This window comes from Bacillus suaedaesalsae (genome assembly GCF_016890225.1).
GTDB lineage: Bacteria > Bacillota > Bacilli > Bacillales > SA4 > Bacillus_BS > Bacillus_BS suaedaesalsae.
In genome coordinates this window covers 1-57,671 of the sequence record NZ_JAFELM010000023.1, presented here as the reverse complement: position 1 = coordinate 57,671, position 57,671 = coordinate 1, and the positions used below count along the sequence as shown (strand labels likewise).

General features: G+C 35.8%; 62 protein-coding genes, 1 pseudogene and 2 riboswitches (1 of these 65 running past the window's edge). Of the genes and pseudogenes, 53 read left to right on the top strand and 10 right to left on the bottom strand.

All coding sequences use genetic code 11. The features are described from left to right. On the bottom strand, positions 1-689 hold the 5' portion of the coding sequence (locus tag JR050_RS07885) for a hypothetical protein (protein ID WP_204202972.1). It extends 142 nt beyond the left edge of the window; 689 of the gene's 831 nt are visible here — the first part of the coding sequence; the start codon lies at positions 687-689; its stop codon lies off the left edge, out of view. 128 nt (positions 690-817) lie between these two features. On the opposite strand from JR050_RS07885, the gene JR050_RS07880 reads away from it, so the two are divergent. The 12 genes from JR050_RS07880 to queF all read left to right on the top strand — a co-directional run bounded on the left by JR050_RS07880 (position 818) and on the right by queF (position 10,696). Beyond that, the gene (locus tag JR050_RS07880; protein ID WP_204202971.1) at positions 818-955 is read left to right on the top strand and encodes a hypothetical protein; all 138 of its coding nucleotides are present in this window, start codon (positions 818-820) and stop codon (positions 953-955) included. Positions 956-1,066: 111 nt separating this feature from the next. After that, positions 1,067-1,369 carry a hypothetical protein gene (locus JR050_RS07875; RefSeq protein ID WP_204202970.1) on the top strand — a complete coding sequence of 101 codons (303 nt, stop codon included), beginning with the start codon at positions 1,067-1,069 and terminating at the stop codon, positions 1,367-1,369. Positions 1,370-1,404: 35 nt separating this feature from the next. Continuing rightward, positions 1,405-2,145, top strand: a complete 741-nt coding sequence (locus JR050_RS07870; protein ID WP_204202969.1) for a GGDEF domain-containing protein — start codon at positions 1,405-1,407, stop codon at positions 2,143-2,145. 39 nt (positions 2,146-2,184) lie between these two features. Then, entirely contained in the window at positions 2,185-3,288 is a 1,104-nt protein-coding gene (locus JR050_RS07865) for an HD-GYP domain-containing protein (RefSeq protein ID WP_204202968.1), read from the top strand. Positions 3,289-3,663: 375 nt separating this feature from the next. Next, the gene (locus JR050_RS07860) at positions 3,664-4,158 is read left to right on the top strand and encodes a LiaI-LiaF-like domain-containing protein (RefSeq protein ID WP_204202967.1); all 495 of its coding nucleotides are present in this window, start codon (positions 3,664-3,666) and stop codon (positions 4,156-4,158) included. Between the two features lie 81 nt (positions 4,159-4,239). After that, positions 4,240-4,371, top strand: coding sequence for a DUF6254 family protein (locus JR050_RS20285; protein ID WP_239454200.1), 132 nt, complete (start codon positions 4,240-4,242; stop codon positions 4,369-4,371). A 408-nt stretch (positions 4,372-4,779) separates the two neighbouring features. After that, on the top strand, positions 4,780-6,402 hold the full coding sequence (locus JR050_RS07855) for an ABC-F family ATP-binding cassette domain-containing protein (protein ID WP_204202966.1): 1,623 nt from the start codon (positions 4,780-4,782) through the stop codon (positions 6,400-6,402). Between the two features lie 388 nt (positions 6,403-6,790). After that, complete coding sequence (locus JR050_RS07850; RefSeq protein WP_204202965.1) at positions 6,791-8,011, top strand: MFS transporter; 1,221 nt, start codon at positions 6,791-6,793, stop codon at positions 8,009-8,011. Between the two features lie 195 nt (positions 8,012-8,206). Next, a riboswitch (PreQ1 riboswitch) is annotated at positions 8,207-8,250 on the top strand. 96 nt (positions 8,251-8,346) lie between these two features. Next, on the top strand, positions 8,347-9,003 hold the full coding sequence (queC, locus tag JR050_RS07845; RefSeq protein WP_204202964.1) for a 7-cyano-7-deazaguanine synthase QueC: 657 nt from the start codon (positions 8,347-8,349) through the stop codon (positions 9,001-9,003). A gap of 1 nt (position 9,004) precedes the next feature. Further along, on the top strand, positions 9,005-9,451 hold the full coding sequence (gene queD, locus JR050_RS07840) for a 6-carboxytetrahydropterin synthase QueD (protein ID WP_204202963.1): 447 nt from the start codon (positions 9,005-9,007) through the stop codon (positions 9,449-9,451). Continuing rightward, positions 9,444-10,172: a 7-carboxy-7-deazaguanine synthase QueE gene (queE, locus tag JR050_RS07835; protein ID WP_239454199.1), complete on the top strand. Its 729-nt coding sequence runs from the start codon at positions 9,444-9,446 to the stop codon at positions 10,170-10,172. The genes queD and queE overlap by 8 nt, the downstream gene beginning before the upstream one ends. A 26-nt stretch (positions 10,173-10,198) precedes the next feature. Further along, positions 10,199-10,696, top strand: coding sequence for a preQ(1) synthase (gene queF, locus JR050_RS07830; protein WP_204202962.1), 498 nt, complete (start codon positions 10,199-10,201; stop codon positions 10,694-10,696). A gap of 151 nt (positions 10,697-10,847) precedes the next feature. Here the strand turns inward: queF and JR050_RS07825 are convergent, their stop codons facing one another. Continuing rightward, positions 10,848-11,039 carry a YkvS family protein gene (locus JR050_RS07825; RefSeq protein ID WP_204202961.1) on the bottom strand — a complete coding sequence of 64 codons (192 nt, stop codon included), beginning with the start codon at positions 11,037-11,039 and terminating at the stop codon, positions 10,848-10,850. 245 nt (positions 11,040-11,284) lie between these two features. Here JR050_RS07825 and JR050_RS07820 point away from each other — a divergent pair, with 245 nt between their 5' ends. Further along, entirely contained in the window at positions 11,285-12,133 is an 849-nt protein-coding gene (locus tag JR050_RS07820) for a patatin-like phospholipase family protein (protein ID WP_204202960.1), read from the top strand. A gap of 349 nt (positions 12,134-12,482) precedes the next feature. Here JR050_RS07820 and JR050_RS07815 read toward each other — a convergent pair whose 3' ends face one another. Further along, positions 12,483-12,683: an alpha/beta-type small acid-soluble spore protein gene (locus JR050_RS07815; RefSeq protein ID WP_204202959.1), complete on the bottom strand. Its 201-nt coding sequence runs from the start codon at positions 12,681-12,683 to the stop codon at positions 12,483-12,485. 135 nt (positions 12,684-12,818) lie between these two features. Between JR050_RS07815 and JR050_RS07810 the strand changes: the two genes are divergently transcribed. The 11 genes from JR050_RS07810 to JR050_RS07760 all read left to right on the top strand — a co-directional run bounded on the left by JR050_RS07810 (position 12,819) and on the right by JR050_RS07760 (position 22,851). Beyond that, positions 12,819-13,013: an abortive phage infection protein gene (locus tag JR050_RS07810; protein ID WP_204202958.1), complete on the top strand. Its 195-nt coding sequence runs from the start codon at positions 12,819-12,821 to the stop codon at positions 13,011-13,013. 283 nt (positions 13,014-13,296) lie between these two features. After that, positions 13,297-14,550, top strand: coding sequence for a S8 family peptidase (locus JR050_RS07805; protein ID WP_204202957.1), 1,254 nt, complete (start codon positions 13,297-13,299; stop codon positions 14,548-14,550). A 65-nt stretch (positions 14,551-14,615) separates the two neighbouring features. Further along, the gene (locus JR050_RS07800; protein WP_204202956.1) at positions 14,616-15,866 is read left to right on the top strand and encodes a S8 family peptidase; all 1,251 of its coding nucleotides are present in this window, start codon (positions 14,616-14,618) and stop codon (positions 15,864-15,866) included. Between the two features lie 204 nt (positions 15,867-16,070). Further along, entirely contained in the window at positions 16,071-16,454 is a 384-nt protein-coding gene (locus JR050_RS07795; protein WP_204202955.1) for a GntR family transcriptional regulator, read from the top strand. Beyond that, positions 16,454-17,332 carry an ABC transporter ATP-binding protein gene (locus JR050_RS07790; protein ID WP_204202954.1) on the top strand — a complete coding sequence of 293 codons (879 nt, stop codon included), beginning with the start codon at positions 16,454-16,456 and terminating at the stop codon, positions 17,330-17,332. Before JR050_RS07795 ends, JR050_RS07790 begins: the two co-directional genes overlap by 1 nt. After that, positions 17,326-18,321: an ABC-2 transporter permease gene (locus JR050_RS07785; RefSeq protein ID WP_204202953.1), complete on the top strand. Its 996-nt coding sequence runs from the start codon at positions 17,326-17,328 to the stop codon at positions 18,319-18,321. The genes JR050_RS07790 and JR050_RS07785 overlap by 7 nt, the downstream gene beginning before the upstream one ends. Positions 18,322-18,330: 9 nt before the next feature. Next, positions 18,331-19,029 carry an ABC transporter ATP-binding protein gene (locus JR050_RS07780; protein WP_204202952.1) on the top strand — a complete coding sequence of 233 codons (699 nt, stop codon included), beginning with the start codon at positions 18,331-18,333 and terminating at the stop codon, positions 19,027-19,029. Then, positions 19,019-20,308, top strand: a complete 1,290-nt coding sequence (locus JR050_RS07775) for an ABC transporter permease (protein ID WP_204202951.1) — start codon at positions 19,019-19,021, stop codon at positions 20,306-20,308. Before JR050_RS07780 ends, JR050_RS07775 begins: the two co-directional genes overlap by 11 nt. Before the next feature lie 772 nt (positions 20,309-21,080). Then, positions 21,081-21,560, top strand: coding sequence for a GNAT family N-acetyltransferase (locus JR050_RS07770; RefSeq protein WP_204202950.1), 480 nt, complete (start codon positions 21,081-21,083; stop codon positions 21,558-21,560). Continuing rightward, a complete protein-coding gene (locus JR050_RS07765; RefSeq protein WP_204202949.1) occupies positions 21,547-22,086 on the top strand; it encodes a P-loop NTPase family protein in 540 nt (179 codons plus the stop codon). The genes JR050_RS07770 and JR050_RS07765 overlap by 14 nt, the downstream gene beginning before the upstream one ends. Before the next feature lie 165 nt (positions 22,087-22,251). Beyond that, entirely contained in the window at positions 22,252-22,851 is a 600-nt protein-coding gene (locus JR050_RS07760; protein ID WP_204202948.1) for a cell wall hydrolase, read from the top strand. A 95-nt stretch (positions 22,852-22,946) separates the two neighbouring features. Here the strand turns inward: JR050_RS07760 and mgtE are convergent, their stop codons facing one another. Then, entirely contained in the window at positions 22,947-24,308 is a 1,362-nt protein-coding gene (gene mgtE, locus JR050_RS07755) for a magnesium transporter (RefSeq protein ID WP_204202947.1), read from the bottom strand. Between the two features lie 52 nt (positions 24,309-24,360). Further along, a complete protein-coding gene (locus tag JR050_RS07750; protein ID WP_204202946.1) occupies positions 24,361-24,948 on the bottom strand; it encodes a TetR/AcrR family transcriptional regulator in 588 nt (195 codons plus the stop codon). 148 nt (positions 24,949-25,096) lie between these two features. Here JR050_RS07750 and JR050_RS07745 point away from each other — a divergent pair, with 148 nt between their 5' ends. The 6 genes and pseudogenes from JR050_RS07745 to JR050_RS07720 all read left to right on the top strand — a co-directional run bounded on the left by JR050_RS07745 (position 25,097) and on the right by JR050_RS07720 (position 31,746). Beyond that, positions 25,097-25,984 carry an ABC transporter ATP-binding protein gene (locus tag JR050_RS07745; protein WP_204202945.1) on the top strand — a complete coding sequence of 296 codons (888 nt, stop codon included), beginning with the start codon at positions 25,097-25,099 and terminating at the stop codon, positions 25,982-25,984. Continuing rightward, positions 25,981-26,787, top strand: coding sequence for an ABC-2 transporter permease (locus tag JR050_RS07740; protein ID WP_204202944.1), 807 nt, complete (start codon positions 25,981-25,983; stop codon positions 26,785-26,787). Before JR050_RS07745 ends, JR050_RS07740 begins: the two co-directional genes overlap by 4 nt. Positions 26,788-27,109: 322 nt before the next feature. Next, positions 27,110-28,545, top strand: a pseudogene (locus tag JR050_RS07735) (glycoside hydrolase family 32 protein). Between the two features lie 4 nt (positions 28,546-28,549). Next, positions 28,550-29,308, top strand: a complete 759-nt coding sequence (locus JR050_RS07730; RefSeq protein ID WP_204202943.1) for a glucose 1-dehydrogenase — start codon at positions 28,550-28,552, stop codon at positions 29,306-29,308. Between the two features lie 512 nt (positions 29,309-29,820). Continuing rightward, complete coding sequence (locus tag JR050_RS07725; protein ID WP_239454194.1) at positions 29,821-30,597, top strand: C40 family peptidase; 777 nt, start codon at positions 29,821-29,823, stop codon at positions 30,595-30,597. A gap of 108 nt (positions 30,598-30,705) precedes the next feature. Beyond that, positions 30,706-31,746 carry an EAL domain-containing protein gene (locus tag JR050_RS07720; RefSeq protein ID WP_204202942.1) on the top strand — a complete coding sequence of 347 codons (1,041 nt, stop codon included), beginning with the start codon at positions 30,706-30,708 and terminating at the stop codon, positions 31,744-31,746. A gap of 599 nt (positions 31,747-32,345) precedes the next feature. Here JR050_RS07720 and JR050_RS07715 read toward each other — a convergent pair. Both JR050_RS07715 and JR050_RS07710 read right to left on the bottom strand, forming a co-directional pair. After that, complete coding sequence (locus tag JR050_RS07715) at positions 32,346-33,023, bottom strand: GNAT family N-acetyltransferase (protein WP_204202941.1); 678 nt, start codon at positions 33,021-33,023, stop codon at positions 32,346-32,348. A gap of 64 nt (positions 33,024-33,087) precedes the next feature. Further along, complete coding sequence (locus JR050_RS07710) at positions 33,088-33,267, bottom strand: DUF5370 family protein (protein WP_204202940.1); 180 nt, start codon at positions 33,265-33,267, stop codon at positions 33,088-33,090. 322 nt (positions 33,268-33,589) lie between these two features. Between JR050_RS07710 and JR050_RS07705 the strand changes: the two genes are divergently transcribed. The 22 genes from JR050_RS07705 (at position 33,590) to JR050_RS07600 (ending at position 53,083) form a co-directional block, all read left to right on the top strand. Further along, positions 33,590-33,817, top strand: a complete 228-nt coding sequence (locus JR050_RS07705) for a hypothetical protein (RefSeq protein WP_204202939.1) — start codon at positions 33,590-33,592, stop codon at positions 33,815-33,817. Positions 33,818-33,862: 45 nt separating this feature from the next. Further along, positions 33,863-34,837 carry a YbgA family protein gene (locus tag JR050_RS07700; RefSeq protein ID WP_204202938.1) on the top strand — a complete coding sequence of 325 codons (975 nt, stop codon included), beginning with the start codon at positions 33,863-33,865 and terminating at the stop codon, positions 34,835-34,837. 108 nt (positions 34,838-34,945) lie between these two features. Further along, on the top strand, positions 34,946-35,530 hold the full coding sequence (locus JR050_RS07695; protein ID WP_204202937.1) for an HD domain-containing protein: 585 nt from the start codon (positions 34,946-34,948) through the stop codon (positions 35,528-35,530). Positions 35,531-35,613: 83 nt separating this feature from the next. Beyond that, entirely contained in the window at positions 35,614-36,417 is an 804-nt protein-coding gene (locus JR050_RS07690; protein ID WP_204202936.1) for an alpha/beta fold hydrolase, read from the top strand. A gap of 134 nt (positions 36,418-36,551) precedes the next feature. Then, positions 36,552-36,986 (top strand): outer membrane protein assembly factor BamD, encoded by a 435-nt coding sequence (locus JR050_RS07685; RefSeq protein ID WP_204202935.1) that lies wholly within the window; start codon positions 36,552-36,554, stop codon positions 36,984-36,986. Between the two features lie 449 nt (positions 36,987-37,435). Then, complete coding sequence (locus tag JR050_RS07680; protein ID WP_204202934.1) at positions 37,436-38,299, top strand: NAD(P)-dependent oxidoreductase; 864 nt, start codon at positions 37,436-37,438, stop codon at positions 38,297-38,299. Positions 38,300-38,302: 3 nt separating this feature from the next. Further along, positions 38,303-38,866: an HAD-IA family hydrolase gene (locus JR050_RS07675; protein WP_204202933.1), complete on the top strand. Its 564-nt coding sequence runs from the start codon at positions 38,303-38,305 to the stop codon at positions 38,864-38,866. A gap of 79 nt (positions 38,867-38,945) precedes the next feature. Continuing rightward, a complete protein-coding gene (locus tag JR050_RS07670) occupies positions 38,946-39,122 on the top strand; it encodes a hypothetical protein (protein WP_204202932.1) in 177 nt (58 codons plus the stop codon). Between the two features lie 161 nt (positions 39,123-39,283). Next, positions 39,284-39,373: riboswitch (cyclic di-GMP riboswitch) on the top strand. 56 nt (positions 39,374-39,429) lie between these two features. Then, positions 39,430-40,791, top strand: a complete 1,362-nt coding sequence (locus JR050_RS07665) for a diguanylate cyclase domain-containing protein (protein WP_204202931.1) — start codon at positions 39,430-39,432, stop codon at positions 40,789-40,791. Between the two features lie 74 nt (positions 40,792-40,865). Next, complete coding sequence (locus JR050_RS07660) at positions 40,866-41,252, top strand: nucleoside 2-deoxyribosyltransferase (protein ID WP_204202930.1); 387 nt, start codon at positions 40,866-40,868, stop codon at positions 41,250-41,252. Further along, positions 41,252-41,650 carry a VOC family protein gene (locus JR050_RS07655; protein WP_204202929.1) on the top strand — a complete coding sequence of 133 codons (399 nt, stop codon included), beginning with the start codon at positions 41,252-41,254 and terminating at the stop codon, positions 41,648-41,650. The genes JR050_RS07660 and JR050_RS07655 overlap by 1 nt, the downstream gene beginning before the upstream one ends. Beyond that, positions 41,647-42,417: an aminoglycoside adenylyltransferase domain-containing protein gene (locus tag JR050_RS07650; RefSeq protein WP_204202928.1), complete on the top strand. Its 771-nt coding sequence runs from the start codon at positions 41,647-41,649 to the stop codon at positions 42,415-42,417. Before JR050_RS07655 ends, JR050_RS07650 begins: the two co-directional genes overlap by 4 nt. 8 nt (positions 42,418-42,425) lie before the next feature. Then, positions 42,426-42,941 (top strand): GNAT family N-acetyltransferase, encoded by a 516-nt coding sequence (locus JR050_RS07645; RefSeq protein WP_239454193.1) that lies wholly within the window; start codon positions 42,426-42,428, stop codon positions 42,939-42,941. A gap of 502 nt (positions 42,942-43,443) precedes the next feature. Continuing rightward, positions 43,444-44,655 carry an acyl-CoA dehydrogenase family protein gene (locus tag JR050_RS07640; RefSeq protein ID WP_204202927.1) on the top strand — a complete coding sequence of 404 codons (1,212 nt, stop codon included), beginning with the start codon at positions 43,444-43,446 and terminating at the stop codon, positions 44,653-44,655. Between the two features lie 30 nt (positions 44,656-44,685). After that, positions 44,686-45,459 carry an SDR family oxidoreductase gene (locus JR050_RS07635; RefSeq protein WP_204202926.1) on the top strand — a complete coding sequence of 258 codons (774 nt, stop codon included), beginning with the start codon at positions 44,686-44,688 and terminating at the stop codon, positions 45,457-45,459. A 96-nt stretch (positions 45,460-45,555) separates the two neighbouring features. After that, positions 45,556-47,172, top strand: coding sequence for a long-chain-fatty-acid--CoA ligase (locus tag JR050_RS07630; RefSeq protein ID WP_204202925.1), 1,617 nt, complete (start codon positions 45,556-45,558; stop codon positions 47,170-47,172). 34 nt (positions 47,173-47,206) lie between these two features. After that, positions 47,207-47,770, top strand: coding sequence for a TetR-type transcription factor C-terminal domain-containing protein (locus tag JR050_RS07625; protein WP_204202924.1), 564 nt, complete (start codon positions 47,207-47,209; stop codon positions 47,768-47,770). Positions 47,771-48,402: 632 nt separating this feature from the next. Next, positions 48,403-49,476, top strand: a complete 1,074-nt coding sequence (locus tag JR050_RS07620; RefSeq protein ID WP_204202923.1) for a phosphotransferase family protein — start codon at positions 48,403-48,405, stop codon at positions 49,474-49,476. Between the two features lie 33 nt (positions 49,477-49,509). Next, positions 49,510-49,698 (top strand): 2-phosphosulfolactate phosphatase, encoded by a 189-nt coding sequence (locus JR050_RS07615; RefSeq protein WP_204202974.1) that lies wholly within the window; start codon positions 49,510-49,512, stop codon positions 49,696-49,698. Positions 49,699-49,734: 36 nt separating this feature from the next. Further along, a complete protein-coding gene (locus JR050_RS07610; RefSeq protein ID WP_204202922.1) occupies positions 49,735-50,718 on the top strand; it encodes a quinone oxidoreductase family protein in 984 nt (327 codons plus the stop codon). A 553-nt stretch (positions 50,719-51,271) separates the two neighbouring features. Then, a complete protein-coding gene (locus JR050_RS07605) occupies positions 51,272-52,753 on the top strand; it encodes a PAS domain S-box protein (protein WP_204202921.1) in 1,482 nt (493 codons plus the stop codon). Then, positions 52,754-53,083 (top strand): ATP-binding protein, encoded by a 330-nt coding sequence (locus JR050_RS07600; protein ID WP_204202973.1) that lies wholly within the window; start codon positions 52,754-52,756, stop codon positions 53,081-53,083. Between the two features lie 39 nt (positions 53,084-53,122). Here the strand turns inward: JR050_RS07600 and JR050_RS07595 are convergent, their stop codons facing one another. Beyond that, complete coding sequence (locus JR050_RS07595; protein ID WP_204202920.1) at positions 53,123-54,283, bottom strand: aminotransferase A; 1,161 nt, start codon at positions 54,281-54,283, stop codon at positions 53,123-53,125. Positions 54,284-54,342: 59 nt separating this feature from the next. Then, a complete protein-coding gene (locus JR050_RS07590) occupies positions 54,343-55,047 on the bottom strand; it encodes a nucleotidyltransferase domain-containing protein (protein WP_346726724.1) in 705 nt (234 codons plus the stop codon). A 142-nt stretch (positions 55,048-55,189) separates the two neighbouring features. On the opposite strand from JR050_RS07590, the gene JR050_RS07585 reads away from it, so the two are divergent. After that, positions 55,190-55,711, top strand: a complete 522-nt coding sequence (locus JR050_RS07585) for a ribonuclease FAU-1 family protein (protein ID WP_239454201.1) — start codon at positions 55,190-55,192, stop codon at positions 55,709-55,711. A gap of 724 nt (positions 55,712-56,435) precedes the next feature. Here the strand turns inward: JR050_RS07585 and JR050_RS07580 are convergent. Further along, positions 56,436-57,554: an IS110 family RNA-guided transposase gene (locus tag JR050_RS07580; protein ID WP_204201818.1), complete on the bottom strand. Its 1,119-nt coding sequence runs from the start codon at positions 57,552-57,554 to the stop codon at positions 56,436-56,438. Between the last annotated feature and the right edge of the window lie 117 nt (positions 57,555-57,671).

Genomic DNA, 57,671 nt, shown 5'->3' with positions numbered 1-57,671 from the left:
ACAAGTAATTCATTTGTATGATGAGGTAGTGTGATCGTTTTTATTTTTATTGTTTCTATATCTTTACGAAATATATTTAACTTTTGGTTTTTCTCCCACTTAGTCGTAGAAGTTGTTAAAGAAAGGATGGAAAGATCGTGCTGATTCAAACCTTCAACGAAAACACGAACAAGTTCAGTTGCCTTTAAATTAGCTACATACTCGTCTAGAAGTCCCGCGGCTTTCAAAACCATTAGCTTGTGAGAATAATCCATTTCATCCGTTTTATGCAATTTACTACCTTGGAAGTGAATACAAAAATGACCTGGGAAATTATTTTGTAGTGCTCCAGCTCCGTGTGGCATTCCGTGCATAGAGGCCGGGATTAAAAAATCTCCTGTTTGTACAAGTATTGCTCGTCTCTTCCAACTCCATTTACCTCCATATATTGATTTCATTATTTTTGTATCTTCGCTCGTTAAAGGCTGTACATCTGTATGATGACTTCCTGCTCTTCTTTGCACTCGAAAATTTTTCCCCGTTTCCATATCAATAACAGTGAATGTACTGTACTTCGGTAATAAAGAATTTGCAACATCCCATTCGACTAATTCAATATCAAAACTAATATGAGGTGTTGAATGAGCAGAAACATAATTAGAAAACATGAAAGAACAGATCAAAAACGTGATTGTATAAATTACTTTCAAGCATCTCACCCTTTAATTCATTAGAAATTCTGCATAAAGATAAGTGTCTCCAAAATGAGAAATATCTATGTAGGCTATAGTTCTATATGATTTTGGTTATGTTACATAAGAAGAAAGGAGATGATGTTTTGCAAAAGGATGATAAAAAAGTAAAGCTGAGTTACGAATCGGACGGAAAAATGGGCAAAGAAAATAACCATGACTCGAAGCATGCTAACCAAAAGAATGAAAATGAGTTCTTTAATATTACACAAGGTAGTGAATAAAGGGCATAATTGCCCTTTTTATATGGGGCTCATTATTCTATATTAATTGCTAATAGTATTCATGTATAATAGATTCATAGAATCAATATTGAAAAGAAAAGTGGTATCCATATGCATAAGAAACCCTTTAATTTTAATGATTACAATACTGAATTAATATTTTCCTTATTAAGATGGATATTCTTAATTGGTGCAATCTTTTTATTTTATTTTCCGCCACTTGCTAGTGAATTAAATTATAGTTTACACACCTTTAACGCATTGCTAGTGGTTGGTTTTATTTATATGGCTGTCACACAACTAGCGCTTCACTTTTTGTCTGATAATAAACGTGTATTTAGCTTTTTAACAAAAGCGGGTGTAGTGTTTGATTTTATTGCGTTTATTTGGTTGTTATTACTTCAGGAGGAGTAGAGAGCCTGCTATTCCCAATTGCTTATTTGATCGTTATGCATGCAACAATTTATTGGCGTATTGTCGGCGCTATCATTTCTATCTCGTCTGTCGTAGTTAGCTATACAGTTATACTTTTATTTGATTATGCTTCGATCACAGCGATGATGTTAATACATTTTATCTTGAATATGAGCTTTTTACTTATATTAGGGATGTTCGGTGCCCTTATCGTCTATCGTGAGAGAAAACATCAATCTGAGAAAAATACATACAAAACGTTGGTGAAAAAGGACTTTTTGACGAACCTATATAATCATAGACATTTTCAAGAGCATTTAGTTGAATGCAACAAAAAAGGCACACCTTTAACTCTTGCGATGTTGGATATTGACTATTTTAAAAAAATTAACGATACATTTGGTCATGTGGTAGGGGATATGGTGTTAAAAAAAGTAGGAGAAATCCTGGTAAACATCATTCCAATTGGGAAAGGAGTTCCATTTCGATATGGTGGAGAAGAGTTTGCTTTATTGTTTTATACATCAGAGGTTGAGGAAGTCAAATCTTATATATCAACATTAAATAAAATGATGAATGAGACTACATTTGAATTCGAAAATGCAGCTTTCCCCATCACAATTAGCATCGGTGTTTGCTGTGTGAAAGATCCAATGAAATCAAATAATCAATTCGTTAAGGTTGCGGATTCTTTATTGTATAAAGCGAAAAAACTAGGTAGAAATCAAACCGTATTTGATGACGGAACAATTTTGAAAAACGATGAAATGATGTGAATTTCTTAATTAAGCAGAATGTTTGTGAGGTTATTTTTAATGAAAAAATTAGTTTTTGCAACGTGGTTCGGTACTTCATTAAGTACATTGTTTATAACTTCATATTCTACTTTTGTATTGCAGGAAGCGTTAACGAAGGAGTCAATTTATACTCTTATTGCAATTATTGTAGCTTATTTACCATATTTTCTTGTTCATCAATATGTTAGTAAAAGTTGGAAAAAACTTTTGTTTCTGTTGACGACTACTTGTGTAATTGCGAGTATATTTTACTTAGCACCGTACATTGGGCACGTTATTTTTTATATCATTCCGATTTATGCTGTACTATTTAAAGAGAAGATCTATTTTATTTTTGCATTTTTTATTTCCCTTATTGGTTATACTACCGTACTAGTCTTACAACCATTTATCTCTTTTTACCCATTATATGAGTTTATTCAATTACTTGCATTTATCACTTATACTGTCATTTTATACTATGTTTCAACTGTGTCAGCTAAACAAGAAAAATTAAATTCAATGTATACGAAAACGATGGAAGCACTTGTTTTAGCCATTGAAGCAAAAGATGATTATACGAGAGGACACTCAACGAGAGTTTCAGAGTATAGTATGATACTAGGAACTTACTTGGAAAACAATGGTTTTCAAGTTGATTTAGAAGTACTACGCATTAGCTCTTTATTACATGATATAGGTAAAGTTAATATTCCAATTGACATTTTACAGAAGAAAGGGAAGTTGACAGAGAAAGAATATGAAGAGATCAAAAAACATCCTACATTTGGTGCTGAGATCGCAATTAGCTTAGAATTCCCAGAGGAAATAACCGAGCCTATTTTGTATCATCATGAGCGAATGGATGGAAAAGGGTATCCACATGGACTAAAAGGTGAAAGTATTCCGTTACTTGCTAGAATAATTTCAATTGCGGACACGTTCGACGCCCTTACAACTAATCGATCGTATCGAAATGCGTTTGCAATTGATGAGGCGAAGGAGATTATTATTGATAACAGCGGTACTCAATTTGATGATGAATTGATCCCTTACTTTATTGAGTGTTTTCCATCATTAAGATCAAGAGCAGAGCAGTTGATTGAATTAGAACGGCAATTAACGATTGCTATGGTTGAGTAATGAAAATAGGTATGAGAAAAAGGCGCATGCTCGTGTGCCTTTTTTTCTATTAGTAGACCTTTTTGGGGTAGTACTACTATTTCTCTTCTTTAGTGACAATATCGAACTCTTTAATACCTAGGATTAGTATGGAATTTGTCTACAACGTGTTCTTGAATCGTTATTGATGACAGTGTCTGTTCACCTTTCATCTTCCGAAAGTTGTAGAAACGTATTTGGGCGTCAGGATGAACCTTCTTAATTTTATCAATCTTCGTACTTTTTTACTTTTAAGATAATAAGTTTTGGGATTAAAGGAAAATATTTCTATAAATTAGATGCGAAAAACGTTATGATAGTGGTATAGGTATATATCCCTATAGGGAGAGTGGAAGAATGGGAAAAAGTAATATTGTTTTAGGTTTGACCTTAATATTGATGGGAATTTTATTTTCACTACAATCACTAGGTGTAATTGATAATTTTTGGAGTGCATTTTGGCCAATGTTCTTACTTATTCCCGGAGTAATCTTTCACGTCGCATTTTTTATTAGTGGGGCTAAAAAGCATCTCGCTGGACTATTAGTACCAGGTGGGATTTTATTAGTTATCGGATTGCTATTTGTTTTTGAAAGTATGACGTCATGGCAATTCTCTCATTTCACATGGCCGGTCTATATGTATGCTGTGTCATTTGGTTTATTCGAATTGTATATTTTTGGTGGGAGAAAGAGAGGGCTATTAATACCTGTTGGAATTTTAGCGACTGTTGCAACAATATTCTTAGTGAATGCATTACTAAGCTTTCAGTTATTTAATTTATGGCCATTGATCTTAATTGCTGTTGGTATATACGTAATGACTGGTCAAAATCGTTCAAAGCAAGGATAATTTTTTCACTATACCTTTCATACATAACTTTCTTTATTTCCGAAAAGATAGTAAAGAAGTATAGTGGAAAGGAGTGAAAGTATGACACAGTCAAAACGACAAAAGGAACGTCAATTCAGAGCAAGAAAAGAAGCTCAAAATCCTCATGGTAAAGTTGATTCCTTTAAAGAGTTAGGAGAAGGCGTTGAAGGTAAGAATAACGAGAATAGATAACCACAATACCACAGGTAAACTGTGGTATTTTTTTTTATGGTATGTCAGGCTAGTTGTAGAGAAGTTTGTTAGAAACCCTGTAGACTATCGTATAGGTACTCAGAAACAAGAAGATAGTACCTGGGAAATCGTATTTTTTATTACAGGGGACTAGATATGAGGAAAGTGCGATTCAGTTTTATGAATTGCACTTTTTTTTGAGAGCTGTGTTAAAGTTCTATTGTATTTTTTGCAGTAGTTGATTATATAAAAGGCGAGTGACTTCAACATAGTCTTTGAAGAATTAATGATGCCCACATTTGTAATTCTTGTAGCTAGTCAAGGGTTTAAAAATGGTTGGATATATCAATATACTGCCAATCTATGCTATAATATCCCGAGTAGAATTAGAATGGAGGATACAAATACATGATCGCAGTTCAAAATGTAGGGTTACGTTACGGTGACCGTAAGCTATTTGAAGATGTTAACATAAAATTTACACCAGGAAATTGCTATGGTTTAATTGGAGCAAATGGAGCGGGTAAATCAACGTTTTTAAAAATTTTATCAGGAGAAATTGAGCCTCAAGTTGGTGAAGTAGTTATTAAGCCAGGTGAGCGTCTTGCTGTTCTAAAGCAAAATCACTTTGAGTATGAAGAGTTCGAAGTAATCGAAACAGTTATTAAAGGTCATGCGCGTTTATATGAAGTAATGAAGGAAAAAGACGCGATATACATGAAGGAAGACTTTACAGATGAAGATGGAATGAAAGCTGCTGAGCTTGAAGGTGAATTTGCTGAACTAAATGGTTGGGAAGCAGAATCTGAAGCAGCGATTCTTTTAAAGGGATTAGGCATTGGAGAAGATCTTCATCATAAAAAAATGGCAGACTTATCTGGTTCTGATAAAGTAAAGGTTCTATTAGCGCAAGCGTTATTTGGTAAGCCTGATATTCTATTACTGGACGAGCCTACGAACCATTTAGACATTGGGGCAATTCGTTGGTTAGAGGACTTTTTAATTAACTTTGAAAATACAGTTATTGTCGTATCCCATGACCGTCACTTTTTAAATATCGTATGTACTCATATTGCCGACCTAGACTTTGGTAAAATTCAAGTTTATGTAGGTAACTATGATTTCTGGTATGAGTCTAGTCAATTAGCTTCAAGAATGGCTTCAGACGCTAACAAGAAGAAAGAAGAGAAGATAAAAGAATTACAAGCGTTTATTGCACGTTTTAGTGCGAATGCTTCTAAATCGAAGCAAGCAACTTCTCGTAAAAAATTATTAGATAAAATAGAATTAGATGATATTAGACCTTCTTCAAGAAAGTACCCATTTGTTGGATTTTCTCAGGATAGAGAAGTCGGAAATGACTTGCTTCGTGTTGAAGGAATTACAAAGACAATTGATGGAGTTAAAGTATTAGATAATGTAAGCTTCATTGTAAATAAAGCTGATAAAATTGCCTTTGTTGGAAGAGATGAAATTGCAAAAACTACATTATTTAAAATCTTAATGGGTGAGCTTGAGGCTGATAGTGGAACCTATAAATGGGGAGTTACAACTAGCCAGGCGTATTTCCCAAAAGATAACTCCGAGTACTTCGAGAATTGTGATTTAAATCTTGTAGACTGGTTGCGTCAATATTCACCGAACGATCAAACGGAAAGCTTTTTACGTGGATTCCTTGGTAGAATGTTATTCTCTGGTGAGGAAGTAATGAAAAAAGCTAGCGTTCTTTCTGGGGGAGAAAAAGTTCGTTGTATGCTATCAAAGATGATGCTAACAGGTGCGAACGTTCTATTATTAGACGAGCCTACGAACCACTTAGATTTGGAGTCCATTACAGCGTTAAACAACGGACTTACTAGCTTTAAAGGTACGATGTTATTTACATCCCATGACCATCAGTTTGTTCAAACAGTTGCGAACCGTATTATTGAGATTACACCAAACGGAATTGTTGACAAGCAATGTACGTATGATGAGTATTTAGAGAACACGGAGCTTCAGAAGCAAGTTGAAGCGTTATATACAGTTTAATATATTGAGGCGTAAATCCTGCTTTAGGATTTGCGCTTTTTTATGTGGTGGTAAGATTTTTCCAGGAGATAGAAGGTCGTCCGAAAAAAAACAAATTTCGTCCGAATATTTGCAAAGTCGTCCAAATTCTCTGTAACATTCACACCAAACAGAAAAATATTGTTAAAAATATACAGTTTCAATTATAATAAAGCTAATTAATAGATTAGGAGGAATACAAATGTCAATCACAACATTCTTATCATCAAGAGCAGGAGTAGCTATAGAGGGGTTACGTAACGCCTAATAGATTAAATTTAAGTGTTGTATGAAGTAGATCCCTGTTTAACTCTCCTGCTTTTTTAATCGGTTATTTTATTTCGACTAAAAGTAGGGGGAACTATTGTTTATGAACAAAAACACGCTAGGTGCGTACAACTCAAGAATTTTATTTTGGATTCACTTTTTTGGAACAATGAGCTTTATACAACCAGTTGTAACACTTTTTTACTTTGAACGAGGAATTACTGAAACAGACCTCGTAATAATAATGATGTGTTGGAGTGGAGCCGTTTTACTTGGAGAAGTTCCAACTGGAATATTTGCCGATAAATTTGGAGCAAAGCGTTCTTTTTTAGTAGGCTCGTTCGTTCAAATGATTAGTGTAGGCTTACTTATTTTTGCGGTAGAGCCTTGGATGTTTTTTTTAGCTAGCTTTTTAAACGGCTTTTCAGCTACGTTTTTCTCGGGAGCTGATGAAGCGTTATTATATGAATCATTAAAGCTATCAAAAGACGAAGATAAGATGGATCAAGTAATGGGTAACATTCAATCTGCTACATTCTTAACGATGATTGGTACGGTTTTACTTGGCTCGTTTTTAGCAAAGGACCTAGAGGATTCACAATTTGTATTGTTATTAGTTCTAGGTGTAATTTGTCAATTCGTTCAATTATTACTCGTGTTATTAGTTAAGGAACCAGCTAAGATGGATTCCTTTCGTGAAAATCCGTTCCAGCATATTGGGGAAGGTATTCGCGTGATTAGGAAGGCACCACAGTTATTATGGATGTTTTTAAATGTAACAATTGTCTTTATTCCTGCTGGGGCGATTTTTGATAACTTTGACCAACTTGTATTAACGAACGCAGGAATACCTGTTGTATTCATAGGAGTACTGTATTCTATTGCTGCTTTAATTGGATTCATTGCATCACGTTCTATAGGTTGGATGACGAAGAAGTTTTCAGCGGTGTTACTATTGTATGGGACTGGAGGATTAGCTGTTATTAGTTTAATAGTGATCAGTCAATTCGCTACGACTCTTTGGGTTGTTTTGGCAGGGTTCTTTATTCTTCGCTTTGTCCGAGCGATTAGATATCCAATTTATTCTAAACTAAGCAATGAATACATCCCATCACACGTAAGAGCAACAACGATTTCGTTACTATCTGTACTAGATTCTGTCTTTGATCTCATTATCATGGGTACAGTAGCAGGTATTGCAGGGCTTGGTTTACCTACTATACTATTCATGTGTGGTGCAATTGCTTTAGTTGGTACACTTCTACCAATCCGAAAAGCAGCACATGTCGAAATTCAAAACGAAGCAGTGTACAAACAAAGTTAAATAGAAGCCCAAAAGGTCTAGCATTTCGAGCTAGACCTTTTTTAGTGCTTTAAAGGAATGGGGGACAGGCCCCCATTCCTTTAAAGTGTTAAAGTGATCAAGAGGAGAAGATTTTTTCCTTGTCGAATATTGTTTTTGTGTTATAGTTAGTAAGTATGAATTGAAAATATAATGATTGTTTAGTGTGAATACACGAAACGAGAGGTTCGCGAACTCCCTCTATAAAAAACTATGACCAAAACGATATCGTGGATATGGTTTTATTCCGTTTTGGCTTAGTTTAGAGATAGGTGGTCGCTCGTTTCTTTGTTATATAAAGAAAGGAGCTTTTTTTTATGAAAAAAGAAAAAGCAGTTGTTGTTTTTAGTGGTGGTCAAGATAGTACAACGTGTTTATTTTGGGCGCTGAAGAATTTTGATGAAGTAGAAGCTGTTACATTCAATTACAATCAAAAGCATAAATTAGAAATAGAAGTTGCTTCGGAAATTGCAAAGGAGCTAAATGTTAAGCACACCGTTTTAGATATGTCATTGTTAAACCAGCTTGCACCGAATGCGTTAACGCGCGATGACATTAATATTGAACATAAAGAAGGCGAATTACCTTCAACATTTGTAGATGGTAGAAATTTATTGTTCCTTTCTTTTGCGGGTGTTTTAGCAAAACAGGTAGGCGCAAGGCATATTATCACTGGAGTTTGTGAAACGGACTTTAGTGGTTATCCTGATTGTCGTGACGTGTTCATTAAATCATTGAACGTCACACTTAATCTTTCTATGGATTTTCCATTTGTTATCCATACACCGTTAATGTGGATTAATAAAGCAGAAACATGGGGCTTAGCTGATGAATTGGGAGCTCTTGATTATGTGAGGGAAAAAACATTAACGTGCTACAACGGTGTCATTGCGGACGGTTGCGGTGAATGCCCTGCCTGTCATTTACGTAAGCGTGGATTAGATGATTATTTAGCTCAAAAGGAGGAGAAATAACATGTTACAACAGTTTTATCCTCAGGTTTTTCATCCATATACGTATGAGCTTAATAAAGATATGCATTTTGCTGCAGCCCATTTCGTACCTCATGAATCAGCAGGAAGCTGCCAAGAACTTCACGGGCATACGTATTTCGTCAACATTACCGTTGCTGGTGATGAGCTAAATGAATCAGGATTTCTTGTGAATTTTCAGGACCTGAAGAATATTGTTCATAAACGTTATGACCATTCTTTATTAAATAACCAAAACGATGATTTTAATGATAAGAACTCAAATGATTTTCCGACTACAGAAGTAGTTGCTCGAAAAATTTATGAAAACATTCAATCACACCTAGACACACTGCAAAACCAACCTAAATGTTTGCAAGTGTTAGTGCGTGAAACACCGACAAGTTATGTTGTGTACCGTCCGAAAGCGAGTGGGAAAAATCTTGAGTAAAACTATACCAGTATTAGAGATATTCGGACCTACAATTCAAGGTGAGGGTAGCGTAATCGGTGTAAAAACAATGTTTGTTCGTACAGCGGGTTGTGATTATTCCTGCAGTTGGTGTGATTCAGCTTTTACATGGGATGGGTCTGCCAAAGAGGATATTAACCAAATGACTGCAGAGGAAATATGGGATCAGTTAAAAGAACTTGGTGAAGATAAATTTTCTCACGTAACCATTTCAGGTGGAAATCCTGCGTTACTTAAAAACTTAGGTGATCTTGTTTCCTTATTACATGAAAACGGGATAAGAATTGGTGTGGAAACACAAGGATCTAAATGGCAAGATTGGCTTCCTCTAATTCAGGACATAACGATTTCTCCTAAGCCACCTAGCTCAGGGATGAATACAAATTATGAAATATTAGATAGTATTGTAAGCAGATTAAAGCTAAGCAATGATTCTACTGTTTCATTAAAGGTAGTTGTGTTTAATGATGAAGATTTCGACTATGCTGTACACATTCATAAGAGGTACCCAGCTGTTCCTTTTTACTTACAAGTAGGAAACGACAACGTATCAGGCACTGAAACACAGTCCATTGTTGAGTCTTTATTAATGAAATATGAATGGCTTATTAATAAAGCGATAGAGTCTAGCGATATGAATGATATACGAGTATTGCCTCAACTTCATACACTTGTATGGGGAAACAAACGAGGAGTATAAAATAATAGATTGGTAGGGTGAATAAAATGAGTGGAAGAAATGAACTAGAACTAGAAGGCGTAACTTTATTGGGTAATCAAGGAACAAAGTATTTATTTGAATATTCTCCTGAAGTATTAGAAAGCTTTGAAAACAAACACCCAAACCGTGATTACTTTGTAAAGTTCAACTGCCCTGAGTTTACAAGTCTTTGTCCAAAAACAAATCAACCAGATTTTGCTACCATTTATATCAGCTACATTCCAGATAAGCTAATGGTAGAGAGTAAGTCATTAAAATTATATTTATTTAGTTTCAGAAATCATGGCGATTTCCATGAGGACTGCATGAACATTATCATGAATGACTTAATTCAACTAATGGATCCACGTTACATTGAAGTATGGGGGAAATTCACACCACGTGGTGGAATTTCTATTGATCCGTATACAAACTATGGAAAACCAGGCACAAAATACGAACAAATGGCTGAATATCGCCTAATGAATCACGACCTATACCCAGAAACAGTAGACAACAGATAAATAAATAATAGAACAGCCATTACTTACCTAGTCAGTAATGGCTGTTTTTTTAGTGCTTTAAAGGAGTGGGGGAAAGGCCCCCACTCCTTTAACGTGTTAAAGTGTGATAGCAAAATAAAAAGTAGGAACACTTTGCTGTTCCTACTTTGGGTTAGTTTTCTTTGAGAGCACCAATAACTTTGTAGTTTTTATGGTTAACTACGGTGCGACGTTCTAATTCTAGGTCTTCGAAGTTATCCATATAAGTTAGGTCAACGATGACGGAGTTTTCATTTACTTTTTCTACAATACCTTGTAGGCCATTTTTAAATTCGATAATATCTCCAAGTGCTGCAATTTTCAAAACTACCTCTCCTCCCGATACCTTATTATTCAAGTCTGCATGAATAATGTCGAATCGTAAAGTGTTTTTTTAGTTTTTTTGTAAAAATCTGATAAAAAATTTAAAATCATACTTTTTAATCATTCTAGCAGAATATGATAGAATGTCTATAAATATGGTAAAATTTTAGGAGGAAAATATTAATTTGAGTTTAAGTCATGAATAAAATAAAGAGAGATTAAGTTCGAAAAGGAGTCAAGGCCGTTATGAATACAGGATTGGTGTTAGAAGGCGGCGGTATGAGAGGCGTATATACTGCAGGTGTTTTAGAATATTTTATGGAGAGGGATTTATATTTTCCATATAATATTGGAGTTTCTGCTGGAGCGAGTAATGCAACATCTTATCTTGCGAGACAGAAGGGAAGAAATCGTACTGTCAACATTGATTATATTACACATCCGGAATATCTTTCGTTTAGAAATTATCTAAAGAAACGTCAATTATTTGGGATGGATTTTATTTTTGATGTATTACCTAATCAATTAGTTCCATTTGACTTTGAAGCCTTTTATAAAGCTAAAGAAAAATTTGTAGTTGGAACAACTGATTGTATTACGGGTGAAACAGTGTACTACAACAATCAAGAGCACGGAAAGGATATGCTAACAATACTTAGAGCATCGTGTTCTCTTCCATTCATTGCCCCCATTGTTTCATATAATAATAAAAGTTTACTAGATGGTGGAATTTCAAATCCGATTCCAATACGACAAGCTGAAAAAGAAGGATACTCTAAAAATGTTGTCATTCTAACTAGAAATCGTGGATATAGGAAGAAACCTTCGAAGAACACTTGGATTTCAAAAAAAGCATATAAAAATTATCCTGGTTTACTTGAAAAAATGGAATCGAGAGCAAACGATTATAATGAAACGTTAGATTACTTATTCGAGCAAGAGGAAAATGGAAATGTTTTCATCATCCAGCCTACAATCCCTTTAAAAGTAGGAAGAATGGAAAAAAAACCTGATCGACTGCTTGAATTATACAACGAAGGCTATGAGGACGCTAAGAACATTTATGACTCATTACTACAATGGTTAGAAAAATAAAGTAAATAGAAAGTAGCCTTTCGGGAAATTAGTTATATTGCAGATAAAACTTATTGAACTTTTCAAAAAAAAGAAGCAGCGGTCGCTGCTTCATTCAATGTGTGTAATGGGCAATGGTCTTGTTTCATTGTTGGATGGATTTTTCGTTACATTGTGTGTATGAATGTGTCTGAATGTGTGTAAAATAGTCTTTGTGTGTAAGCAGCGTTCATAAGCATATGGTGATTTTCATGGTGTGTGATTCTAATGCTTGAATAGAACAATCACGGTAAAGAGTGCTTCTCAAGGGTGAATGATCTATTGGTGTTGTTTGCTCTTCACCGGGATTGTTCCTATAAAGTGTGTGTAATTATCGAATGTTGCCAAGTTGTCGCTCTGCCATTTGAACTAGGCGCTTTGTAATTTCTCCCCCTACAGAACCGTTAGCACGTGAAGTAGTGTCAGCTCCAAGGTCTACACCAAATTCGTTAGCAATTTCATATTTCATTTGATCAATAGCTTGCTCGACACCAGATACAAGTAATTGATTTGAATTATTGTTGTTTGCCATGTGATTTTCCCTCCCTTCATCGTTGCTTCATGTATATGTTTTGTACAACCATTATCTTTTATTCAAAAAATGATAAATTTTTTTGTTGCACAAAAATACAGAAGCATTAAAATGTAAGTGAAGGAGTTGAACGGAATGGAAAAAAGTCAGGTTGAACATATCTTGGACAAGTTGCGAAACAAAGAGATTGAAGAGTATTTCGTTGAAAAAGAAAGTTTTCTTTCGTTTCGCGAAGTGCTTGTAAATCAAGAAGACTTTAAGCATTTTAGAGGCATTGCAGGCCATGGTGGAGTTGTGGTCTATACATACGTTGATGAGGCTAGAAGTTAATAACTTAATTGTAGGATATTAGGCTCAGCATTTTGCTAAGCTTATTTTTTTTGTTCAAAAAAAGGGAACACCCAATTTTTCACATAGTTAGGAATCATTTACCATTGGGCAAGTGCAGGGTGAAATAGGGGAATTAAACCGATAAAAATCACCTATTTTCCCAATACAAAACCTTTACAATCTCATGTTAAGATAATATAGAAGATTCTGATAACAGCTGAATCAGAACTTCATTCTGCTAGTACATAGTAGAAAAAATTAGTAAAAGGGAGAGGGTTTGTAGATGAAGTGGTATAAGACAGTAGGAAGTTTGGTAATGGCCGCAGTTCTAATCGCACCCATGTACTCTACAAGTGTTGGAGCATCTGAGGACAAATCGGATAAGCTTCGCGTATTAATTAGCTCTACCAATGAAAATGTGAAGAAGAATGCTAAAGCAGATTACGGTGTACGCTGGGACTTCAAAGAAAACGGATTCTCAACTGAAGTAACAGAAAAGCAGTATCAAGCACTACAAAAGAATAAAAATCTAACAGTTGAACTTGTAGAGGAAGTTTCTCTTGATGCAAAACCAGGTGGATCAACATCTACTAGAACAGCTGTACCAAATGATCAAACTCCTTGGGGGATTGAAGCAATTTATGAAAATGAAACAATTGCAGCTACTTCTGGAGGTAGCGGTGTAAAGGTTGCAGTACTTGATACAGGGGCAATTAATCACGTTGACTATGTAAGTAATTTAGAGCAATGTAAGGATTTTACTCAACGAAAATCTCCTTTAGTTAATAATTCTTGTAATGATGGTAATGGTCACGGTACTCACGTAGCTGGTACAGTACTTGCTAATGGTGGGTCTGATGGTCAAGGTGTTTACGGTGTAGCTCCAGAGGCTAAATTATGGGCATACAAAGTATTAAGTGACCGTGGATCAGGATATTCAGATGATATTGCTGCCGCTATTCAACATGCTGCAGATGAAGCAACACGTTTAGGGGAAGAGGTTATTATTTCAATGTCTCTTGGATCTAGTACTAAATCGTCTTTAATTGCTGATGCTGTAACATATGCATACAACAAAGATGTCTTAGTTGTTGCGGCAGCTGGAAACAGTGGGCCAAATGCTAACACAATTGGCTACCCAGGTGCACTTGTTGATGCAGTAGCAGTTGCTGCTTTAGAAGATGTTCAAGAAAACGGAACATATCGTGTTGCTGATTTCTCTTCTCGTGGAAATCCAAACACTGATGGTGATTATGTAATCCAAGAACTTGATGTTGAAGTTTCTGCACCTGGTCGTGCAGTTGAGTCTACTTGGTACGATGGTGGTTATAACACTATCAGTGGTACGTCTATGGCTACTCCACACGTTTCAGGCTTAGCTGCGAAAATTTGGGCTGCAAATCCTAGTATGACTGCAGCACAATTACGTGCTGAACTTCAAACACGTGCGAAGAATAATGATATCCTAGGTGGTTCTGGATCAGCAACAGGAGATGACTATGCTTCTGGATTCGGTTTCCCAACTGTAAACCAATAAGTACTTTTGAAGGGTCAATTCCGATTGACCCTTTTCTATTATTTCAATTAGAAAAGGAGAATATTATGAAAAAGAGGTTAATAAGTACATTACTATTATCAGCAAGTCTATTTGTCCCAATGTTTGCTTCTGGTGCGACAGCTGCAACAATAGAAACGACAGGTCATGATCAACTTCGTGTTATCATCCAAACTCCCAATTCAAAATTGAAAAATGAAGTGAAAGGTAAATATGGAGTAAGGTGGGATTTTCAAGAAGATGGATTTACAACAATGGTCAACCAAAAACAATATGAAGCATTAAAGAAGAATAAGAACTTATCCATTAAAAAAGTAGAAAAGGTATCTGTTGAGCTTCTAGGTGGGTCGAAGGCACAAGCTGTGCCAACTGATTCAACTCCATGGGGAATTGAAGCCATTTACAATGATCAAACGATTACAAAAACATCTGGAGGTAGTGGAGTGGTCGTTGCAGTACTAGACACAGGTACAATGAAAACTCATGCTGATTTAGAAAATCGTGTGCAGCAATGCAAAGACTTCTCAAATTTACTTTTTTCTCTAGTAAATAATTCATGTAATGATATAAATGGTCATGGAACTCATGTAGCAGGAACTGTATTAGCGGATGGTGGTGATTCCGGAACAGGAATTTACGGAGTGGCACCGGAAGCAACATTATGGTCTTATAAAGTGCTTGGAGATTTAGGCTTCGGATTCTCGGATGATATAGCCGGAGCAATCCGACATGCAACTGATGAATCAAAAAGATTAGGAGTTCCTTTAATTATTTCAATGTCTTTAGGTTCTGATGGAAAAGATGATCTCATTGCAGACGCTGTAAAGTATGCGAATGATAATGGAGTACTTGTTGTAGCAGCAGCAGGAAATAGTGGTCCTGATGAGAATACAATCGGTTATCCCGGTGGAGTTGCGGAAGCTGTTGCAGTAGCTTCGTTAGATAATGTCCAAGAAAATGGAACTTATCGTGTATCTGACTTCTCTTCACGTGGAAATCCGACTACAGATGGTGACTATGTGATTACTGAGGCTGATGTGGAATTAGCTGCCCCAGGTGGCGAAATTTTATCAACGTGGAATGATGGATCATACAACACAATTAGTGGAACATCAATGGCAACTCCACATATTTCAGGACTTGCTGCAAAAATCTGGGCTGAGAACCCAAATCTATCAAACCATCAGCTACGTTTAGAACTTCAAAATCGAGCTAAGCTAAATGACATAAAAGGTGGTCAGCATGCTGCTGAAGGAGATGACATTGCATCAGGCTTTGGTTTCCCTAAAGTGAAGTAACTTACTTTGGTAGTAATTTATTTAAAAATATTCCTCCCGTATGAATCCTACTGGTATTTTTCCAGTAGGATCTTTTTTTTTCGACAGCGTGCCAGGCACTTGTCGAATTTTCTTTACTTGACTTTGTAAAGGATCGCTATTAATGTATTAGGTGTACTACATTATATAATACACGTAATTCACTAATTTGAAAGGAGGATTGTAGTGATACAAATTGATCCTCGTAATTCCAGTCCTATATATGAACAAATTATTAAACAAATGAAGGAGCTATGTTTAAAAGGGATTTTAAAGCCTGGAGAAAAGGTGCCTTCTGTTCGTGAACTATCCTCTATGATTGTCGCAAATCCAAACACAGTCAGTAAGGCATATAAAGAACTTGAACGAGAAGGAGTAATTGAAACGTTAAGAGGTAGGGGAACGTTCGTTACGGAAACTGTTCAGATCAAAATGAATGAGGAGAAGGTTGAAATGTTAAAGGAACAGCTGAAATCGATTGTTGTGGATGCGTATTATGCCGGAATAAAAATTGATGATATCCAAAACTGGATTAAAGAAATAGAGAAAGAGATTGGAGGGAAGAGATAATGCTTACCATTCAAAATGTGTCAAAGAAGGTTGACGGTAATTCAATTCTTTCAAACATTTCACTAGAATTTCAAAAAGGTGAGATATTCGGTTTATTAGGTCGAAATGGATCCGGGAAAACAACCTTACTTCGCTTAATAATGGGTGTACTTACTCCTGATGAAGGACAGCTTCTATACAATGAACAATCTCTATTGCAGAATCCAAGTTTGAAGCAAAACATTCAATTCATGCCAGTTCGTAATCAATTTTTCGATAAGTTCACCTATAAAGAGCTAGTTGGGGTATTGAGAGTTAATTATCCAAAATTTGATGTCACGTATGCAAATGAATTAATGAATCGCTACAAATTACCTGAAGATAAAAAATATAGAGAGCTTTCAACTGGACAGAAAAAGCAATTTTCCTTGATAATTGCGTTTGCATCAAGACCTGAAGTGATTTTGCTTGATGAACCGACAGACGGAATAGATGCTGTAACACGGTACGATATATTGGAATTAATGGTAGACGAGGTTGCATCTCGTGAAACGACTCTCATTATTACATCCCATCGTTTAGAGGATATTGAACGTATTTGTAATCGAATCGCATTCTTAGAAGATCATCGAATTTCACAAGTCACAGACTTAGATGAATTAAAAGAGCAATTTGTGAAAGTACAGCTAGTTTTTGATGAGGATGTATCGTTAATTATTCGAGAAAAGAGTATACCGATACTAGATTATTCAGGAGTTTTTTGTACTCTCTTACTGGATAAAGAAAATCTAGAAGCAAGAATATGGCTTAAATCATTAAACCCAAAAGTTTGGAATGAAGTACCTGTAAACCTTGAAGAAGTGTTTATTGCGAAGTTTGGAGGTAGACGTAGATGGTAAGAAAAGGGTTATTACAAATTGAGTGGCAGCAACAAAAATGGCCGTTAATCGTAAGTTTCCTGTTTATTTGTTTTTATTTACCAATTAACCTATTCATGGATTACAAAAGTTGGCAAACACAAACAGATGTTTATAAAAGTATTAATTTCATAGCATCATTTGATGGAAGAGTTAGTTTTTATCTTTTAGTTACGGTTGCGTTTGCGGTTACAATTGCAATTAGCCAAATTGGAGGAGAACGAGCAAAAGGAAACTTTGATTATTATTTAACACTACCTTATTCAAGAGGAGAAATGTTCGTAAGCAAGGCTGTAGTGGGTATCCTAACTCTTCTTAGTGGAATTATCCTTTCGTACTCATTAACCGGAATGATATTACTGTTTTCAAATGCGCACTCAGTATTTTTTCATCCATTCTTTGGTTATCTATCAATAGTAGTTTTAATGGCATATGCATTAACGATAGCAGCTGGCAGTTTAACAGGGAACGTATTTGCACAAGGCTTGACTGCCTTCAGTGTTGCAATTTTACCAGTACTCCTTACATTTGTAGTTGCAATGAACATCGGGGTGCTAAATGAGAGGCTTTTTAGAACCGATAGCTTTTACTTAGAAAGAATTATGGAACAGGTTGTGAGTTATTCTCCGATATTTTATATCTTTTACGGTGGAATTGCCTTCGGTCCAATAAATATGGATTTCGTATCTTTATGGGTTCCTGCGTTGTATATGATTTTGTTTTTCATTATTGGGTATTTAGCTTTCGTCAAACAGCCATATGAGAGAAAGGGAAACTTCTTTCTGTTAAAACAGCTGAATCGTCCTGTCCAACTTTTAGTCATCATTGTTGCTGTTCTAGGATTTAGTGGATTTGTATTCTTCTCATCTAATCATTCGTTCGGCGGATATTTAATAGGAGCGGTTATTGGTGCTGTAATAGGATTATTAATAACGAAATTTACGATTTTCAAAAAAACAAAGCAGGCTTAGGAGGGCATTATGATTGAAGTTAACCAGTTATTTCACTCCTTTTTTGTAGGGAAAAAAGGTGAACAAAAGGAAATCTCAGTATTAAAGGATATATCATTATCCGTACAACAAGGAGAAATTGTGTCAGTGGTCGGTAGGAGTGGTTCGGGGAAATCGACATTACTACATTTATTATCAGGATATATTCCACCACTTTCAGGTGAAATTTCTATTAAAGGAACAAATGTTACCTCATTCAATGAAAAGGAATGGGCAAAGTTTCGTTTAGATAATCTTGGATTTATCTTTCAAAATTTTCAACTCATTCCAAGTCTCACAACCTTCGAAAATGTGGAACTCCCTCTTATATTAAAAGGACTGTCTGAAGGAGAACGAAGTGAAAAGGTTAAGAAACTATTAAAACGAGTTGGTCTAAATGAGCATATGAATCATTATCCAAATGAGCTATCAGGTGGTCAACAGCAACGTGTTAGTATTGCAAGAGCTCTTATTACTGAGCCGAGTATTATATTAGCTGATGAACCAACCGGTAGTCTTGATACTGAAACTGAGCAAGAGATTCTCATGCTTATTAAAGAGCTTAATATCGAGAACAATATTACCTTCTTTATCATTACACACGATGATGAAGTAGCAGCCTTTAGTCATCGCAAATTCATGTTAAAAGATGGACTATTAGTGAAAGAAGGTGTATACCTTGAAGTTTAATGACCAAGTGAAACTAGTACGAAGAAATATGAAGAAAAATAGACTGAGAGTTTTTATGACCATTCTTGCGACAACGATGGGGTGTGCCTTCTTAATCATGCTGGCATCCGTGGGTTTTGGCATTCATAAGAGTGTGACAGAAGAAATTAAGAAGCAGCAAATCTTAACTGAAGTTCAAGTGAATGGATCTGAAAGTAAAGATGGATACAAAGCAGTTTCGAAAGAAGACGTAGAAGACATTAAAAAGATCGGTGGAGTTAAAGCAGTTGTAACAAGAATCACCTCCATGGGGCAGTTAGAAGCAAAGTTAGATGATCGAAAAGGCGACGTAATGGCCGTTATTACAAATATGGAAGAAGAAATAAAAGCCGGAATGACGTTAGACAAAGGGAGACTTCCTGAAAAAGAAAATGAAATCGTCATTGGGTATCATTTTGCTAGTCAGTTATTAACTGAAAAGGAACTATCAACGGAAGCTCAAGAAGGTGAAACAAGAGGATATACAGGGGAGCTACTAAATAAAGAGATTTCCTTTACGTTAACAACTGAAACAGACGGCGAAAAGGTTTCAAAGGATTTTGCCTTTAAAATAGTAGGTATAAAAAAAGAACCATCTCGTGATTGGATAGTAGATTCAAATGTTTACGTAGGTGAATCACTAAGAGATGAATTAATTCCACCAGGTAGTATTCCAAAAGATTTCGACATGCCTCTTTATAATGAAGTAAAAGCATACGCAAAAGATATGCAATCCGTTCAAATTGTAACGGAAGAATTAAAGAGCAAAGGTTATTTAGTCTATTCAGTGACTGAAGAACTTGAACAAATGAACATGTTCTTCACAGCATTAAAAGCTGGATTGATCTTTGTAGGTACCGTAGCTGTATTAATTGCCTCTATTGGTATTTTTAATACCATGACAATGGCTGTAACCGAACGGACACAAGAAATCGGAATAATGAAAGCCGTTGGGGCACAGCCGAATATTATTAAACGATTGTTCTTAATGGAAAGTGCCTACATCGGAATCATGGGTTCTGCAATTGGAGTAGCGATCTCTTATGCTATCAGTATGTTAGCAAACAAAGTTATACCAATCATTATCAACTCCACAACCGAATCAGATGGTTCGATGGATTTTACATTTTCGTATATACCTGTTTCCCTTGTAGTGATTGCTGCTTCAATTAGTATAGGAGTTGCGATTGTTTCGGGATTAAGACCTGCAATGAAAGCCACAAGTATTAATGTGTTATCAGCGTTACGGAGAGAATTATAAGATACAAGAGGTTGGGACATAAATATTTCAATCAAGGATAAACCCGAACTATTAGGCGATTTTTAATGAATCTTTCACCTACTAGTTCGGGCTTTTATTTGGTGCTTTAGATTTGTTTGATTTTGCATAATATTTATCTTTACAGTATAAGAAAGTATAAAATTATCGAGGGTATCTTACATATATGTGTATTATTAATCTAGCTCCAGCGCCCAGCCCCTCGAGGTCAAATAACCCGGAGAGAAGAAAAGGGAAAGTGCACCCTTTTCTTCTCTCCGGAACATTTGCTGTGCCTGAGGCAAAACGGGGCGCTTCCGCCTTTTGTTCTAAACTAGTGAAATGGAGCGAAAGACACTCGACTCCTGCGGGAACTAGAGGAAAGGCTGAGACCCCGCAGGCGTAGGCGAGGAGGCTCAGCTTCCTCCCCGCGGAAAGTGAGTGTCTGCAGCGCAATGAAACGAACTTGTTCTTCCAGCTTAACTGATTAAATAATACCAAAGTATACGAAAAAGCATTATATTTAATGGGTAGAATAATTCAGAAATTATTCGCCTTTGAGGATGATTTATTTAGTTATATCCCAGCCTCTTCTTTTATGATAAGTCTGTCTTAAATAGTTAAAAAATAGTTGATTTTAGTGGTGCGCAAACATATCATGCAGAGACAACTCACTAACCTCCTAAAAGGAAAACTAGTATTGTTAAGCAGAGCTAATGAAAAAGGAGATTACTATAAAGTAGAGAATAGTACTGTTATTAGGGGAGGGGTTACATTGCAACATCTAACAATTAATGAAGTAACAGTACATAATTTTATCCCAGTCATAAATCTTAAACTAGCAGAAAGTCAAAAGAATCATATTGCTTCAAATGTTTATTCCATAGCTGAATCAAAAGTGAATCCATGCTTTACACCCTATGCGATTTACTTAGGCGAAGAAGTCATCGGTTTTGTTATGACAGATTATGATCAAACTCTTGAGGATAAAAATAAATATTGGATACCAAGATTAATGATAGATGAACGTTACCAAGGCAAAGGTTACGGTAAGCTTGCAATGAATATCATTATCGAAAATTTATTTAGCAATGATGACTGTTCGTGTATTCGCCTATCCACTGAACCTTCAAACGTTTCTGCCATTAAGTTTTATGAATCTATTGGTTTTGTCCAGACTGGTGAACTTCTTGAAGAATTAGAAGTTATATTGCAACTGAATAAGGAGAAGTGGTTTTCTAGTGCTCGTCTATAACAGAATCCGAATTCTCGGTTCAGTTGCTAGTGGTAAAACAACGTTAGCTAAACAACTATCCATAATGTTAAAAATTCCATATTATGAATTAGATAATGTTGTATGGAAAAGAACAATAAATGGTGATGTTCGTCATACAGAAGAAGAAAGAAATGCGATTATGAAATTTATTATTCAACAAGAACAGTGGATTGTCGAAGGGGTACACAATGAGGAATGGGTCAATGAAAGCTTTGAAAAAGCAGATGTCATTATACTACTAAATATACATCTCTTGATTAGAGACGTAAGAATCATTAAACGCTTCACAAGACAAATGCTAGGAAAAGAAACATCACATTATAAACCTACTATTAAAATGTTTTTCAAAATGTTTAAGTGGAATCGTCAATTTGAAAAAGAATACCAAACTATTATACGACAGTTAAATCAATATAATCATAAACTTATAATTTTGAGTAATAACCAACAATTAGAGAATTTTTTTAACTTGAATTTACACCATTTAAGCAAAAAAGTTGAATAGTTTATATAGAAAAACATCATTTGGATATGTTTACCACAAACTTTGTCGACCGTTGGTATGATGGGATTGTAAAAAGAAAAAAATCTAGTGGGAAGTTTTGGTTAATGAAAACCTCTTTGCAAACTGATAGTTTAATAGGTGAGCGAAAAACTAGGAGGTTTTAACATGAAATGGATGAAAAAACTAGCCATTGCTTCAACACTAACTGCTACATTATTTACATTCCAAACACAAATAGCAGATGCAGCATCATTTAAACATACAGTAAAAAGTGGAGAAACATTCTATAAAATTAGTAATCATTACGGAGTACCAATCTCAGCTATTCAACGAATTAATAATAGATACAATTTTACTTTATATGCAGGTGAGAGAATTACCGTTCCGCATATTCCAACTAGTTATGAAAGAGATTTACTTGCTAGATTAGTATATGCAGAGGCTAAGGGAGAATCTTATGCAGGGAAAGTAGCTGTTGCGACAGTTGTGCTTAATCGTGTGGATAGCACATTGTTTCCTAATACTGTTGCAGGTGTAATTACAGAACGGTCAGCAACTGGTCATTATGCATTTTCTCCAGTACAAAATGGGACGATTAGTATAGCAGCTGATGCTGAGTCAAAACGTGCTGTTCAGGAAGCATTGATGTATCGTGGAAAAGGTGGACAATCTTTGTACTTCTATAATCCAAAAACTGCTCAAAGTACTTGGATCCTAACTCGCCCAACTACTATAAAAATCGGGAATCATGTATTTGCAAAATAAAAGGAGTGGCTCGCCACTCCTTTTTATCTTGTAGTATTCTCCACTAAAGATGTCCCAATTTTAAATAATAGCAACAATGGTTACGCAAAGTGCCATTACATTAAACGATGAATAAAAACAGTCGCAATTCCAAAGTACGTTAGCATTGAGAAAATATCATTAATGGTTGTGATAAGTGGACCAGAAGCAACCGCAGGGTCAACTTTCAACTTATATAAAATCAATGGAATGATCGTTCCAGCCAGTGTTCCGATAATCAAAGTAAAAAACAAGGAACTTCCAACGACGATTCCAAGAATTAAATCATCTTGCCAAACGTATGCAATTAACGTAATAAGAATACTACATATAATTCCGATAATCATTCCTACGCCAAATTCACGCATAACTAACTTCCAAACTAACGCTTTAGAAACATCGCGTGTCACCAGACCTCTAACTACGACAGCAAGGGATTGTGTTCCGGTATTCCCAGTCATACCAGCTATCATTGGCATGAAAAATGCAAGTGCTACCACCTTATTTAGTGTGTCTTCAAATTCACTTATAATTCCTCCGGAAATAATTCCGATAAATAATAATAAAATAAGCCAAGGTAATCTTCGATAGGCGGCAACCCATGCTTTTGTTTCAAAATCAATCGATTTACCAGTTGCAGATAGTTTTTCAATATCCTCATTTGCCTCTTGAATAACAACGTCAATAATATCATCAATTGTTATAATTCCTCTTAGTACATTGTCGTGATCCACGACTGGAATAGCTAAGAAATCATATCTCTCAATAAAAGTTGCAACTTCCTCCTGGTCCATATCAACAGGAACAGCAATCACTCTTTCATACATAATGTCTGATACTTTTGAGTCAATATCAGCAAGTAAAATGTCACGATAAGAAACTACACCCACTAGTTTTTTCGCAGAATCAATTACATATAAATAATTAATCGTCTCTGACAACTCAGCAAATGTTTTGAGTTTATCGACGGTTTCTCTCACGGTAAAATAATCACGTATCCATACGAATCGATTTGTCATAAGTCTTCCGGCAGTTTCAGGCTCATAGCTCATTAATTGCTGTACTGCTTCAGACTCTGCTTGATTCATGCTTGATAAGTAGCCTTCCTGTACATCAGGAGATAAATCTTCTAATAGGGAGGCAAGGTCATCGTTATCCATTTCATCCATAACTTTACCAGTTTTTTCAATACCTAGTTTATTTAAAATTTCTAATTGAATGTCCTTATCTTCTAACTCTTCAACCATATCGGCTATTTGTTCTGTGCTCAAATATAGTAGAAATCGATAACGATGTTTTTCAGGTAATAACGTATAAAGCATTGCTAAATCGTAAGGCTGTAATTCATCAAAAATTGCTAGCAATTCTTTCTTTTTGCCTTCCTTAAGTGCTTTTATAACTTTTAGAGCAATTTGATTTTCTGTGAGATTTGCAATCACTCTTGGACCTCCTCTCAAGTTTTCTGTAAAATATAGCCCAAGTCTTAAAGTATTACTTCCCTATTAATCCATAGAAAAACATCTGCAAAATATCTTTACTTACAGAATGTCCACTTTGTTGCATCATTTTTGCAAGGGTAGATGATTCCTTATTTAAAAGCTGTAGATAAAATAATATAACCTCCATTGATAAATCAGGATTAATATGACCAGTTTGTTGACCTTCCTTCACAAATTGAACAAATAATGGAAGTGCCTTCGTATGTGAAAAATGTTGAAGGAAATCTTGAAGTTCCTTATCTCTTAAAAGAGCAGCTTCAATTACTTCCGAATTAAGCTCTCTAGCACTGTTTATTTTGTCTAAAATATACTGTTCGATTCTTGTCTCATAGGAAATATCCTCATTTAACAATAACACTTTATATTGTTCATACTTTTCAATTGTATAATCGGTAATTACTTCACGTAGAAGGTGTTCTTTACTTTCGAAATGATTATAAATTGTAACTTGTGAGACATTCGCCTTTTTTGCAATATCAGCGATTTTCACTTTTTTAATACCATATTCAGAGAATAGCGAGAATGCTGCAGTCATTATGCTTTTTCTTTTTCGATCTTTTAGCTTTTCTATATTACTCAAGTTAATCACCCATAAAAACAATAGCAGAAAACTGAAATATTACCAATAAAAAAGTTAATTTTCCATTGACTTATATTGGGAAGGTAATATAATGAAAGTGAAATATTTAGTATTAAAAATTTCATTTTTATAAGAAGGGGAATGCCAAATGATTAAAATAAATAACTTAACGAAGGTATTTCCGAATGGAAAAGGGATATTTGATGTCTCGTTCGAAGTGAACAAGGGAGAGGTATTTGGGTATTTAGGTCCAAACGGAGCAGGTAAATCAACAACTATTAGACAGCTATTAGGCTTTAGTAAGCCAACAAAAGGTAAAGCTTTCATAAATGAATTAAATGTTTGGAAAGAATCTGGTAAAATACTAAAAGCTGTAGGATACCTTCCAGGTGAGATTGCCTTTTTAGAAGGTATGACAGGATATGATTTCATCGTATTGATGGAAGGAATGAGAGGAACTAAAGAGCGATCATTCCGTAATGAGCTCATTGAACGTTTTCAGTTTGATCCGAAAACACCGATTAGAAAAATGTCAAAAGGAATGAAGCAAAAGGTTGCCATCGTAACAGCGTTTATGCATAATCCTGAGGTATTAATATTGGATGAACCAACAAGTGGGCTTGACCCTTTAATGCAAAGGGTGTTTATTGAACTAATTTTAGAAGAGAAGAAAAAAGGGAAAACGATCTTAATGAGCTCACATAGCTTTCAAGAGATAGAAAGAACATGTGATGTGATAGGAATCATAAAAGATGGCAGCATTGTTGCGATTGAAGACAGTAAGACAGTACAAGGAAAACAAAGAAAAGTATTCGATGTACAGGTGCAAACGTTAGAAGATCGAGAGAAATTATTGCCATTAAAAGAGATGATTATTTCAGAACATGATCTTACTTTAACAATTGCTGTTACAGGAGATCCCAATCCGTTTATTCAGGTATTATCCAACGTAAATGTAACCAATCTTTCGGTTCGTACACAAGATTTAGAAGAGTTGTTCATGCATTATTACGATCGAAAGGGGATTGTGAGATGAACCTACATTTATTAAAAGCAATGTACAAAACAAACGGAAAGATTATTGGAGGAATAGCAGTAACGAGTTTCTTATATTTATGGCTAATTATATGGCTTTATCCAACAATTGCAGACTCGCAAGCAATGGATGAATTACTTAAATCTATGCCACCTGAAATGATGAGTGCTTTTGGTCTATCACAAGGATTCGGAAGTATTGAAGCATTCATTGCAGGAGAATACTATGGATTATTATATATTATCATTTGTTTAGTGTATGTAGTCTTAGTCTCAACGGCGCTGGTAGCGAGACTTAACGATCATGGCTCTATGGCTTACTTACTCGCAACTGGAGTGACTAGAAGTCAAGTAATCATTACGCAAATGGTTGTTTTAGTTTCGGGTTTGTTCTTGATCGCTTTGCTCACTTATTTATCTGGAATTTCCGGAACGCGTTTTATTATCGAGGATGTTTCGATAAATAGTAGTCATTTTCTAAAGTTAAATGTAGTCGGTTTTCTTTTATTCTTTGCAGTCAGCAGTTATAGTTTTCTCATCACATGTATCGTATCTGATGAGAAAAAGGCACTTGGTATTTCTGCAGGAATAACGCTATTATTTTTCATTTTTAATCTAGTGGGTAAAATGAGTGAAGATATTGACTGGTTACGTAATTTAAGTATTTTCTCGTTGTTTGAGCCACAGGAAATTGCGACTGGGAATCAGGAAATACTAGGTATCTCTCTAATGTTGTTCTTAATAGGTGCAATATTTTACAGTTTTTCTATCATTATTTTTAGAAATCGAGATCTTCCGTTGTAATTTAAAAAGCTAGTCGCTTAAATAGAGCAACTAGCTTTTTTGATTAGAAACGTTAACCAATATCCTTCAATAAATCTTCTTTATTTCTTTTTAATAGCTCTTTTAGTAACATATATTTTAATTCTTGAAGACCTTTAATATGAGGATGACGGAGAACAGATAAGTACATGTGATAAATTGTCTCATCTGAGAGGTTTGATAGTTTGATGGTAATAATAAAAATACCTCCTTTATTATTATTATTATTAAACAGTATATTATCTTTCACATCAATTTTTAATATGCTAGAAATTATCATTTTTTAGATGAAAGGGAAAATGAAATGACAACAATTAATCATCAAGAACTAGTAAAAAAAGCATCTGAGTATGTAGAACAACCATTAAAAACCGTTATAAATGATAGTCATCGATTAGCTTATCATATTATGACACCAAGAGGTTGGATGAATGATCCGAATGGGCTTATTCAGTTTAATGGAGATTATCATGTTTTTTACCAGCATTATCCGTATGATTCGAAATGGGGCCCAATGCATTGGGGTCATGTAGTGAGCTCTGATTTGGTTCATTGGAAGCACCTTCCGATAGCCCTTGCTCCAAGTGAACATTATGACACGGGAGGTTGCTTTTCTGGAAGCGCAGTAGATAATAACGGTACACTAACGTTAATTTATACAGGTCATGAAGAGCAAAACTTTCCGAAAGAAGTACAATGTATCGCGACAAGTGAAGATGGGATTCATTTTTTAAAATATGAGCATAATCCGGTTATCTCATCTCCTCCACCAGAAGGAAGTGAAGATTTTCGTGATCCAAAGGTATGGAAGCACGACGAATTATGGTACATGGTTGTGGGGACGGGCAAGGATGAAGTAGGAAAAGCGCTTCTTTATCAATCTGCTGATTTAATAAAATGGGAGTATCGTGGTGTTCTTGCTGAAAGTGATGGTTCATTAGGATATATGTGGGAATGTCCAGATCTTTTCAAGCTTCAAGAAAAATACATTCTTGTTTTATCTCCGATGAAGGATGGATGGCAAAATCGTTATTTAGTCGGTGATTTGAGTTATGAAACGGGCAAGTATACGAAAGAGGCTGAGCATCTATTAGATTATGGATTTCATTTTTATGCACCACAAACATTCGAAGACGAATCAGGACGTAGAATATTAATTGGCTGGATGGATATGTGGGAAACGACCATGCCGTCGCAGAAAAACGGCTGGGCAGGAGCGATGACGTTACCGAGAGAACTCACACTATCTGAAAATGGGACATTACGAATTCAACCAGTGAAAGAACTAGAAATGTTACGAAAAAACGAATATACCATTCGTGCATATCATTCAAATATGTTATATCAGGGGTAAATAGTCAATCGTTTGAAATGATTCTGGAAGTGAAGATAAAAGATGAAGAAGCGAACTTTTCTCTTGGGCTTTGTGTATCTGATGACAAATCAGAGGAAACAGTTATTACATACAAACGTAATGAGGTAACAGTTGATTTGCAAAAAGCAGGACAAGGTTTAACAGGAGTTTCACGTGCACCTGTTACTTTAATTAATCATAAACTTCATTTACATATCTTTGTTGATCGTTCTTCAATTGAATTATTTATTAATCATGGAGAAAAAGTGATAACAAACCGTATTTATCCTAAGAGCAGTAGTACGGGAGCATACGTAAAACTTAACAAACAATCCATAGATGTAGATTCATTGCGGGTATGGGAATTAAAAAATATTTGGGAGTAGGATAATGGATAATCAATCATTTTTGAACAAAGTAGTAGTTGTTACGGGCGGGTCATCCGGAATTGGGAAAGGCATAGTTCAGTCATTTGCTAAAGAAGGCGCGAAAGTAGTCATAGCTGATATAAATGAGAAAGCAGGATTGCGAACTTTTACAGAATTGAAAGAAGGAGGATACGAGTGTATCTTCATAAAATGTGACGTTAGGAAAGTTGATGAAATTAAATTATTAATGGAGATAAGCGAAAAAACTTTCGGCACGATACATGTGTTAATTAACAATGCTGGTGTGTCAAAATGGGAAGACCCTTTCATCCTAAATGAAAACGATTGGGATGATGTTATGAACACAAATTTAAAAAGTGTCTTCTTTGCTTCCAGAGAAGCTGCAAGGGTAATGAAAGAGCACCACGTAACTGGTTCAATTATTAACCTGGCATCCACAAGAGCTTTTATGTCAGAAAAACATTCTGAAGCTTATGCAGCTACAAAAGGAGGCATTGTCGCACTTACTCATGCTTTAGCTGCATCATTCGCAGAATACAAAATTACCGTAAACTCCATTAGTCCAGGATGGATTGAAACAGGTGAATATGAATTACTTCGAGAAATTGACCATGAACAACATCTTTCTAAGCGCGTAGGAAAGCCAGAAGATATCGCAAATGCATGTTTATATTTGGCACAAGAGAAAAACAACTTTGTGAACGGAACGAACCTTGTCATAGACGGAGGAATGACTCGGAAAATGATGTATGAGGAGTAAAATCTTAAAGAGGCTGGGACATAAATATTTTAGCCAATGATAAACCTAAACTATTAGGCGATATACTAATGAATCTTTCACTTAATAGATCGGTTCTTTATTTGTTGCTTTAGATTTGTTTGATTTTGCATAATATTTATAAAAACTAGTGAAATGGAGCGGAAGACACTCGACTCCTGCGGGAAGTAGAGGAAAGGCTGAGACCCCGCAGGCGTAGGCGAGGAGGTAGGTTTTTTCACGATAGTGAAAATAACCATCAGCTTCCTCCCCGCGGTATCCGGCGAGTGTCTGCAGCGCAAAGGAACGAACTTATTCTTCCAGCTTAACTGATTTAATAATACCAAAGTATACGAAAAGAACATTATATTTAATGGTTAGAATAATTTAGATATTATTCGTCTTTGAGGATGATTTAGTTAGTTATATCCCAGCCTCTTTTTTTATTTTCGAGAATTGTAAAATACACACCCATCCAGCTCCTCCTGAATATCCTTTCTATGGGAGGTGTTTTCATGGAAGAATTGAGTTTTCATCAAGAGGACGAGAAGTTAGTAATTACGAATAATAGCACCACTCTGTTCCCTTTTGTTGAAATTTTATTAAATGGACAATATTTAGGAGTGTTTTCTATTGATAAGAAAGTTTCTATTCCGTTATCGAAAACGGGAGAAACGTCTTCTGTATTATTAGTTGGATATAAGACGAGTGAAGAAGGCACTCATGCCTTTAACTATAAGCATATATTAAGCAATAGGAAGGATTATCGAAAGGTAGAAGTAAGTCAGAATTATCAACCAGGAGATGTTTTAGTAGCTTGTGATAATGTGAATGGTCTACCTTATGGATACATGGGGCATTCAGCAATTGTCGTAGATAACGAGAATATTATTGAAGCCGTAATTACAGAACCAATTGTACGAAAAGTTCCGATTAAGCAGTTAACCGAATTTCATCCAATTCACGCTCATTTTAGACCGAAAAATGCTGAACTTGGAAAGAAAGCTGCAAGCTACGCAGAAAGATATTTACAAATATTTAAGGCGAATCGAGAAAAGGGCATCGACTGGCCGTACTTTTATTTCTCTTTAAAAACACCACTTGAGGATGAATGGACGTACATTTATTGTTCAAAACTCGTTTGGTTAAGCTATCATTTCGGTGCGAACATTACGATGGAAAACGATCATTTATGGTTTGCGCCAGAAGATTTGTATACTGTACTAAGTCATTCACAAGATTTTGACTTAATTTATAAGCATCCAAACTATCAGTTTATTATTGATATGTAGGATTGAGGGAATCTTTTCTAATAGTCTATTAAAACTTGAAAAGTTGCTAAATATCGATATGATATTCATATCGATATTTTTTAATTGACTATAAGGAGAATGATGCGTGTGTCCTGCTCACAATGCCAACCATTACAAGATTTTCTACAACAAGGCTATGTAACAGTGCTATCAAAATATCCAGAGATAATAAATATCATTGTAAGCGAAGCAAAGCTTCAACAACTTACTAAGCAGCAATCTACCTCTTTTACATTTCAGTTTATATCTTTTCAACAGTTATACTCAACTCTTGAACTCATTCAACATGTACTTGAAGAGAAATTAGATATCGATGCTGATTTATACGCATCAATACATGAAAAACCAGGTGAAGAAAATCCTTTTTATCATCTCCTTTCTTTTCGTGAATTACTTGAAAGAGTTAAGAATCCTAGTTTAGTAGAAGTGATAAAAAATTCGTATTTTACTAATCATATTCAACCAATTATTTCTCTAAATGATGAAAGAGTTATTGCCTATGAATTTTTATTGCGTTCGTCACATGAACAATATCCATTTAAGCCGTTTGAACTGTTTTCCTTCGCACAAAAAACTGGACTTCAAGCATTATTAGATGCGAATGCAAGAAAACAGGCCATTCAATATAGTGCGGAAAATCTATCAAATGGGAAGTTGCGTTTCATAAATTTTTTACCTTCATCCATTTATAATCCGAGACACTGCTTGAAAAGTACATTTGAAAATATTGAGAAATATAAGGTGAATCCTGCTGATTTAGTATTTGAAGTAGTAGAAACAGAAAAGATTAAAGATATCACACATTTACAGTCTATCTTCCAAGCTTATAAAAAAGAAGGGATGAAAGTAGCACTAGATGATGTTGGAGCTGGATATGCCACGGTAGAAGTATTAAAGGAATTATTGCCTGACTATGCGAAAATTGATCGCGCTATGATATCCTACTGTGATCAGTCAGAAGAAAAACAAGTAGAACTACAACGCATTGTTGAAGTGGCAAAGGAGTTTAATATTCAAACGTTAGCTGAAGGTATTGAACGTAAGGAAGAATTAGAATTTTGTAAAGCTATTGGAATGGATTTAGCTCAAGGATATTATATTGGTAAACCTGGTCCAAAACCTTTATAAAACATAAGAAGAGGCTGGGGCATAAGTATTTCAGCCAATGATAAACCCGAACTATTAGGCAATTTCTTTCACCTAATAGTTCGGGTCTTTATTTGTTGCTTTCAATAGAGTGGTTTGATTTCGCATACTATTTTTACAGTAAAAATAGTATAAAATTTTTGGGTGTATCTTACATATATGTGTATTATTAATCCAGCTCCAGCGCCCAGCCACTCGAGGTCAAATAACCCGGAGAGAAGAAAAGGGAAAATGCACCCTATTCTTCTCTCCGGTACATTTGCTGTGCCTGAGGCAAAACGGGGCGCCCTGAGCCTTTTGTTCTAAACTAGTGGAATGGAGCGGAAGACACTCGACTCCTGCGGGAAGTAGAGGAAAGGCTGAGACCCCGCAGGCGTAGCTGAGGAGGTAGGTTTTTTCACGATAGTGAAAATAACCATCAGCTTCCTTCCCGCGGTATCCGGCGAGTGTCTGCAGCGCAATGGAACGAACTATTTCTTCCACTTAACTGATTAATAAATAACAAAGGGTACGAAAAAAGTATAATATCTAATAGGTAGAATAATTTAGATAGTATTCGCCTTTGAGGCTGATTTATTTAGTTATGTCCCAGCCTCTTTAAATGGATTTTCCCACTCCATTAGTAGTCCATAATGGTGCGATTCGTCATCTTCTAAATAATTTGGAATAACCCCAACAGGAGTACGTCCACATTTTAATAAAAATGTGATGACAGGATCATAAATTTCTCCTGATAATATTTTTTGTACATATGTATCAATGTTCATCTCATTAGAAAACTTGTGATATCCTGGCAATCTACCACCACCGAGCAATAGGTCCAACTTTAAGTTCACAACTGTTTCATACATGGATTGCATGAGCCATTTTCCAAGACCGTATTTACGAAGAAGAGGCATCACACAGATATCAACAATGTAGAGAGCGTTCCCATCGGTTTGATGGTTGGAAATATATCCTGAACTTGTTACCTCGTCCCACGTATGTAAATCACCTTGTTTATAGTCAATTTGTAACCCTGTTATCGAACCACAAATGATACCGTCGATTTCTACACATAAGGCACCCTCTGGAAATAAATTCACATGATTAGAAAGTTGGTCCTTATTCCACCACAATTCACTAGGAAATGGAGGTGGAAAGCTTTCCTTTTGAACATGAATTAGAGCATCAAAATCCTTGCTTGTGTAGTTTCGAATTATAGCTTTCTTCGGTGAATGTTTATCAAACACGTATAGCTCTTTGTAGTATTTAGACATTGCTTCCTCCCCTTTAACTTCTATTTTCCATTATTATAGTAAAGAAGGAAAGGATGTGTAACAACTAAGCAAAGAAATCTTCAATTAGTTCTTCAATTTGTCTAGGATCAGGTTGTTTCCCTATAAAGGTAAAGTCAATTTCTTTAATAAATTCTCCATTTCTTGAAACGTGGATTGCTCCTTTTTGAAGCATTACACTATACTCTGTTTCAAAAATATAACCATCTTGTTCAATCGCTCCCATTTCTTCACTCCTTTTTCTCTATTTTTTACTAACACAGTTTATATATTCAGAGTAACTTCCTGAATTTTACTTATACAATCAGTAAACAAAATGATATTTGTACCGATATATATAGTGAGAGATACTTGATTCCTTATTCCCAGTCAAGGTTATCTCATTCATAACTTCTTTTTTTGCAATCTGTACTGGTGTATCAGTAATGGATTGCTTTTTTTTGTCTTTGTTTGTATAGCCTTCAATGACTTCCTCATTTTTACATAGTTTATTTCTAAATGGAAAACATAAATTAGAAATTCTAAAGGTGAAAAAGGAGTGTTCAAAATTGACGAATGGAAGAGATTCAAGAGAAAATAAACATAAACATCAGTTTCATCCAGATGGAGAGCAGGAAAGTATTATAAATGATAGTACAGCAACTGGGGGTGAGGCAATGGGAGTTGCCATTGACATGGACCCAAAGAACCCTAATCAAATGAGGAATTCCTGGAATTTTACACCGAAGGAAGACCCAGAATTAAAAAAGTTCCAAGATATGTTTAAACAAGATTAAATAGGAGGCAAACGATAGAGGAGCCTCGAAAAATGAGGGACAATCATGCCGGAATTCGTTAAACCTGTTGTTGTCGTTAGTAAATGCCTAGAATTTGATAAATGCCGATATAATGGTGATGTCATTCATGATCCAGTTGTCAAGCGTCTACAAGCCCATGTTAAATTTATCCCTGTTTGCCCCGAGGTTGGAATCGGCCTTGGAACACCGAGAGAAACAATTAGAATTGTAGAAGAGGATGGAATAACAAAATTAAAACAACCTTCAACTCAAAAGGATTTAACTCAAGATATGTATGAGTTTTCAAATCGGTTTTTAGATAATATCCAAGAAATTGATGGTTTCATCATGAAGGGGAAATCTCCGACATGTGGAATGAAGGATGTAAAGGTATATAGTGGAATAGAAAAAGCACCGGTGATCGGAAAGACAAGTGGACTATTCGCTCAATCGATAATTGATAGGTATCCTTCTCTTGCAATTGAAGATGAAGGGAGACTACAAAACTTCTCCATTCGAGAGCACTTTTTTACGAAGCTTTTTACATATGCAAATTTTCGCAACATAAAGGAAAATAAACCAACAATTCAATCATTACTTCAATTTCATTCGAAAAATAAATATTTATTTATGGGATATAATCAAACGGCACAAAAGGAACTTGGACGGATTGTTGCTAACCATGACCATAAGGAAATAAATGAGGTATTTACGCTATATGAAGGACAATTGTTCCGATTATTCGCTAGAAAGCCAAGAGATGCTTCCAACATAAATGTTTGTCAGCATATTATGGGTTATTTCAAAAAAGAGCTAAGCCAAAAGGAAAAGGATTTTTTTCAATCAATGCTAGAAAAATACCGAGAACAAAAGGTTCCACTTAGTAGTGTTACAAGTATTTTAAAATCTTGGGTCATTCGTTTTGAAAATGAATACTTACTAAGTCAGTCATATTTTGAACCATACCCAGAAGAATTAATAGAAATAAGTGATTCAGGAAAAGGAAGAGCCTATAGCTAAAGAGAGATTCCTCTCTTTAAGTTGGAGGCTTTTTTCATGTGAAATTTTGATTGACAATTAAAAATGTTGGAGTATGGTAGATTTAGAAGTGTATAAGGGGGAGCAAGATTGAGAGAACTACAGCAAAAAATTGATTTTTTAAGAGAAGTAGATAAATTAAAGCAAGTATATAGAAGAAGCTTCTTGATGGATGGAACGCGAAATGAAAATGATGCAGAGCACACATGGCATATATCATTAATGGCCGTAATTCTAATTGAATATGCTGAGGAAAATATAGATTTATTAAAGGTTATACAGATGCTTCTTATCCATGATATTGTGGAGATTGATGCAGGCGATACCTTTGCTTACGATGAAATAGGTTATCTTGATAAGGAAGAACGAGAGCAAGAGGCAGCAGATAGGATTTTTGGTTTATTACCGGAATCTCAGAAGGACCGTATGATCGAATTGTGGAGTGAATTTGAGGAACAAGAATCTAATGAAGCGAAATATGCATCTGCTCTTGACCGAATGCAACCCCTGTTGCAAAACTTTTATTCAAAAGGGAGCAGCTGGAGGCCACATGGCATTACAAAAGATCAGGTACTAAAACGTAATGCTTGTATTAAAGAAGCATCAGAAGAACTCTGGGAATATGTATGTAAACTAGTCGACGAATCTGTTGAATTAGGTTACTTAGGAATATAAGTAAAAAAAACTAGTTTAGAACTAAAGGAAAAAGGGAAATTTGTACATAGAACATAATAGACTCGACTGAAAGGGAGAGGAATATGCATAGACATAGGATGAAAATAAATGATTTAACAATCTCGTACATAGATGAAGGAAGCGGAGATACAGTTGTCCTAATTCATGGCTTTTGTGGTAGTGCTGGTTACTTTGAAAAAATCATCCCCGAGCTAAGTGAACATTATCGAGTAATTGCTCCTTCTTTGAGAGGTCACGGTAAATCAAGTGCCGTATGTGATCCTTACACAATCGAAGATATGGCTAGTGATGTATATCAACTTTTAAAACAGTTAGAACTTGAGAAGGTGACAATGGTTGGCCATTCATTAGGAGGCTACGTAACACTAGCCTTTGCTGAGCAGTATCCTGATATGTTAAATGGATACTCACTGCTTCATTCAACGGCTTTTCCAGACAGTGAAGAGGCAAAGGAAGGAAGAAATAAAAACATAGAATTAATTTGTGAGAATGGAATAGAACCTTTAATTAACGCGCTTATTCCTAAATTATTTGCACCGAAGCATGTAAAAACATTAGAAGATGAAGTTGAACATGTACGTGAAATTGGAATGAATACAAGTGTTACAGGGGCTAAAGGTGCTCTTAAGGCAATGAGAGACCGAATGGATCGTAACGAAGTGTTAAAGAATTCAAAAGTGCCTATCTTATTAATAGCAGGAGAGGATGATCAAATCATTCCAAGTGAGAAAGTATTTTCTCAATCCACTCCATTCATTAGGACAAAAACAATTAAAGATGCAGGACATATGGGAATGTTGGAAGCACAAGAGGAAGTTATTGCTACGATTGAAGAGTTCTTAAATGTGACGTTTCCGACTAAGTAAAACGAACGATTAAAAAATCACAGTTTATCGCTGTGATTTTTTATTTTATCTGAATATTGAAACAGTCAATCTTCGTTGTTATACTAGGTTTAGTATGTTTTTAAATTTTCAGAAAATATTACAGGGGGGAAGCAATGAAAAAGTTTAGTTTATTTTTTAGTTTGGTTGCAATTACGTTAATTTCATTAGTTGGTTGTGGAGGTAATGAAACTGCCGGGGAAGCGGAATCAACTGCTACTGCTGAAGGCGTAGTTGACCTGTATGTTGAAGCATTAAATAACGAAGATCTCGATAAATTGTTAAAGACAATACATCCATTTTCTGGACAACATATTGAACTAAGAGGTTATTATGATAACGACTTCAAGCAATATGACTATGAGGTTGAAAAGGTGAGTGCTACTGTTTCAGAAGAAAGTGATACAGTCACTGTCATCGAGTTAGTCATAACGAAAAAATTAGTAGAAAAGAAAGCTGACGGAAAAAATGAACCTACTGAGGGTGAAATTACACAAAAGCTATCACTGAAAACAAAAGGTGAAGAGTGGTTAATTGATAAAGTAGAATAAGGATAGAGTAAAGACATTGAAACTATTCGATGTCTTTTTCTTTTTTCGCTATGTTGAATTTTTTATTTAGGCTCTTTTCGTAAAGATTGTTGCTATTTGGATAGATCTGTTAAAACATTGAGTTGATTGGAGCGGAAGGCACTCGACTCCTGCGGGAGATAGAGGGAATCGTGAGACCCCGCAGGCGAAGCAGAGGAGGTAGGTTTTTTCACGATAGTGAAAATAACCATCAGCTTCCTCCCCGCGGAAAGCGTGTACCTGAAGCGGAAATCAACCCGACCTAAAATAAATTCTTTTTTGTAAAAATAGCAACAAAGTATGCGAAAACAGCCTTTATTTAAGGTAATTTTCGTACCTGGTGCAAGTAAATCAACATAATAGTTTAACAAGTGATACTTTGTGTTGAAAGTAGTAATATATAAATAAAAATACTAGGAGTGGAGTTAGTAATGGAGATGGTTATCGGTTTTGTTGGTACTGGGGTAATGGGAAAGAGTATGGTTAAGCATTTATTGAATGCGGGTTATAAAGTAAATATTTATACTCGTACAAAGGAAAAAGCTAACGAATTAGTTCAACTTGGAGCAAATTGGTGTTCATTAATGGAAGTGGCGAGGCAGTCTCAGATCATTTTTACAATGGTGGGCTTCCCTCATGATGTTGAGGAAGTGTATTTAAGTTCTGAAGGTATTCTTGCTAATGCGGAATCAAGTACATATGTGATTGATATGACAACTTCTTCTCCAACTTTAGCAGCAACAATTTACGAACAAGCGAAAGAAAAAGGAATATCTTCTTTAGATGCTCCAGTTTCTGGGGGCGATATTGGAGCAAGAGATGCTACATTAACGATTATGGTTGGTGGAGACGAAGCTTCATTTAATAAAATGGAATCTGTTCTTCGTATCTTAGGGAAGAATATAGTGTATCAAGGGAAAGCAGGAGCAGGACAACATACGAAAATGTGTAATCAGATTGCGATTGCAAGTGGCATGGTTGGCGTTTGTGAAGCAATGGTCTATGCAGAAAAGTCTGGTTTGGATCCTCAGAAGGTATTACAGTCCATTTCAGCGGGTGCAGCTGGTAGTTGGTCTTTATCAAATTTAGCACCACGTATGTTACAAGGAAACTTTGAACCAGGTTTTTATGTGAAGCACTTTATTAAAGATATGAAAATTGCAATTGAAGAAGCGGAAAAGATGAAAGTAAATGTCCCTGGGTTAACCTTAGCAAAGCAGCTTTATGACAAACTAGTGGCATTAGGTGAGGAAAACAGCGGGACACAGGCTTTGTATAAATTATGGAGGGAATAGACGTTGAATATATTATGGGATTTTGACGGTACAATTATTGATACATACCCTGTATATACGAGGGTTTTTCAACGAATAGCAGGTGAACATATTCCACTTGATAAGATTTTAGCGCAGATGAAAGTATCTTTTACACAAGCAGAAACTCACTTTCAGTTAACAGAACAACAAAAAAAACAACTTCGTTTTGAATGTGATCAAATTTCTGTAGATTCGGTAAGTCCATTCCCATTTGTCGAGGACATTTTACAACGTGCCGACACGAATGTCATCATGACTCATAAGTCTAAGCAGCAAGTTATCGATATATTAACTTACCATAGGTTATATGATTATTTTACTGATATGGTAACTGCAGATGATAATTTTCCACGAAAGCCGAATGCTAGTTCTTATCGTTATTTACATGAAAAACATAAGTTGAATTTAGCAATTGGTGATAGAGAAATTGATATTTTACCTGCAAAAGAAATTGGATTGAAAACATGCTTATTTCAAAACAATACTGCAGGTGCAGATTATTATTTACAATCTTATAAAGAATTTCATATTCTCTTTTCGGAATAACTTGCCCTCATATCTTACAGAGCATATTTTCGTGTTGAAAAACAAAAACTAATGAAAATATGTAAAGGGGTGAGAAATCTTGGCAAAGAGAACGAAGAAGAATGATCCGCAGCAAAAGAATAAACAAGGGTTTGACTCTAGTGTAATTGACTCTGAGTTTTCACATGAACTTGGTAGTACTGATACTAATGCAAAGCATAAGCAAAAAGCAAAAAAAGAAAAAGCAGCAAAAAATAACGGCGAATATAAAGGATAATAAGAAGCATGCGAGTTTACAGGAACTCGCATGCTTGATTTATGTGTTGACTTTTCTGTTGCATAAAATATGGAAAACATCTATAATAATTTACAAATAGTAGTACTTTTGTCACTATTTAAATAATTATAACTTAGTAGATTAGTAACGAAAAAATCATACAATGAAAAAGGCAAAGCTATGGAAACATGGTGACGCAAAACTATAGGGACTTAATACAACAAACGTTGTAATGTCAGCCAGTTACCGTTACAAGTGACATCTTGTAGGACGGGATGTTTTTTTGTTGTATCTATGAGGGGATTAAGTGGAGAATACATTTTGTTTATCGGATAAAGCATTGTTAAATGCACAAAACACTGTACTAAAAATGCTTGTACAAAATGCACCGTTCAAGGCAGTTATTTCAACGATTGTTCAAAGGTTAGAAGAGTTATTACCGGGATTTCACTTTGTTGTTCACGTTAACACTAGTAATCAAATAATTGGTGAAGCATTTTCAGATTGTCCGGTTGAATTCATCCACAATCTTACGAAGTTAGCTAACCAAAGCTCCAGTTCGATGAAAGAATGGATAATAGTTGACATGGAAGAGGGATTTTTCTTCCCTATAGATAGAAAACTAGATTATCCGGCTTGTTGGTTTAAACAAGTAATATCAATAGATAAAAGTCAGCAAGGAACTTTCATTTTACTCCTCCAACAAGACCGCAACCTTACATCGTATGAAGAAGATATCATTCAACATTTTATCAATTTAGTTAATCTTGCTTTTGAAAGAAAACAAGAGACTTTGTATAAAGAGGTTTATCACTTAGTAGAAAATAATATTTCAGATCTAATTACAATAATAGACTTACAAGGATTCATTCTTTTTGCATCAGTGTCTCATGAACAAATACTTGGATATCCTCCAAATAAGTTAGTTGGTCAAAGAGCTAGAAGCTTCCTACATCCAAAAGACCAAGAGTGGATTGATGACTATTTAGATGAAATAAAAAATTGTGATACAACTCTAATTAGAGAGTGTAGGTTATTAAAAAAGGATGGCACTGAAATTACTGTAGAGTCAAAAGGTGTTTTAGTAACGGATGAGCACGATTATATGAGTAAAATTGTGATTGTATCAAGGGATATTTCGGTTCGAAAAGAAGCAGAAGCAACAATTAAATTTATGGCATATCATGACCCGTTAACAGGAATTCCTAATAGACGAAAATTAAAAGAAAAACTCGAAAAGCTAATGGTAGAATCGAAACGTAATCAAACTTCTTTTAGCATATTGTTCATTGATCTAGATAATTTTAAAATGATCAATGATGAATATGGACATGAAACGGGAGATTGGTTTTTAGTAAAGGTCACTGAACGAATAAATAATTGCCTTCCAAAGAATTGTTTTTTAGCAAGATGGGGTGGAGATGAGTTTGCGGTTATAATCCCTCAGTCAAATGATGATCTCCCACACTCAATTGCAACAAATTTGTTAGAAGAAATGAGTAAACCGTTTATAATTGAAGGAAAGGTGATAACCATCACTCCTTCTATTGGGATTAGTATTTTTCCTAGAGACGGTGAAGATATAAAGACGTTATTCGAAAAGGCAGACAAAGCCATGTACTGGGCGAAAGACAACGGTAAAAACAATGTAATTACGTATCATATTTAACCACGTGACAACGTGGTTTATATTTTTTCTTTCTCTTTTCATGAATTGAGAAAGCAAGACAAGGAGCAGAAGAAATGAAATTTTATATTGCATCAGGTCTTCAAAATAAAGAAACAGTTCAGCAAGTATCGATGGTTCTATGCGAAAAAGGTCATCATCATACATACGACTGGACAAAAAATGACAACGCCGATTCATTCGAAAAATTATCTATCATCGGGGAAGCTGAGAAGAAAGGGGTTCAAGAAGCGGATGTATTAATTGCTTTGTTGCCTGGAGGAAAGGGTACTCATATTGAAATTGGAATAGCAATAGGGATGAATAAACCTGTATACATATATACTGAATTCAGAATAAACGATCCATTATCATCGTGTACATTTTATCATATAGAAGGAGTAACGATGATTTCAGACAATATTAATGAATTATTAATAAAAGTAGAAGAGGAAGTAGTGTAATGAAAAAGAGAGGCGCTATACATCATCTTGAATTGTATGTATCTAACCTACAGGAGAGCCTACAATTTTGGGATTGGTTTTTAAAAGAATTAGGATATAAAGAATATCAACAATGGGAGAAGGGAAAAAGCTATAAACTAGATTATACCTACCTTGTGTTTGTTCAGGTTGAGGAAAAATATAAACAAAATCCTTATCATCGCAAAGGCGTCGGGTTAAATCATCTAGCCTTTCATGTAAACACGAAGGAAGAAGTGGATGAGTTTGCCAGGGCTGTAAAAGAGAGAGGGTGTACCTTGCTATATGAAGAACGCTACCCTTTTGCTGGAGGACAAGAGTATTATGCGCTCTTCTTTGAGGACCCGGACAGAATAAAAGTGGAAGTTGTAGCTTCATGAATACAAGATTTAAGACGTTGTTAGAAAAGTTGGTTGTAACACATAAGGCTGTATTGAACGATAAATTGCTAGGAATTTACTTACATGGTTCCATAGCATTCGGGTGTGCAACTTCAATGAGTGATGTTGATTATCTTGTAGTTGTGAAAGAGAAACTTACGAAAAGTGTAAAAGAAGCAATGATGAATCTTCTTGTAGAATTATCAGCAGAAGCACCAAGGAAGGGCTTAGAAATGAGTATTGTTACGAAAGATGCAGTGAATCCCTTTATATATCCGACACCTTTCGAGTTACATGCAAGTTCAAGTTATATTGAAACATATAAATATAATGGAGAAATGTGTGAGAACTTAGTTGACTATGATTTAGCGGCACATATATCAGTATTACTTGAAAAAGGTATTTGTTTATATGGCTCTCCAATTAACAGTGTGTTTAGCGGTGTTCCAGTTGAACACTTTAAAGACTCTATTTTACGAGATATTCAAGATGCAACAATTCATTATAAAAATGAACCAGTTTACTATTTATTAAATTTATCAAGAGTTTGGATGTTTCTCGCAGAAGGTAAACTTGTATCTAAGTTAGAGGGTGGGGAATGGGCAACAGACAAATTAGCTTCTCCATATACAGAAGTAGTATGGGATGCAGTTCACTCTTATCATAATGGTGTTAATTTTACAATAACTGAAGAAGTTAAAGATACTCTAGATTTCCTAGTTTCTATCATTGAGCAATATAAGTCTAGTAATATTGATGAGGAGTGAGAAATACCTTGAATATTCGAAAAGCAGAATTAAAAGATGTACAGCAAATGGCAATCGTGCATGTTAATAGCTGGAAAACGACTTATAAAGGAATTGTCTCGGATGAATATCTATCAACTTTAAAATATGAAGAGCGTGAAAAACTCTGGATGAAAGCTTTATCAAGTCCAAATTTTGTTTGGGTTGCAGAAGTTGATCACCAAGTAGTAGGTTTTATTAGTGGTGGAAAAGAACGAACAAAAGAGTACGGTTACGATGGTGAGCTTTATGCGATCTATATATTAAAGCAGCACCAAAAATGTGGAATCGGGAAAAAACTAGTTCAAGCTTTCTCAAAAGAAATGAAAGAAATAGGAAATTTCAAGTCGATATTAGTTTGGGTTCTATCAAAAAATCCATCCGTTCAATTTTACCAATCATTCAAACCAGTGAAGGTTGCAACTGCTCAGATTGATATCGGTAAAGAAAAACATCAAGAAATTGCATTTGGTTGGCCAAATATAAATTCGTTAATAGAAGGATAGGAGGCTAGGACAAAACTAAAACACGATATCTAGAGACGAACGATTTCAAATTAGATAGGCTTTTAATACAGCTGTTAATTTCCGTGCAAGACTTAGCTTTCCGCGGGGTGTTGGTGAGCCTCCTCAGTCGTTCCTCCCTGCGGGGTCTCACCTAACTCGCTTCTCCCGCAGGAGTCTTCGTCTTGCACTCCAATTAACAGCTAGAACATACCTTAAAACAAAACGTAGTTTCTAACAAAATAAATAAAAAAATCCGAACTCATTCAAATCCTATTAAACGAATTTGAGTTGATTGTTCGGATTTTTCTTCGCCGAAAATGCTTTTGACCCAGCCTCTTTTTCTATTTTTTCTAAGCAACTATCATAGATTTCATAACCAAATAGTAAGTTTAATAAAAGGAAGTGCAATTAAAATGAATACTTGGAATTTTCTGATAAAAATAGTATGATGAAAATATGTTACATACCAACCAGTTAGTTAGTTTTGTAAAGGAGGATAGAAATGGATTTCTCATATTCTGATAAAGTGAAAATGCTTCAAGAAAAACTAACGAGCTTTATGGAAGAACATGTATACCCAAATGAACGATTGTTTGAAGAACAATTAAATGGACAAGAAAACAGATGGGCACAAGTACCTCCCATTATGGAAGAGTTAAAAGAAAAGGCAAAAAAAGAAGGCTTATGGAACTTATTTTTACCTGAAAGTGAATATGGAGCTGGACTAACGAATATAGAATATGCCCCTTTATGTGAGATTATGGGGAGATCCATAATTGGTCCTGAAGTCTTCAATTGCAATGCACCTGATACAGGGAATATGGAAGTTTTAGCGCGTTACGGAACCGAAGAACAAAAGCGTATGTGGCTTGCTCCATTGCTAAAAGGTGAGATTAGATCTTGCTTTTCTATGACAGAGCCCGATGTTGCTTCCTCTGATGCTACCAATATTGAAGCAAGTATTACTCGTGAGGGAGATGAATATGTCATAAATGGGCGTAAATGGTGGTCTTCAGGGGCTGGCGATCCACGTTGCAAAATCGCCATTGTGATGGGGAAAAGTAACCCTCATGCACCGAAACATGAACAACAATCAATGATTCTCGTCCCACTCGATACTGATGGAGTGAAAATTGAAAGACTATTACCAGTTTTCGGTTATGATCATGCTCCACACGGACATGCAGAGATTACGTTTCATCATGTAAAAGTTCCAAAGGAAAATATGATTTGGGGCGAGGGCAAAGGCTTTGCTATTGCACAAGGAAGGTTAGGTCCAGGTCGGATCCACCATTGTATGAGATTAATAGGAACTGCAGAACGTGCACTAGAACAATTATGTAAGCGTGTTCAAAATAGAGTGGCATTTGGTAAAAGGCTTGCAGAACAAGGTGTTGTCCATGAATGGATTGCTAATTCAAGAGTTGAGATTGAGCAGGCAAGATTATTAACATTAAAGGCTGCTTATATGATGGATACTGTAGGTAACAAAGAAGCAAAAACTGAAATTGCAATGATTAAAGTAGTTGCACCTACGATGGCTTTAAACGTTATTGATCGTGCGATACAAGCATTAGGTGCAGCGGGGGTAAGTGATGATTTTACTTTAGCAGCCAATTGGGCGAATGCAAGAACATTACGTTTAGCTGATGGTCCTGATGAAGTTCATAAGGCACAAATTGCAAAGCTCGAACTTCGTAAATATAGAGACTAATGGAAGAAACGAGGAGGGAACTCAAAACGAATGAATGTTATGAAACTATTTGCTCTTACTGGAAAGACTGCCATCGTTACAGGTGGAGGAAGAGGTCTTGGCGAACAAATCGCAACAGGTTTTGCTGAAGCTGGGGCAAATGTAGTTGTGTGCTCGAGGAATGTAGAAGCGTGTGAGGAAGTTAGCGGGAAATTAAATGAGCTTGGTGTTAAAACACTCGCATTAAAATGTGATATTACAAATCCTGAAGATGTAAAGTATGTTGTAAAAAGAACAATTGATGAATTTGGTGCAATCGATATTTTAATTAACAATAGCGGTGCAACATGGGGAGCTCCAGCAGCCGCGATGCCGCTTGAAGCATGGGAAAAGGTACTGAAGGTTAATGTAACAGGAACTTTTTTAATGTCTCAAGAAGTCGGGAAAGTAATGATTGAGCAAAAGTCAGGAAAAATCATTAACATCTCCTCTGTTGCAGGGTTGGGTGGTACTGATCCACGGTATATGGATACGATTGGATATAACACAAGTAAAGGCGCAGTAATAACCTTTACAAAAGATTTAGCAGTGAAATGGGGGCAATATAATATTAATGTCAATGCAATTGCACCTGGATTTTTTCCAACGAAAATGTCTCAAATCTTAATCGAACATGGAAAAGAGCAAATTCTTGGAGCAACACCATTAGGTAGATTCGGTTCCGAACATGATTTAAAGGGTGCTGCAGTATTTTTAGCCTCACATGCATCAGACTTTGTAACAGGTAACGTCATTGTCGTCGATGGTGGTACTCACGCTATGTAATGCTATGTAATGCTATGAATGGTAACAAATAGACATGTCACCCTAGACTTAAGCATCCTTCTATAAAACTATTAAAATAATGGAGGAATGTAAAAAATGAGTAAAAAAGCATGGTTAAACTGTTATCCTGATCATATTTCAACTGAACTTGATATCCCAACTATTTCCCTTCCAGAATTACTACAACAATCTACTACCAAATTTCCAACAAACACTGCGCTTAGTTTTTATCACAAAAAAATCTCCTATACAGAGTTATCAATGCTAACAAATGCATTTGCTTCAGCGTTGCAGCAAGGAAATGTTAATAAGGGGGACCGTGTTGCCATTATGCTACCGAACTGTCCTCAATATGTCATCTCCTATTATGGAGCACTTCTTGCCGGTAGCATTGTGACACAAATCAATCCTATGCTTGTTGAAAGAGAACTTCAATACATTCTACAAGATTCAGGTGCTGAGTCCATTGTCATATTTGATGCATTACTTCCAAGATTAAAAGCGATTCAATCTGAGACATATGTGAAAAATGTAATTGTTGTAAGCCTTCAGCCAACGGAGCACAGCTTTGCCCCTGATAAGACCTTTGATGAGTTTATGCATACAGGAAATGGGAAAGTAACTCCTGTTGAAATCAATCCTCAAGAGGACGTTGCGGTCTTGCAGTATACAGGTGGAACAACAGGACGATCCAAAGGAGCGATGTTAACTCACAGCAACTTAATTGCGAATATTTATCAATCTGCTGAATTTTTTAAGGATGATATTAGGCATGGAGAAGAGCGATGCTTAACAGTAATTCCATTGTTTCATGTTTTCGGAATGACAGTTTGTATGAACTATAACATCTTGACTGGCTCTACCAATATTCTATTACCAAAATTTGATATAGAGGAAGTATTGAATACGATAAAAGCGGAACGTCCTACCATTTTCCCAGGTGTACCAACAATGTATGTGGCTTTGACCAATCACCCTGAAGCAGAAAAATACGGTATCGATACGATTCGAATTTGTAATAGTGGAAGTGCTCCGATGCCTGTTGAATTATTAAAGGAATTTGAAAGGAAAACTGGAGCGAAAATTTTAGAAGGGTATGGATTATCCGAAGCCTCTCCGGTAACTCATTGTAATCCAACCTTTGCAGAACGTAAACCAGGGACTGTTGGTATAGGGTATCCATCAACTGAGTACAAAGTAGTTGATCTAGCAGCGGGGTTAGAAGAGGTAAAGCCAGGTGAACTTGGGGAACTAATCATTCGTGGCCCTCAAATAATGAAAGGATATTGGAACATGCCCGATGAAACCGCAAATACATTACGAGATGGCTGGTTATATACGGGAGATATTGCTCGTGTGGACGACGAGGGTTATGTTTCAATTGTAGATCGCAAAAAAGACATGATTATTGCGGGAGGTTTTAATATTTATCCTCGTGATATTGAAGAAATCCTATATGAGCACCCAGCAGTGCAAGAAGCAGTGGTAGTGGGCGTGCCTGATGAATACCGTGGTGAAACAGTGAAAGCTGTCCTTGTATTAAAGGCCGGTAAAGAAGCGTCATCGGATGAAATTACCCAATATTGTAAAGAGAATATGTCAGCTTATAAAATTCCTAGAATTGTAGAGTTTCGAACAGAGCTACCTAAGACAAGTGTGGGGAAAATATTACGTCGTGTGATAAAAGAAGAGAATGTAATAAGTTCTAACTAAATGGAAATGAACGTAAGATTGTGAGGAAGAAAGAGTGAAGGAGAAGATCACTGAACAAGCCATTCTACTATTCGAGAAAAATGGATTTTCCGAAACTTCTATTCAAGATATTGTAAACCATTTACATGTTACAAAAGGCACATTTTATTATTACTTTACAAGTAAAGAGGAATTGTTAATGGATATTCACAATGGATATATTGACGATGTCCTGAAGCGACAAGATCAAATATTAAAAGAACGTAATAAAAGCTGTAAGGAAAAGCTTTATGAAATCGTGTTTATGCTCATCTCGATCATTGAGTCTCAAGGTGAAAGTGCACGCGTATTTTTCCGTGAAATGAAAAATTTAAGCGAAGAGCATAAAGAGGACCTAATAAAGAAGCGTGAGATATTTAGGAATAACCTACAAGAATTACTTGAGGAAGGAAAAGATAAAAAAGAATTTCATGAAGATTTATCTTCAGATATCGTTTCATTTGGAATTTTAGGAATGACCAATTGGAGTTATCAATGGTTTAAGCCAAATGGAAAGAAGTCTGATCAGGAAGTTGCGAAAATATTTACCGATATGGTTTTAAAAGGGATAAGTATATAAAACAATCAATAGGAAAAGGAGTATTGTCCCCTTTTCCTACAATTATTATATTTAGGTTGTGAGTAAAAACCTCCTCAAGTCTACCCTGTCCTGTGGCAAACTTGGGGAGGTCAGCACATCCTTTGCAAGCATGGGAGTAGCGGGACAAATGACAAAGTGAATTCCTTTGTCTTAGGTGAACCCCTCGCATGCACAAATACTACTGAAACTACCCAGTGGAAAGCAAACACCTGTAACAAAGATTAATATTGTTTGTTAATAAGAGTCTTTATTTCAGGCTCATTTCGTAAAGATTGTTGCTATTTGGATAGCTCTGTTAAAACATTGAGTTGATTGGAGCGGAAGGCACTCGACTCCTGCGGGAGATAGAGGGAATCGTGAGACCCCGCAGGCGAAGCCGAGGAGGTAGGTTTTTTCACAATAGTGAAAATAACCATCAGATCCCTCCCCGCGGAAAGCGTGTGCCTGAAGCGGAAATCAACGGACCTAAAATAAATTCTTTTTTGTAAAAATAGCAACAAAGTATGCGAAAACAGCCTTATTTAAAGACTAACAGATAAATACTAACCGGTTAGTATTTAATAGTAGTGTAATAGACTGAAAAAATGATGAAAAGAGAGCAGGTGGAAAATATGAATCAACTAAATGAGTTTAAAGATACCATACCTGTTAGAAAGGAAGAACAGCTAAATGAAGAGAGATTACTTGAATTTTTACATAGTCACTTTGAGCTTAATAATGACCAACTAGAAATTAGACAATTTGGTGCAGGGCATTCCAACTTAACTTATGAAATAAAGGTTGGAAATTGGGAGGCTGTACTTAGGCGACCACCACTAGGACCGGTTGCTCCAAAGGCACATGATATGGAACGAGAACATTCAATTTTGCGAGATTTACATTCCTTATTTCCATTTGCACCAAAGCCATATGCTTTTAGTAATGATGAAAGTATTGTAGGTAGCCAGTTTTATATTATGGAGAGAAAAAGGGGGTTTGTGTACGATACATCATTTCCTAAAGAGATCGTAATAAACGATGAGTTTTACCGTGCAATATCAGAGGAGATGGTGGATACTCTCGTAACACTTCATGAAGTTGATTATAATGGTACAAAGTTACAGGAACTTTCTCATCCTGTAGGATTTTTGGAAAGACAAGTCCATGGCTGGATTGGTCGATATGTGAGGGCAAAAACAGATGATATTAAAGGAGTAGAAGAGTTAACAACATGGCTGGCAACAAATATTCCTATTTCACCTAATTCAACTATTATCCATTATGATTACAAATTAAATAATGCGATGTTCTCCTTTGATTCACCTACGAAGATGGTAGGACTATTTGACTGGGAAATGACCACAATAGGAGACCCACTAGCAGATGTAGGGGCAGCATTAAGCTATTGGATTCAAGATGATGACCCAGAACTACTTAAACTAGGGCTAGGGAAACAATCTGTCACAGCGACAAAGGGCTTTTATTCAAGAAAAGAATTTGTGGAGAGATATGCCAGGAAAAGCGGTAGAGACTTAGCGAATATAGATTATTATATAACTTTTGCCTACTTTAAATTAGCTACTATTTGTCAGCAAATCTATTATCGATATAAGCAAGGTCAAACAAATGATCCTCGGTTTGCTAATTTTCATATTTTCGTATCAACGTTAATTACTCATGCACTACAAAGTAGAAAAGGATCTTAAAGTGGAGAGTGGATTAGTAAAAGTTCATTTGTGATGAAAAAGGAAGAGATTAATGAAGAAGTGCTCGTGAATGGAAAAATATGCTTTGTTATTGATGTATTATTAGCTACTTCAACGATTACAGCTGCCTTGCATTTTGGAGCCAAAGCGGTCATACCTGTTATCGATGAGAAGTCAGCTAGTAAGGAAGCAGAAGTAATTTGTTTTACCAATTCGCAATAAGAAAACAATTGAAAATGCGTAAGGAGGAAAATTGCAATGAAGGCTGTACAATTCACACAATACGGGGGACCAGAAGTTCTCCAATTAATAGATTTAGAAAAGCCTGTTCCGAAAAGTCATGAAGTTGTAATTGAAATAAAAGCTATAGGTGTTAATTATGCTGATACAGCAAGAAGAGAAGGACAATATGTTGTACCAACTCCATTACCTTTTGTACCTGGTGCAGAAGTTGCAGGTATTGTAACAGAAGTTGGGGATGAGGTAACTAGCGTAAAAGTTGGAACAAGAGTGGTAACGTTACTTGGTTCAAAAAAAGCAACTGGCTATGCAGAATATACAATTGCAGATGAAATGGGCCTAATCCCACTACCAAATGGTATGGATTATAATCTAGCTGCCGCCCTGCCTCTACAAGGGTTAAGTGCATTCCATATTCTAAAAACGATGGGACAATTAACGGAAGGCGAGACAGTATTAGTGCATGCTGCAGCAGGTGGTGTGGGAACGATTGCTGTCCAGCTTGCCAAACTATTTGGAGCGGGTAAAGTAATTGCGACTGCCAGTTCGTCTGAAAAACTTGAGTTGGCAAGAGAACTAGGAGCGGACGTAGTAATTAATTACACTGAAGACAACTGGGTAGACCAAGTCCGTGAAGCTACAAACGGAAAAGGAGTAGACATAGCTCTTGAGATGGTAGGAGGAAAAATGTTTAATGATACACTCCGTACTTTAGCAGCCTTTGGACGTCTCGTTGTTTATGGAGCTGCTAGTGGGGAACAAAGTTCGTTAAATCCGAATCTATTAATGGCAAGAAACCAATCGGTCATCGGTTTCTTTTTACCTCAAATTATGAAAAAGCCAGCTTTATTGCAAAGTAGTTTACTAGAGCTTTTTCACTATTTACAGCAAGGAAAGTTAAAGCTAATTATCGGTGGAGTTTATTCTCTCGATGAAGCAGCAAATGTTCACCAACTACTGCAATCAAGAAAAACACATGGCAAGCTAATTTTAGTTCCGTAAAAGAGGCTGAGATATAAGTATTCCAGCCAATGATAAACCCGAACTATTAGGCAGTATCTTGCACCTAATAGTTCGGGTCTTTATTTTTTGATTTCAATAGATTTGTTTGATTTCGCATACTATTTTTAAGAACTAGTGGAATGGAGCGGAAGACACTCGACTCCTGCGGGAAGTAGAGGAAAGGCTGAGACCCCGCAGGCGTAGCCGAGGAGGTAGGTTTTTTCACGATAGTGAAAATAACCATCAGCTTCCTCCCCGCGGAAAGCGAGTGTCTGCAGCGCAATGGAACGAACTAGTGCTTCCACTTAACTGATTAATAAACAAATGGTACGAAAAATGTATAATATTTAATAGGTAGAATAATTTAGATATTATTCGCCTTTGAGGATGATTTATTTAGTTATGTCCCAGCCTCTTTTAGTATGTTGAAATCTCCTAATTTACTTTTTTTGTTAACTGTATAACAAAATTACTGTATAATTATGATAGGCAGTTTCAAAGCAGTCATAGTAACTGTTAGTTACAAAGGACAGGAGGGAACACCAATACTTGTATGATGAACGAATCCATAACTAATTCAACACTAACAGCTACAAATTTATTTATGTCTTGTAAGTTAAATGGTGATATATTATACAGTTCGTCTACCTGTCAGCACCTATTGCATTATGACCAAGGAGAAATAATAGGAACAAGAATACAAGATTATATATATCAAGAGGATCTTTATTTAGTAGAAAGTTATTTTCATGTTCCTGAAGAGAAACAGTGTAACTGTCGCTTTATTCAAAGAGAAGGACACGTCACCTGGGTAAAATTACATATTCAAAAAGTACTGAATGAATCTAAAGATATTATTGAAATTATATTAAATATAAAACCTTTCCCTGCAGTTAAAGGTCACATCGTTGATCAACTATCAGTTGCACCTCTACCTTCATATCCGAAACAAGTTTTAATGAAGGATGAGCATTCATTATTTTGGCTACTTGAAGAGGCACCGTTTGGAGTTATGATTAATAGATGTGGACGTAATGTCTACATGAATAAAGAAAATGCAACGCTCTTAGGAATTACAAATCGCCAGGAATGGATTGGGAAGTCAGTATTAGAATTCGTACAAGAAGATTATCGAGACATTGTTTCAAATCGAATTAAATTAATAAGAGAAGGAAAAGCTGTAGGGATTATTGAGCAAAAATGGAAACGTATTAATGGAGAAGAGCTTCACGTTGAAATTAAGTCAAGTCGTACCATTATTCAAAATGAAATTTATGAATATGTCGTAATTAATGATATTTCTTCGAGAAAGCAGTTCCAAGAGGTAATCCAAACAAGTCGTGAAAGATACCGAAGACTCGTTCAAAACTCAATCGACACGATTGCAGTAATTTTAGACGATACAATCGTTTTTATTAATGATTCGGGTGTGCAATTATTTGGTGCAAGCAGCTATCTAGATATCGTGGGTAATCCTGTTTTTGATTTTCTCCACTCCGACTACCATGAAGCGTTAAAGCAAAAACTAAACTATGTCCTACAAGAAGACTGTGAAGATGAAATATCAGAGGGAGTATGGCAAACGTTGGACGGAGAAAAGGTGTATTCCGAAATTGTAGCCATTCCGATAACATTCCAACAAAAGAAGGCCGTACAAATTATCATTCGTGACATTAGTTACCGTAAGGAAGCAGAAAAGCTAATGCTAGAATCAGAAAAGCTATCCATTGCCGGACAGCTAGCGGCTGGAATTGCTCACGAGATTCGGAATCCATTGACAGCAATCAAAGGGTTTGTACAGTTAATGAAGTCTGGTGTCATTGAAAAGGAACATTATTACGATATTATCTCTTCAGAATTAAATCGCATTGAAATGATTTTAAGCGAACTACTTATGCTAGCAAAACCACATGAAAGTTCGTTCCAGGAAACAAATATTACCCAACTCGTTTCAGAGGTCATTTGCTTGCTTGAAACTCAAGCTATTTTACATAATATACGAATTGAATTTTCTAGCTCAATTATAAATGAATAAATCAGGTGTGATGAAAATCAATTAAAGCAGGTCTTTATTAATTTTATTAAGAATTCAATAGAGGCAATGCCTACAGGTGGAGTCATCACAATTGCGGTAGAGGAAATAAGTGATCATCGCATATGTCTCTTTTTCAAGGATGAAGGCTGCGGTATTCCAGAAGATCTTTTGAAAAAGTTAGGAAATCCATTTGTAACAACAAAAGAAAATGGTACAGGCTTAGGGCTAATGGTAAGTTATAGAATTATTGAAAATCACCAAGGTTCTGTAACAATAGAAAGTAAAGAAAATGTCGGGACTACATTAAAAATTGAATTACCTAGAAAGTAATAAATCGCCGTTGTCTGAGTAGACAAGGCGATTTTGTATTTAACATTGTCGTTTTTTAATAAAATATTCCATACGATCTAATGCTTCTTTTAGCGTTTCTTTTGAATAAGCATAGGACAATCTCACGTATCCCTCCCCTAAATCCGAGAAAGCATCCCCAGGAACAAGTGCTACACCTGCTTCTTTTACTAAAGATAAGGCAAAATCAAAAGATGACATTCCAAACTTTTTAATCGATGGGAAAAAGTAAAAGGCACCTGTTGGTTTAACCGTATCAATACCCATATTCGTCAATCTTTGATATACATATTCCATTCGATCCTTATATGTATCTCTCATAACGATCGCATCGTCTTGACCATTGGAGAGTGCTTCGATCGCTGCTCGTTGAGAAATGGTTGGAGCACATGAAACGTTGTATTGATGAACCTTAAGTAAGTGCTTTGCAATTGTATGAGGAGCGAATAGAAAGCCAATTCTCCATCCCGTCATCGAGTGTGATTTTGAAAGACCGTTAATGACAATTGTTTTTTCACGCATACCTGCAATAGTAGCAATAGAATGGTGTGAACCTTCAAAGATAAGTTCACTATAGATTTCATCAGATAGTACAAAAATATCTCGATCCTTCAATAAATTTGCAATTTCTTCTAGCTCTTCGATTGATAATGTCACACCAGTCGGATTAGATGGATAAGGCAAGACGATACATCTTGTATCTTCTGTTAAATGTTGTTCAATTAAGTTTGCTGTTAGTTTAAAACCGTTATGTCTCGTATCAACATGAATTGGTTTTGCTCCGCACATATGAATAATTGGTTCGTATCCAGGATAAACAGGTCCAGGTAAGATGACTTCACTATTTTTTTCAAGAATTGTTCTGAATGCGCAATCAATTGCTTGACTTGCTCCAATTGTCGTAATGACTTCGTTTTCAGGATTGTATTCTAAACCATACTTTTCTTTCACAAATTTTGCAGCAGCAATTCGTAATTCAAGGTAACCCGCATTATGTGTATAGGTTGTATAGTTATGGTTAATTCCCTCAATACCAGCATCTTTTACATGCTGAGGAGTCGGGAAGTCTGGTTGACCAATTGTTAAGGACAAGACATTGTCATATTCTTGGACCATGTTGAAGAAACGACGAATCCCAGAAATTTGAATGCTTTTTATAGTATTATTTATTAAATGCTCCACCGAATGATCTCTCCTATTATATTTGTGGTTTTATTGTATCACTTCTTTCATTTTTTTCACTACTTTCCTAATGAAAAGCCTTCAAATAAAAATCCGCCGTGTGGCAATAATGCCTTTTCAGCTAATGTGATAAGACAGTTCTTATCATTATTAATATAGATTTCTTCCATCGCTCTCAAAAATTCATCCGCTAATTCTTCATCAAATGTACGTAACGAACGATCTATCCACTTTGAAGAGCCAATCCATTGGTTGTTTGTACGTAATATATATTCGTGTAACAGTTCAACGAGTGTATTCGTTATGTAAATTGTTTCGGCCCTCTTCGTGCTGCCGATTAAATCATCGATTAAATCGGTTATAAAATATCTCTTTATACGAATAGTTTGCTGAGACCATTCAATAGGACCGGCATCAAGCAATTCTCTTGATTCCTCTTGAATCAAACTAAGTTGTGGATGATCAATTATAGGGGTGCCTTCAGCCAGCATGCGTGGTAGACTTGGCCGTCCTCTTTCCACATCTTGTTTAACAAACTCCTTGTAAGAGTCAAAGGAGTGAACAAATATTTCAATTGGCCACTCATAAGCAGTTAATGATTCACGATAGGAGCTTTGTATGGAAGTGTCAAAAACAACAATATCTAGATCAGAAGTAGAGGTATACTCACCTCGTACAACACTTCCAGCAAGTATAGCACCATCACAGGTCGGGAAGTGAGTTTTGATAAAAGCAGTAGCTGCTTCAATAGGGGATAATCTCATAACCATTCTCCTATTCATTTGGACGTAATTTTCCATCTTATGTTAAAATGGAATTCTCTAACATGTTGATAGAAATTTCATAATATACATACAATATCATATTTAAGTAGTTTAGTTGTTAGGAGTTGGTTCTTTTTTGAAAATGAAATATGCAGACCGAAAAGATTGGAAGAGAATTACGGAAAAATCGTGGAGATCCTTTAATAGAAAAGGATACTATTTTCATGGATGGGTGTCTATATTTGAGATAGTTAAAGTAAAAGAACCACTAACAGTAAACTACAACAAACGAAACTTAAAACTTGCAGATGAGGGGTATACGTGGGTTCAATATTTTCCAAAAGGAGAGTCCTATACGGTTACGGTCATGCAGAACGAGGAAAGGGAAGTTATACAATGGTATATTGATATTTGCCTTAACCATGGTGTCACTGAAAAAGATATCCCGTGGTATCGAGACTTGTATCTCGATATTATTGTTTTTCCGAATGGTACGTGGTGCTTAGTTGATGAAGATGAGCTTGATGCTGCTTTGAAGTTGGGTATCATCACGAAAAAGGAATTTGATTATGCGTATCATGTTGCAAATAAACTTATAAATAAGCTAGAAAGTCATTCGCTTTATTTAATGGAAAATGAGCCAGAAATCATAAATAAAAGATAGGAGATTACTCTCCTATCTCAGACTGTAGACAAACTCGAATAACTTTGAGTTTTCTACGGTCTTTTCTTATTTCAATGTATATCTGTATAACTAAGTGATTTCCGCTCCATGGCATTCGCTTTCCGCGGGGTGGGCGGTGAGCCTCCTGATATGAACGAAACTGTCAAGGCTCCCACTCTTCACCAGGTTTGGATTGTCTTTTGACCAACTCTAAGAAGAGAAGCTATTTACGGCTTCTTTTCTTGATTTTGTTAGTTAGCAAGCCATTCTGGCTAGAATAGCTCCTTCTTTAGCTTACTGACCACTTCTCACTTCTTTGTATGTCTGTCAAGTGGTCTCCTTGACTGTCATACAAAGAAGTGAGAGACTCCATTAAGCTATAGAAGGAATCTGTTCCTTTCTCCTTTTTTTGACTTGAATAGAAGTTAAGAACACGGCACGAAGGCAAAAATCTCTACTGCGGTTTACGCTCTGATATCCGTGGGTTTTCACATTTTATCTTTCCGTATAAAGGACTAATCCACTAACTCGGCACGTGCGTTAATCTATTTAGATATAGCACAGAGGAGGCCACGTGGGTTTTCCTTTCCGGTTTTTTTCTTTGCCTTCGAGCCCTGTTCTCAATCATCTATCTTTCTTCGTAAATTATTCGTGTGAAATTAAAGCCATACATAAAAAATGGATCAATAATACCTATATCACCGTAACATGACAACTTGTAAGATCAAAAACTAGCGTTTTTTACTTCTTCTACCTCTTGTGTAATAGCCCAAATAAAACCAGCTAATTCTCTGGCAACTGCAGTAATTGCTTTTCCACTTTCTTTTCCTCTTGATAATAATCGGTAATACTTTTTATGAAGTCGGTTTTGTGCTTTCCAGGATATCGCTTGAATAGTGGGGGACTGTCCATTTTGTCGTCTCATCAATTCTCCTTTAACTGACGGTTGATAACGATAACTCCATGCAGCTTCTACTAATAAGCGTCGTACATGACGATTCCCTGTTTTTGTGATGCTCCCTTGTATTCTTCTTTCACCACTTGAGTATTCACTTGGTATTAAACCAATATAGGCCATTAATTGTGTTGGTGATGAGAAACGTTTGAAAGAACCTATCTCCGCTACAAGACTAGTCGCAGTAATAAGAGCTACACCTCTTAGTGATTGTAAGGCTTGAATGGTTGGGGCGTGTACGCCCTCCGTTGCCTGAACTCTAATTTCTTCCTCTAGTCTTAAAATTCGTTGTTCTAGCTCTTTCAATTGATGATAATATTCTTGAAAGACCACACGTAGTTTGGAGCTTTCAAATTTTAATGCATCCAGCCATCTACGATATTTGACCGTCCATTTGTTCACACCTGACGGTGGCTTAATGTTATTACGAAGCAAAAATTTACTCAAACGGTGCCTTGCCCTAAGTTCATCTTCTTTTGCATCTTCACGACATCTTACAAGATCACGGAGAGCTTCATCCTCTTCGTTTGGAACATAGATGTTAGTTAATTCTCCTGCTCGATATAACTGAGCCAGTCGAATAGAGTCTCTACGATCTGTCTTAATACGTTCACCTGGTCTTTTAGGTATGAGAGATGGGGCTATCACATCACAATGAACACCTAGGGAAAGTAATAATCTATATAGTGGGTATCCAGTTGGACCGGCTTCATAACAGACTCGAAGAGTCTCGGTGTTTCCAAGTTTATTTATTAATTTCCTAACTGCTTCTGGTGTGTGAGGAATTACTCCCCAGTATCTCGGCTCTTCTCGCCCCTCATCCGCGATCGCAACTGCAATTTTTTCTTTTGATACGTCTAAACCTACATATTTTATGGTATCCTTCATAATAACTAGCTCCTTCCGTAATGTAGCTCTGATTTGGTTTGTTTTTACCAGTAAACATTCTAACCAAATTAACCTACGATGTTACGAGTAAGGAGCTAGTTTCGTTCATGATAACTC

What these genes read in the sequence shown, in the direction of transcription:
- JR050_RS07635 (WP_204202926.1), top strand. Translation starts at nt 44,686, where the DNA reads ATGAATGTTATGAAACTATTTGCTCTTACTGGAAAGACTGCCATCGTT.
- JR050_RS07855 (WP_204202966.1), top strand. Translation starts at nt 4,780, where the DNA reads ATGATCGCAGTTCAAAATGTAGGGTTACGTTACGGTGACCGTAAGCTA.
- JR050_RS07585 (WP_239454201.1), top strand. Translation starts at nt 55,190, where the DNA reads ATGAAATATGCAGACCGAAAAGATTGGAAGAGAATTACGGAAAAATCG.
- JR050_RS07740 (WP_204202944.1), top strand. Translation starts at nt 25,981, where the DNA reads ATGAACCTACATTTATTAAAAGCAATGTACAAAACAAACGGAAAGATT.
- JR050_RS07655 (WP_204202929.1), top strand. Translation starts at nt 41,252, where the DNA reads ATGAAAAAGAGAGGCGCTATACATCATCTTGAATTGTATGTATCTAAC.
- JR050_RS07680 (WP_204202934.1), top strand. Translation starts at nt 37,436, where the DNA reads ATGGAGATGGTTATCGGTTTTGTTGGTACTGGGGTAATGGGAAAGAGT.
- JR050_RS07805 (WP_204202957.1), top strand. Translation starts at nt 13,297, where the DNA reads ATGAAGTGGTATAAGACAGTAGGAAGTTTGGTAATGGCCGCAGTTCTA.
- JR050_RS07685 (WP_204202935.1), top strand. Translation starts at nt 36,552, where the DNA reads ATGAAAAAGTTTAGTTTATTTTTTAGTTTGGTTGCAATTACGTTAATT.
- JR050_RS07810 (WP_204202958.1), top strand. Translation starts at nt 12,819, where the DNA reads ATGGAAAAAAGTCAGGTTGAACATATCTTGGACAAGTTGCGAAACAAA.
- JR050_RS07785 (WP_204202953.1), top strand. Translation starts at nt 17,326, where the DNA reads ATGGTAAGAAAAGGGTTATTACAAATTGAGTGGCAGCAACAAAAATGG.
- JR050_RS07820 (WP_204202960.1), top strand. Translation starts at nt 11,285, where the DNA reads ATGAATACAGGATTGGTGTTAGAAGGCGGCGGTATGAGAGGCGTATAT.
- JR050_RS07780 (WP_204202952.1), top strand. Translation starts at nt 18,331, where the DNA reads ATGATTGAAGTTAACCAGTTATTTCACTCCTTTTTTGTAGGGAAAAAA.
- queC (WP_204202964.1), top strand. Translation starts at nt 8,347, where the DNA reads ATGAAAAAAGAAAAAGCAGTTGTTGTTTTTAGTGGTGGTCAAGATAGT.
- JR050_RS07745 (WP_204202945.1), top strand. Translation starts at nt 25,097, where the DNA reads ATGATTAAAATAAATAACTTAACGAAGGTATTTCCGAATGGAAAAGGG.
- JR050_RS07760 (WP_204202948.1), top strand. Translation starts at nt 22,252, where the DNA reads ATGAAATGGATGAAAAAACTAGCCATTGCTTCAACACTAACTGCTACA.
- JR050_RS07870 (WP_204202969.1), top strand. Translation starts at nt 1,405, where the DNA reads ATGCATGCAACAATTTATTGGCGTATTGTCGGCGCTATCATTTCTATC.
- JR050_RS07850 (WP_204202965.1), top strand. Translation starts at nt 6,791, where the DNA reads ATGAACAAAAACACGCTAGGTGCGTACAACTCAAGAATTTTATTTTGG.
- JR050_RS20285 (WP_239454200.1), top strand. Translation starts at nt 4,240, where the DNA reads ATGACACAGTCAAAACGACAAAAGGAACGTCAATTCAGAGCAAGAAAA.
- JR050_RS07690 (WP_204202936.1), top strand. Translation starts at nt 35,614, where the DNA reads ATGCATAGACATAGGATGAAAATAAATGATTTAACAATCTCGTACATA.
- JR050_RS07860 (WP_204202967.1), top strand. Translation starts at nt 3,664, where the DNA reads ATGGGAAAAAGTAATATTGTTTTAGGTTTGACCTTAATATTGATGGGA.
- JR050_RS07590 (WP_346726724.1), bottom strand. Translation starts at nt 55,047, where the DNA reads ATGAGATTATCCCCTATTGAAGCAGCTACTGCTTTTATCAAAACTCAC.
- JR050_RS07620 (WP_204202923.1), top strand. Translation starts at nt 48,403, where the DNA reads ATGAATCAACTAAATGAGTTTAAAGATACCATACCTGTTAGAAAGGAA.
- JR050_RS07615 (WP_204202974.1), top strand. Translation starts at nt 49,510, where the DNA reads ATGAAAAAGGAAGAGATTAATGAAGAAGTGCTCGTGAATGGAAAAATA.
- queF (WP_204202962.1), top strand. Translation starts at nt 10,199, where the DNA reads ATGAGTGGAAGAAATGAACTAGAACTAGAAGGCGTAACTTTATTGGGT.
- JR050_RS07875 (WP_204202970.1), top strand. Translation starts at nt 1,067, where the DNA reads ATGCATAAGAAACCCTTTAATTTTAATGATTACAATACTGAATTAATA.
- JR050_RS07815 (WP_204202959.1), bottom strand. Translation starts at nt 12,683, where the DNA reads ATGGCAAACAACAATAATTCAAATCAATTACTTGTATCTGGTGTCGAG.
- JR050_RS07715 (WP_204202941.1), bottom strand. Translation starts at nt 33,023, where the DNA reads ATGTCTAAATACTACAAAGAGCTATACGTGTTTGATAAACATTCACCG.
- JR050_RS07630 (WP_204202925.1), top strand. Translation starts at nt 45,556, where the DNA reads ATGAGTAAAAAAGCATGGTTAAACTGTTATCCTGATCATATTTCAACT.
- JR050_RS07790 (WP_204202954.1), top strand. Translation starts at nt 16,454, where the DNA reads ATGCTTACCATTCAAAATGTGTCAAAGAAGGTTGACGGTAATTCAATT.
- JR050_RS07650 (WP_204202928.1), top strand. Translation starts at nt 41,647, where the DNA reads ATGAATACAAGATTTAAGACGTTGTTAGAAAAGTTGGTTGTAACACAT.
- queD (WP_204202963.1), top strand. Translation starts at nt 9,005, where the DNA reads ATGTTACAACAGTTTTATCCTCAGGTTTTTCATCCATATACGTATGAG.
- JR050_RS07580 (WP_204201818.1), bottom strand. Translation starts at nt 57,554, where the DNA reads ATGAAGGATACCATAAAATATGTAGGTTTAGACGTATCAAAAGAAAAA.
- JR050_RS07800 (WP_204202956.1), top strand. Translation starts at nt 14,616, where the DNA reads ATGAAAAAGAGGTTAATAAGTACATTACTATTATCAGCAAGTCTATTT.
- JR050_RS07865 (WP_204202968.1), top strand. Translation starts at nt 2,185, where the DNA reads ATGAAAAAATTAGTTTTTGCAACGTGGTTCGGTACTTCATTAAGTACA.
- JR050_RS07610 (WP_204202922.1), top strand. Translation starts at nt 49,735, where the DNA reads ATGAAGGCTGTACAATTCACACAATACGGGGGACCAGAAGTTCTCCAA.
- JR050_RS07730 (WP_204202943.1), top strand. Translation starts at nt 28,550, where the DNA reads ATGGATAATCAATCATTTTTGAACAAAGTAGTAGTTGTTACGGGCGGG.
- JR050_RS07640 (WP_204202927.1), top strand. Translation starts at nt 43,444, where the DNA reads ATGGATTTCTCATATTCTGATAAAGTGAAAATGCTTCAAGAAAAACTA.
- JR050_RS07605 (WP_204202921.1), top strand. Translation starts at nt 51,272, where the DNA reads ATGATGAACGAATCCATAACTAATTCAACACTAACAGCTACAAATTTA.
- JR050_RS07725 (WP_239454194.1), top strand. Translation starts at nt 29,821, where the DNA reads ATGGAAGAATTGAGTTTTCATCAAGAGGACGAGAAGTTAGTAATTACG.
- JR050_RS07660 (WP_204202930.1), top strand. Translation starts at nt 40,866, where the DNA reads ATGAAATTTTATATTGCATCAGGTCTTCAAAATAAAGAAACAGTTCAG.
- JR050_RS07700 (WP_204202938.1), top strand. Translation starts at nt 33,863, where the DNA reads ATGCCGGAATTCGTTAAACCTGTTGTTGTCGTTAGTAAATGCCTAGAA.
- JR050_RS07710 (WP_204202940.1), bottom strand. Translation starts at nt 33,267, where the DNA reads ATGGGAGCGATTGAACAAGATGGTTATATTTTTGAAACAGAGTATAGT.